This is a genomic window from Salinivibrio sp. ML290 (genome assembly GCF_001995695.1).
GTDB classification, from domain to species: domain Bacteria; phylum Pseudomonadota; class Gammaproteobacteria; order Enterobacterales; family Vibrionaceae; genus Salinivibrio; species Salinivibrio siamensis.
Genome location: NZ_MUEY01000018.1, coordinates 1 through 57515, shown reverse-complemented (window position 1 = coordinate 57515; position 57515 = coordinate 1). Strand labels below are relative to the sequence as shown.

Below are 57515 nucleotides of genomic sequence, written 5' to 3'. Positions count from 1 at the left end.
TGTTTCCTGTGCTACTCATACTCGGCTTAACCGCCTGCTCTGAGCCTGAGAGCGTGACACAAACGTCATCACAAACCACGCAAACGGCAGAGTCTACCCAAACGCAGTCTGAATCCACCGCGCCTATGGAAGTGGCTGACGCTAAGCCGGGACGCTTTAAGGCAGGGGAAGACTACCAAGTGCTGGACACGCCAGCGACGGATACGCCCACAGTCACTGAGTTTTTCTCCTTCTACTGTCCTCACTGCTATCAATTTGAGCCACTGGTTCAACAGCTCAAACAGCAGGTGCCTGACAACGCCAAAGTGGTGAAAAATCACGTCTCCTTTATGGGCGGGGATATGGGCAGTGTCCTAACCCGTGCATACGCAACCGCCGTGGTACTGAATGCACAAGACACCATTATTCCAGTGATGTTCGATCGCATTCACGTGGCGCAAAACCCACCCAAATCATTGGCCGAGGTGCGCCAACTGTTCGTTGATAACGGCATTGATGGCCAAGAGTTTGATGGTGCTTACAACAGCTTTGCGGCCAACTCAATGGCGAAGCGCTTTGACCAATCGTTCGAAAAAGCGGGCCTGCGCGGCGTGCCTGCCGTGGTCGTGAACGGCAAGTATCATGTCACACCGAAAACCGTGGAAACCCCCGAAGAATACTTTCAGTTGATCAACTTCTTGCTTACCCAAAAGTAATTAGCTGACTTGGGCGTTGAGGTGGCGTAATAAGCCATCCATCGCCCGATACCCCAGCGCCTCAGCAAGGTGAGGACGCTGGATGGTGTCAACATCGGCCAAATCGGCAATGGTTCTCGCCACTTTAATGATCCTATGGTATGCCCGCACAGACAGTCCCAAACGATGCAGGGCTTGTTCTAAAAAAGCGGCATCGGTTTGAGCCAGTTGGCAATGTTGTTCCATTTCTCGATTGCTCAGCAACGCATTAACCTTACCTTGACGCGCCAACATCCTGGCTCGCGCCGCTTCAACTCGGGCTTTTACCACGACCGTTGACTCACCGCGCTCACCACCACTGGAGAGGCTCCCTCTTGGCAGTGCCGGAATATCAATCGACATATCAAACCTGTCCAATAATGGCCCAGACAAACGGGCTAGATAGCGCAAGGTTTGCTGTGGGTTTGAGCGCGCGAGCTCTCCTTCATGATGGCCTGTGGGGCTGGGGTTTAATGCGCCTATCAGCTGAAAGCGTGCGGGAAAGCGGGTTTTGCCATTGGCGCGGGAGATAATAATCTCCCCCGACTCTAGCGGCTCACGCAGGGCATCAAGCACCCGGCGCTCGAACTCTGGCATCTCATCGAGAAACAGCACCCCATGGTGAGACAAAGAGATCTCTCCCGGGCGCGGAACGGTGCCACCCCCAACCAATGCCGCCATCGAGCTTGAGTGGTGTGGACTACGAAACGGGCGCCGACGCCAGTTTCCTTCATGCAAAGGTTGCTGGGTCAACGACGTGACCGCGGCTGACGCTAATGCCTCTTCATCATTCATAGGCGGGAGCAAATCACACAACCGCGAGGCTAGCATGGTTTTTCCGGTTCCGGGCGGGCCAACAAAAAGCAGATTATGTGAACCACTGGCGGCGATCTCTAGCGCGCGTTTTCCTTGTTGTTGGCCAATAATGTCACGCAAACACCGTGTTGAGGGAGGTTCGGGGGCTTCTACCTGTGTCGCATTCAAACCGAGATTTTGTTGACCAATGAGGTGCTGCGCCACCGCAATCAGATCAGGCGCTGACACATGGCGCTCATTATCCACCAATGCCACCTGGCTGGCGTTATCATCTGGCACCACCAGTGCGCGCTGCGCTTTTTGACAGGCAAGCGCGGCGGGCAAGGCCCCTTTAACCGGCCGTAGCTGTCCGGACAAAGCCAACTCCCCCAAAAACTCGAATTCGTTGAGCCGCTTTTCCGGCAGCTGCCCAGATGCAACCAAGATCCCGAGCGCTATCGGCAAATCAAACCGTCCACCTTCTTTGGGTAAGTCAGCCGGTGCAAGGTTAACGGTGATCCGGCGTGATGGGAACTCAAAGTTCGACGTCACAATTGCACTTCTCACCCTGTCCCGCGCTTCTTTCACCGTGGTTTCAGGCAGCCCCACCAGCGCAAACCCAGGTAAACCGTTAGATATGTGTACTTCTACAGTCACATTCGGTGCTTGCACGCCCACACAGGCTCGACTGTGCACTATCGCTAATGCCATTTTCTCTCCGCGTTACCCTTGTTAACCACTATGAAACCCGACTCTTATAGTGCAGAGCCAATTTATGATTAAGAGTATTTTTTTCTTGTCATGCGAGTGAGGTCTGTGATACCACTACAAATGCACAACAATTAAACACAAGACTCGGCGACAGATCGGGTTCGTGACTGACCTGTAACAAGCAGGCGTAAACAAAAACACAATTAACAAAAAGCCCATAAAATGGGCTAACGACAAGAAAAGACAGACAAATGCTTAACTTCGCTATCGTCCTAATTATTCGCCTCATCGTGGTCATTATTCCGCGAGGGGTTTAGGTACGCGAAATACAGCAGCAACATCGCAACCAAGCCCCCGCAACCAACAGGTTCGGGGGCTTTTTTCATTCATGTGGCGACGCCACGCGACAACGGAAGCAACAATGATGGAGAGCGCAGAGACAGATCATTCGCCCGCCTGCCCTCCCCGTTCATACGGGGAGGGACAAGGATGACAGGTGCACAATGGGTTGTGGAAGCCTTACGTAAGCAAGGCGTTGAAACCGTATTTGGGTATCCAGGCGGCGCCATCATGCCTGTGTATGATGCCCTCTATGATGGTGGGGTTGAACATATTTTATGTCGCCACGAACAAGGGGCAGCGATGGCCGCCATCGGGTATGCCCGCGCCAGTGGCCGTCCTGGCGTCTGCCTGGCGACATCGGGACCGGGCGCCACTAACTTAGTCACCGGGCTTGCCGATGCGATGATGGACTCGGTGCCCGTAGTCGCGATCACCGGCCAGGTCGCCAGCCCACTAATAGGGACGGATGCGTTCCAAGAGATTGATGTCCTCGGCTTATCTCTCGCCTGCACCAAACACAGTTTTCTGGTCACCGATCCGGCCGAGCTTACGACGACTTTAGCGCAGGCATTCGAAATAGCACAATCAGGCCGTCCTGGCCCGGTATTGGTGGATATCGCTAAAGATGTGCAACAAGCACTGATCCCAAACACTGAGGCTCAGGTTCATGTTTCACATACTGCCCCTGTCGATAGCCAAGCACTCGAAAAGGCCAATGCGCTTATTCGTACCAGTGAGCGCCCTATGGTTTACCTCGGTGGCGGTGTGGTATTAGGAAAAGCCACCGAGGCGTTACGCGATTACTTGGCACGCAGTCAGCTCCCAGTGGTCAGCACACTAAAAGGCTTGGGCACGGTTGAATCAAACTATCCGCATTACCTTGGGATGCTCGGTATGCATGGCACCAAAGCGGCGAACCTCGCGGTGCAGGCGTCCGACTTACTGATTGTGGTTGGCGCACGTTTCGATGACCGGGTGACCGGCAAGCTCGATACCTTCGCCCCTCATGCCAACGTGGTGCACCTTGATATTGATGCGGCCGAAATCAACAAACTGCGCCGCGCGCAAGCACCGGTTTGCGCCCCACTCAATCAAGTACTCCCTGCACTCGCCTGCCCTGACACGTCACCGGCATGGCGGGAACAAATTACCGAATGGCAGACCTCGCACGCGTGGCGCTACGACCACCCTGGCGAGGCCATCTATGCACCCGCCTTGCTCAAAAGCTTGTCCGATAGCATGCCCGCAAGCACAGTCGTTGCCACCGATGTGGGCCAACATCAAATGTGGGTCGCGCAACATGTTCGTCCCTCTCAACCCGAGAATCTGCTGACCTCGGCGGGGCTAGGCACCATGGGATTTGGCTTGCCTGCCGCAATGGGCGCCAAAGTAGCTCGTCCCGAGGATGAAGTGGTACTGGTGTCCGGAGATGGCTCATTCATGATGAACGTCCAAGAGCTCGGTACGCTCAAGCGTCGCGGCATCGGGGTAAAGATCATCCTGCTGGATAACCAGCGTTTGGGCATGGTGCGTCAATGGCAACAATTGTTTTTCGAGCAACGTTACAGTGAAACCGACCTGTCTGATAACCCGGATTTTCTCACCCTGGCGCGCGCCTTTGATATTCCTGGGCACAGTATCCAGCGTAAAGATGAGGTCGAGGACGCACTCAACACCTTGATGACACATCAAGGTCCTTATTTGCTGCATGTTGCCATTGATGAAATGGAAAATGTATGGCCGCTGGTACCACCCGGCGCGGCAAACCAACAAATGATGGAGCAAGACTTATGATGCAACACCAGTTTTCTATTCATGCGACCCACAGCCCTGAACTGCTCGAGCGTGTTTTGCGTGTGATCCGTCATCGCGGTTTTACGGTTTGCCAGTTCAACATGTCTTTGCCCGCGGACAACGGCCACGTCATTTTTGATGTCACCGTCGAAAGCCAAAGAGCGATCGAGACCTTGCGACCACAACTGACTAAGCTATGGGATGTGGCTGAGGTCATGATGTCCTCATCCCAGCAACAATCCCTACGCGCATAACCAAAAAGGAAGAAAAGAATGTCGACAAATACCGCTGATTACATTTGGTCTAACGGTGAAATGATCGCTTGGCAGGATGCCACCGTGCACGTACTCACGCACGCCATGCACTACGGCACCTCAGTGTTTGAAGGGATCCGCTGCTATGACACACCGAACGGCCCAGTGGTGTTTCGCCATCGCGAGCACATGCAGCGCTTAAAAGATTCTGCCAAAATTTACCGTTTTCCCATCCCCTACAGCGTCGATGCACTCATGGAAGCGTGCCGTGAAACCTTGCGCGTCAATCAGCTACGTTCCGCATATATTCGCCCGCTTGGCTTTGTGGGCAACGTAGGCTTAGGGGTCTGCCCGCCACCTGATACACAAATGGATATCATCATCGCCGCCTTTAGCTGGGGGAGCTACTTAGGGGAAGAAGCGCTCGCCCAAGGGGTGGATGCCATGGTGTCGAGCTGGAACCGAGCGGCACCCAATACCATTCCGACTGCGGCCAAAGCCGGCGGGAACTACTTATCTTCTCTGTTGGTAGGTGGTGAAGCCCGTCGTCATGGCTATGCCGAAGGCATTGCCTTGGATGTCCGCGGCTACCTGTCCGAAGGGGCCGGTGAAAACCTCTTTATTATTAAAAACGGCGTGATTAGCACTCCCCCGGCTACCAGCGCCATTTTACCGGGGCTCACGCGTGACGCCATCATCACGCTGGCGAAAGAGAAAGGACTCACCATTTGCGAAGAGCCGATTGCGCGTGAAGCACTGTACCTGGCCGATGAAGTCTTTATGACGGGTACCGCGGCAGAAATTGTGCCTGTGCGTAGCGTCGATCAGATCACCGTCGGTGAGGGTCAACGTGGCCCGATCACCGCCTCACTACAGCAAGCCTTCTTTGGCTTGTTTGATGGTACCACCGAAGACAAATGGGGCTGGCTTGACCCGGTTTACCCAGACCAGAGCGCATAAGGCAAAGGAGTCGTAATATGCCAACCTATCGTTCCAAAACTACTACCCACGGTCGCAACATGGCTGGCGCGCGTGCATTGTGGCGCGCTACCGGCGTAAAAGATGATGATTTCGGCAAACCGATTATCGCCGTCGTCAACTCATTTACCCAGTTTGTGCCAGGCCATGTCCATCTCAAAGACATGGGTCAGCTGGTCGCCAAGGAAATCGAAAAAGCAGGCGGCATCGCCAAAGAGTTCAATACCATCGCTGTCGATGATGGTATCGCCATGGGTCATGGTGGCATGCTGTACTCACTGCCTTCCCGTGAGATTATCGCAGACTCGGTCGAGTATATGGTCAATGCCCATTGTGCCGATGCCATGGTCTGTATTTCTAACTGTGACAAAATCACCCCGGGCATGTTGATGGCCTCGATGCGCCTCAATGTCCCGGTGATTTTTGTCTCCGGTGGCCCAATGGAGGCCGGCAAAACCAAGCTGTCCGATCAGATCCTAAAACTCGATCTGGTCGATGCCATGATGCAAGGTGCCAACCCAGATGTGTCCGATGAACAAAGCGAGCAAATTGAGCGCTCCGCGTGTCCCACTTGTGGTTCGTGCTCTGGCATGTTTACCGCCAACTCGATGAACTGTCTCACCGAAGCGCTGGGGCTGAGTCAGCCAGGTAATGGGTCGATGCTCGCCACCCATGCTGACCGTGAGCAGCTATTCATCAACGCCGGTAAACGGATTGTTGCGCTGACTAAGCGCTATTATGAGCAAGACGATGACAGCATCCTGCCGCGTAATATCGCCAACCGCGCCTCGTTTGAAAACGCGATGGCGCTGGATATTGCCATGGGTGGTTCTACCAATACAGTCTTGCACCTACTGGCGGCTGCGCAAGAAGGCGACGTCCATTTCGATATGGATGATATTGATCGGATGTCACGCCAAGTGCCTCACCTTTGCAAAGTGGCGCCATCGACGCAGCAATATCACATGGAAGATGTGCACCGTGCTGGCGGGGTGATGGGGATCCTCGGTGAGCTTCAGCGCGCTAACCTGCTCAACGTCGAGCAACAAACCGTACTGGGCGTGAGCCTCAAAGAGCAACTGGCGCAATATGACATTGTACAAACCGATGATGAAGCGATTAAAGCCTTCTATCGCGCCGGGCCAGCGGGCATTCGTACCACCCAAGCCTTCTCGCAAAACTGTCGCTGGGACACCCTGGATGATGATCGCCAATCAGGCTGTATCCGCGCCCATGAACATGCCTTTAGCCAAGATGGTGGCTTAGCCGTGCTACAAGGCAACATCGCGCTCAATGGCTGTATCGTCAAAACCGCTGGGGTCGATGAGAGTATTCTGACCTTCGAGGGGCCCGCTGTGGTGTTTGAAAGTCAAGACCACGCGGTGGAAGCCATCCTCGGTGGTGAAGTCAAAGCCGGTGATGTGGTGGTGATCCGTTACGAAGGGCCGAAAGGGGGACCAGGCATGCAAGAAATGCTCTATCCCACCACCTACCTAAAATCGATGGGATTGGGCAAATCCTGCGCGCTGCTCACCGATGGGCGCTTCTCTGGCGGAACCTCTGGGCTATCCATTGGTCATGTGTCTCCCGAGGCAGCGAACGGCGGCACCATCGCGTTAGTGGAAAACGGTGATCGTATTCGTATTGATATCCCCACCCGCGAAATCAGTCTGCTGGTGGACGAAGCGACACTGGCCACCCGCCGCGCAGACGTGAACGCTCGCGGTTGGAAACCCAAAGACCGTCAACGTCAGGTGTCTTACGCGTTAAAAGCCTATGCCAGCCTCGCCACCAGCGCCGATAAAGGTGCGGTGCGCGATCGTAGTAAATTGGAGGAATAAGCATGCAACAGGCGCAACCCTCAACTGCACAACCGATGGACGGTGCTGATTACCTTAGGGATATCTTGCGCGCGCCTGTTTATGAAGTGGCGATTACCTCGCCTCTTCAAACCATGAAGCGCTTATCTGAGCGCTTCAATAATCAGGTACAGCTCAAGCGTGAAGATCGCCAACCCGTCCACTCGTTTAAATTACGCGGCGCGCATAACATGATGGCACAGCTCACCGAGGCGCAAAAAAAAGCCGGTGTGATTGCGGCATCGGCGGGTAACCATGCACAAGGCGTTGCCTTATCAGGTAGCCGTCTTGGGGTGAAGGCGACCATCGTCATGCCCCGTACAACGCCAGCCATCAAGGTCGACGCGGTACGCGGCTTTGGCGGCCATGTGGTACTGCACGGCAATAATTTCGATGAAGCCAAAGGCATGGCACAACAGCTCGCCGACGAACATGGCTACACCTTTGTGCCACCTTTTGATCATCCCCAAGTGATTGCCGGACAAGGCACTATTGGCTTGGAGCTTGTGCAACAAAATGGTCACCTCGATTATATTTTTCTGCCCGTTGGAGGCGGGGGCATCGCTGCGGGTGTGGCCGTCCTTATCAAACAACTGATGCCCAACATCAAAGTTATCGGGGTAGAAGCGGAGGACTCCGCCTGTCTGCGTGCGGCGTTAGATGCTGGCTTCCCCGTGACCCTTGATCGCGTGGGCACCTTTGCCGACGGTGTAGCAGTGAAACGCATAGGCGATGAGTCTTTCCGGCTTTGTCAGCAGTACTTAGATGACAGCATCACCGTATCGAGTGACGCTATCTGTGCGGCCGTGCAAGACATCTTTGAGGACACGCGGGCTATCTCCGAGCCCTCTGGCGCCTTGGCATTAGCCGGCCTGAAGCAATACGTGGAAAAACACCAACTCAAAGATAAACAGCTTGCGACCGTGTTGTCTGGTGCCAATACCAATTTCCATTCGCTGCGCTACGTCTCTGAGCGCGCGGAACTGGGTGAGAAACGTGAAGGCTTACTGGCTGTCACCATCCCAGAGCAAACCGGTGCCTTTTTCAATTTTTGTCAGATATTGGGCGATCGCGCCGTCACCGAATTCAATTATCGGTATGGCGATGATCATCTCGCCAATATCTTCGTCGGTGTCAGATTACTCGGCGGGCAAGAAGAGTTGGACAATATCTTGCGCGATTTGCGCCAAGCCGGCTATCCGGTCGAAGATTTGTCCGATGATGAAATGGCTAAGGTGCATGTGCGCTATATGATTGGTGGTCGACCATTGGCCAACCTCAGTGAACGGCTTTACAGTTTTGAGTTTCCTGAATACCCGGGAGCATTGCTGCACTTTTTGCAAACCTTGGGCACCCATTGGAACATTAGCCTGTTCAATTATCGTAACCATGGGTCTGACTACGGTCGCGTACTGTGCGGCTTTGAAATTGGCGACAAAGACTTGCTCGCCTTTACAGCCCATTTGCGTGAGCTCGGGTATGGCTGGAAAGACGAGACATCGAACCCGGCTTATCGTTTTTTCCTGTCAAAAACCACCGATTAACCCATAACAAAAAGCCCGACATTAATGTCGGGCTTGGTTTATTCGTCTGGCGGCTCTGGAGCCAATGTGACCACATATTCGGCGATCGATAGGGCGTTATCCATCACCGTCTGTCGTGCCATTTGCGGGAGCTGACTCAGCAAGCTCGTCAATGCGGCTAAATCATCACGGTGAGAGAACGCAATGTCTCGCTCGTCCGTTTCGCCATGCACGAACCAATTAAAGGGACGGCCGGTAATATCGGCAATCATGACCAGCGCGAGGATTTTCGGATCCGTCTTCCCCGACTCCATATCCAAATAGGTCTGGCGCGCGACATTCAAACGCTTCGCCATGTCTACTTGGGTTATTTTACTAAATTCCCGTGCTTCACGGATCCGTTGCGCCATGCGCGCGGTCGAAATCACCATGGTTCATGCCTCATTTCTGCTACCCGAGCTGTATTAAACACAGCCCGTCACAACACCAACCCTGCATTATGCATGGCTCGGCAGGCGTATCATGGTGGCGCACACCGATAGTGTGACACTACGCTTTTGATGCCTACCTCAGTAAGCAAGCACTTACCCGCATATCTAGTCGAGCAGGCAGTACTTTTATGCGCGCTGGGCCGCTTTAGAATAGTTCACCAAGAACGAAGCCATGTTCACGCTTTGGTTTAAGATCGCAGTACGGGCTTCGTGCGGTAAGCGAGAGAAATGCTCAAGCAGGCGATTCACGTCTTGCTTATACTGAACATCGTGCATTTCGACATCTTCGTCACCGTAGACAAACCATACCAATGGGCGCTCAGTCAGCTCAGCAATGTTAGACAGCATACGAACACGCGGCTCTGTCTTGCCATTTTCGATATCCAAGTAGGTTTGGCGGGCCACATTAAGCAACTTAGCCATTTTTACTTGGGTGATGCCTTTCCACTCACGCGCTTCTTTGATGCGTTTTGCTACTTGGGTTTTAGAGTCAATCATTGCTTCCTCTCTATAACTGGTCGATGTTAGTCGTTATACCCTGAGTATGCACAATGTAGGCCAAGTTATTAGGCACTTATAAAAACCATAAAAATCAATTATTTAAAACACAGAATGACATTCTGTTTGATTTTCCAGACGCTATGCCTGAGATTAAGTGCAAAATGATTTGCATTTTGCAACAAAACCTATGCAGATCGCATTTTTGTAGAAAGAGGACAGTAATTGATAAAAGATCAACCACGCTCCTGGTCAGAGCGTGGTGATTATTGGGCAGGATTACTCAACCGTCACCGCTTTGGCGAGGTTTCGGGGCTGGTCAACGTCAGTGCCCTTGATTAAGGCTACATGATAAGACAATTGCTGCATCGGCACCGTGTAGAACACGGGGGCGATAATCTCATCAGCATGCGGCATCGCGATAATATTCATTCCCTCCTCGTGTGTGAACCCCGCATCTTGGTCGGCAAACACATAGAGCTGGCCACCGCGGGCACGCACTTCTTCAATGTTTGATTTCAGCTTTTCCAGCAGCTCGTTATTGGGGGCAATCACAATCACTGGCATATCCGCATCAATCAGCGCCAATGGGCCATGTTTAAGCTCACCCGCCGCATAGGCTTCCGCATGAATGTACGAGATCTCTTTTAGCTTGAGCGCGGCTTCAACGGCAATCGGGTAATATTCACCACGTCCCAAAAATAGCGCATGATGCTTGTCGGCAAAGTCTTGGGCAAGTTGCTCAATCGCCTTATCAAAGGTCAGCGCCTGCTCGATACTCGAAGGCAGGTGATGCAAGGCATCGACAATCTCACGTTCTTTATCACGACCAATCGACCCTTGCATTTTGCCCAGCGCGGTGACCAGCATCAGCAGAGCAGACAGCTGGGTGGTAAAGGCCTTGGTCGATGCCACGCCTATTTCTGTCCCTGCTCGGGTCATAAAGGCGAGATCCGACTCTCGTACCAATGAGGAGCCCGCAACGTTACAAATCGCCATAGTAGCCATATAACCACGCTCCTTGGCTAAGCGCAGCGCCGCCAGCGTATCGGCCGTTTCGCCAGACTGTGACAAGGTGATCAGCACGCTATTTGGGCGAGTGACAAACTGGCGATAGCGAAACTCCGAGGCAATCTCCACATCACAACTGACCCCTGCCAGCGACTCAAACCAATAACGCGCCACCATGCCCGCATTATACGAGGTGCCACAAGCGATAATTTGAATGTGCTGCGCTTTGGCGAGGATATCACTGGCCCCATTGCCAATTGCCTCGACAATCACATGATCGCTGCCCAAGCGGCCTTCCATGGTATTGGTGAGTGCCGTTGGCTGCTCATAAATCTCTTTTTGCATATAGTGGCGATATTGGCCTTTGTCCGCCGCATCGTATTGAGCGCTGGCTTCATGCACCTCACGTTCCACCGGTGTGCCTTCTTGATTATAAATGGTCACTTCGCGGCGAGAGATATCGGCCACATCGCCTTCTTCGAGATAGATGAAACGACGCGTGACATTGAGCAGCGCCAACTGATCAGAGGCGAGAAAGTTTTCGCCAATCCCCAAACCAATCACTAGTGGGCTTCCCGAACGCGCAGCAATCAAGCGCTCAGGCTGAGTTTTATCCATCACCACAGTACCGTAAGCGCCCTCGAGCTGGGTGACTGTACGTTGGAATGCTTCGAGCAAATCAGAGGTTTGCTTAAGCTCCCAATCAACCAAATGCGCAATCACTTCAGTATCGGTTTGTGAATGGAATTGATAGCCTCGCGCTTGCAGCTGTTCACGCAGCATTTGGTGGTTTTCAATAATGCCATTGTGTACCACTGCAATCGTCTCGCCAGACATATGTGGGTGGGCATTCACTTCACTGGGCTCGCCATGGGTGGCCCAACGTGTGTGTGCGATACCGGTACCACCGGTAGGATTCGTCTCGGTCACCGCATCTGACAACGCGGCCACTTTACCAAGACGACGCACACGTGTGAGCTGCCCGGTTGCCGAATCAGTGATCGCGACCCCGGCCGAGTCATAACCGCGATACTCAAGGCGACGCAGCCCCTCTACTAAAATCTCGGCGACATCACGCTGCGCGACCGCCCCTACAATTCCACACATAGTCTTTCCTTACTGGTCTTATTACTGGTCAGCACAGATCACATCTGTGCCGGTTTGTTCTATGGCGTGTTTAAGATCATCGTCAAGCGAACTGTCGGTGATCAGGGTATCGATGCTTGACCACGCAAGCTCTAGATTGGGGATCCGACGGCCAATTTTTTCCGACTCAATCATCACCACCACTTCTCGTGCGACCTCCGCCATCACCCGCGTCAGGCCCGTCATTTCGTTAAAGGTCGTGGTACCCCGTGCCACATCAATGCCATCGGCACCGACAAAAAGCTGATCAAAGTCGTACGCTCGCAAGGTTTGTTCGGCCACTTGGCCTTGAAACGATTCAGAATGGGTGTCCCAGGTGCCCCCAGTCATCAATAGAGTTGGCTCATGTTCCAGTTCACGTATCGCGTTGGCGACCTGTAGCGAATTGGTCATTACCACAAGACCACGCTTCTTATTCAGTAAAGGGATCAAAGCGGCCGTGGTGGTACCACTGTCGACCACAATCCGGTTATGGTCACGAATGCGCGCAGCGGCCGCATCGGCAATACTTTGCTTTTGTTTCGATACCTTGACCGCCTGCTCCGACACCATTTCTTGTGGCACGGGGACTGCTCCGCCATAACGGCGCAGTAACAAGCCATTCTTCTCAAGCTCCGCCAAGTCTTTACGGATCGTCACTTCTGAGGTTTCAAAGCGTTGCGAGAGTGCATCAACACTCACTTGGCCTTGCTCGGTCAATAAACTGACGATGGTATGGCGACGTTGTTGGGTATTTCGTTTCGACATATAACAACCAAAGTTTCGATTCGAAACTTATGGTAGAGCAAACAAAACAAAGATCAAGATAACGCGGCTAAAAGTGTGGCAAAACAAAGAAGAGGAGGGTTCAGCGTAGGGCAATAACGAAAAAAGCCCACCAGCAAATGCTGATGGGCTTGATATGGTGCGGAAGGAGAGACTTGAACTCTCACACCTTGCGGCGCCAGAACCTAAATCTGGTGCGTCTACCAATTCCGCCACTTCCGCAAATTTGTATGATAGATCGGCGGGCGGGCCGAGTATCAATTGTCTTGGTGCGGGGGGAGGGACTTGAACCCTCACGTCCTTTCGGACACTAGCACCTGAAGCTAGCGCGTCTACCAATTCCGCCACCGCCGCAAATCGGTGCGATTTACTGCGTTAGCAACAAATCGGAATAATGGTGGCTACGACGGGATTCGAACCTGTGACCCCATCATTATGAGTGATGTGCTCTAACCAACTGAGCTACGTAGCCAACCTAAAGTGGCTGGGGTACCAGGATTCGAACCTGGGAATGACGAGATCAAAACCCGTTGCCTTACCGCTTGGCGATACCCCAATTTTCATGCCGCTAAATGCCACATGTTTAAATAATGGTGCGGAAGGAGAGACTTGAACTCTCACACCTTGCGGCGCCAGAACCTAAATCTGGTGCGTCTACCAATTCCGCCACTTCCGCATTCCAAGTTGTTCATCTGACTTCATGGTAGCTGAAGAAAGATGGCGCGTCCGGGAGGATTCGAACCTCCGACCGCCTGGTTCGTAGCCAGGTACTCTATCCAGCTGAGCTACGGACGCGTTGGCTGGGGTACCAGGATTCGAACCTGGGAATGACGAGATCAAAACCCGTTGCCTTACCGCTTGGCGATACCCCAACTGAGGCGCGCATAATAGGCTGGTTTTTATCGGGAGTCAATACCTGATTTTACCAACCGCACAACTTTTCGCCTTTCAAGCTAAAAAGCCGCCTGTGCGCGCTCAACCATCAGTATTCTACTTTTTTTTCGGCCGTTGCCAAGCCTCAATTGTCCTTGGTTTAGCACGAGTGATGATAAGTTGACCATCGGCGACATCTTTGCTGATGGTGCTGCCAGCCCCAACGGTCACCCCTTCGCCGATCACCACAGGTGCCACCAGCTGAGAGTCCGAACCAATAAAGGCGTTATCTTTAATCACGGTTTTATGTTTATTGGCACCATCGTAATTACAGGTGATCACGCCGGCACCAATGTTCACGCCGCGGCCAACCTCGGTATCACCCAGGTAAGTCAGATGATTGGCTTTCGAGCCTTCGCCTAAGCGAGACTTTTTCATCTCGACAAAGTTGCCCACGTGGGCATCGCGCGCCATCTCGGCGCCCGGACGCAGCCGTGTGAACGGACCAACGGTACAATCCTCACCGACGCTAGCCCCTTCTATCACGCTATACGGACGTACCAATGTATTATCATCAACCTCACAATCAATCAGTACGCTCCCGGCCCCGATGGTCACGTTATCCCCTAAGGTGACATTGCCTTCGATGATCACGTTAGCGTCGATGGTGACATCCTGCCCGCATTGCAGCTGGCCACGCAAGTCAAAACGCGCAGGGTCTTTGAGCATCACACCACTGAGTAATAGCTGTTCAGCCTGCATTTTTTGGTATTCGCGCTCAAGGCGTGAAAGCTGCAGGCGGTTATTCACCCCTTCCACTTCCACCGCATTCACAGGGTGAACCGCTTGAATCGAGCGGCCTTGTTGATGTGCCAGCGCAATCACATCGGTGAGATAAAACTCGCCTTGCGCGTTGTGGTTATCAAGTTGCGATAACCAATGCCGCAAGTCACGTCCGGTGGCCACCAGCACACCGGTATTAATTTCAGTGATGGCAAGCTGGCTGTCAGTCGCGTCTTTTTGCTCAACAATCGCCACCACTTCCCCGTTTTCACGGACAATACGGCCGTAGCCAGTCGGATCGTCCTGATGCACAGTTAATAGACCAATCCCACCTTCAGGCTGCCCTTCGAGCAAACGCGAGAGGGTTTGCTCTGAAATCAAAGGGACATCGCCGTAGAGCACCAATACTTGCTCATCATCCGCGAATTGCGGCGCCGCTTGTTGCACGGCATGGCCGGTGCCCAATTGATCCGCTTGCAAGCACCAGTTCACCGGTGAGTGCGCTAAAACGCGCTGCATAGTATCGCCACCATGGCCATAAACCAAATGGATTTGCGAAGCGCCGAGGCCATGGCAAGTGTCAATAACGTGCTCAACCATAGGCTTACCCGCCAAGGTATGAAGCACCTTAGGGGTTTGTGAATACATGCGCGTGCCCTTACCGGCCGCGAGAATAACTGCACTGTATTGCATAGTCTTTCCGTGATAAAAGAGAAGGTTGTCTATTAAGTTGCCCTTAGTGTAACGCGTTTTAGGTGTCGCGCGAATCGCAGACTACAAGGTGGTCTTTGCAGGCAATAAAAAAGCGACGCCGAAGCGTCGCTTTTATTCTCACCGTAAGTGCCTGATTAACGCTTGTGCTTGGTCAGCTCGATCACTCGAAGCTTCGCAATCGCCTTAGCCAGGTCACTGGCCGCTTGAGCAAAGTCGACGTCTTTATGCTGATTGTGGATTTTATCCTCAGCGCGGCGCTTCGCTTCTTCCGCCTTAGCTTGGTCCAGTTCTTCACCACGAATTGCGGTGTCAGCCAGCACAGTCACTGTGCCAGGCTGCACTTCAAGCGTGCCACCAGAAAGATAAATAATCTCTTCGCTACCGCCTTGTTTGACGATGCGAACCATGCCAGGCGTGATAGCGGTCAGCAGCGGTGTGTGTCCTGCGTGAATACCCAGTTCACCTTCGCTACCGGTCACCTGAATATGCTCAGCACGACCAGAGAACAATTGTCGCTCTGCACTGACCACATCCAGATGGAAGGTTATCGCTGCCATATCGCCTCCTACTCAAGCCTTACAGGTTTTTCGCTTTTTCGAGCACTTCTTCGATGCTACCGCAGTACAGGAATGCCTGCTCTGGGATATCATCGTACTCACCACTGAGCAGGCCTTTGAAGCTTGCAATGGTATCTTTTAGCGAAACATAAACACCTGGCTGGCCGGTGAAGACTTCGGCGACGTGGTAAGGCTGCGTCAAGAAACGCTCAATCTTACGTGCACGTGCAACCGTCAGCTTATCTTCTTCAGACAGCTCATCCATACCTAGGATAGCAATGATGTCTTTCAGCTCTTTATAGCGCTGAAGGACAGACTGCACGCCACGAGCCACGTCATAATGGTCTTGACCAACCACCAATGGGTCCAACATACGTGAGGTTGAATCCAGTGGGTCAATCGCCGGGTACATACCCATCGACGCGATGTTACGCGACAATACAACCGTTGCATCCAAGTGAGCAAAGGTGGTGGCGGGTGACGGGTCAGTCAAGTCATCCGCAGGAACGTAAACCGCCTGTACCGAGGTGATAGAACCGGTACGGGTTGAGGTAATACGCTCTTGCAGAACACCCATCTCTTCAGCCAGTGTTGGCTGGTAACCTACTGCCGATGGCATACGACCCAACAGGGCAGATACTTCGGTACCGGCAAGGGTGTAACGATAGATGTTATCGATGAACAGCAGTACATCACGGCCATCATCACGGAATTTTTCCGCCATGGTTAGGCCAGTCAGTGCGACACGCAGGCGGTTACCTGGTGGCTCGTTCATCTGACCATAGACCATGGCCACTTTTGACTCTTCGGGATTCTCAATGTTTACAACACCGGCTTCCTGCATTTCGTAGTAGAAGTCGTTACCCTCACGAGTACGCTCACCGACACCAGCGAATACAGACAGACCTGAGTGTTGCAGTGCGATGTTGTTGATAAGCTCCATCATGTTAACGGTCTTACCGACACCCGCACCGCCAAACAGACCGATTTTACCGCCTTTGGCAAACGGACAGATAAGGTCGATAACCTTAACGCCGGTTTCCAAAAGCTCGGTCGCGCTCGACTGCTCTTCATAGCTTGGCGCTTCACGGTGGATAGAGTAACGCTCTTTCTCACCGAGATCGCCACGCTCATCAATCGCGTCACCCAAGACGTTGACGATACGCCCCAGCGTGGCTTCACCCACAGGGACTTCGATTGCTTTACCTGTATTTTCTACTTCGATTCCACGACGCAGACCATCAGATGAGCCCATTGCGATGGCACGGATAACGCCACCACCAAGCTGCTGCTGAACTTCCAGCACCAGACGCTCGCCTTCACGTTTCACATTCAACGCATCGTATACCTTAGGTACGGCGTCTTGTGGAAACTCTACGTCGACTACCGCACCGATGATCTGAACGATCTTACCTGTAGCCATCGTTATTCCTCTAAACTAGTTCGTTAACCCTTGCCTTTACACCGCGCTTGCGCCAGAAACAATTTCTGACAACTCTTGGGTGATTGCAGCCTGACGGGCTTTGTTGTAAACCAATTGCAGATCATCAATCAGATTCCCCGCATTATCGGTCGCAGCTTTCATTGCCACCATACGTGCCGCTTGCTCACTGGCGAGGTTCTCTACCACACCTTGATACACTTGCGATTCGGCATAGCGAACCAACAAGGTATCGAGCAACGGCTTCGGCTCAGGTTCATAGATATAATCCCAAGCGTGGCTGCGCTGCATCTCCTCGTCGTCTGACTTTGGCAAAGGCAGCAATTGATCGATCACTGGGGTCTGCACCATGGTGTTTTCAAACTTATTGAAAACCAGGTACAAGCGGTCCAGCTCACCTTCATCATATTTTTTCAGCATCACCCCAACAGTACCGATGAGGTCTTCCAGTACTGGGGTGTCACCCAGGCCAGAAGTTTGTGCCACTACATTGCCGCCGTAGCTGTTAAAGAAAGCGGTGGCTTTCGCCCCAACCAGTGCCATGTCGATTTCGGCACCTTTTTGGCTCCAGCTTTCCATATCGTTGATGACACTTTTGAACAAGTTAATGTTCAGGCCACCACACAGTCCGCGGTCAGTAGAAATGATGATGTAACCAACGCGCTTGGCTTCCCGCTCTTCCAAATAGGGATGGCGGTACTCCAAGTTACCCAGTGCAAGATGACCGATCACTTTGCGCATAGTGACAGCGTATGGACGTGACGACTCCATGGCTTCTTGCGTTTTACGCATTTTGGAGGCTGCCACCATTTCCATCGCTTTAGTGATCTTCTGTGTGTTTTTCACACTTCCGATCTTATTACGAATCTCTTTTGCGCCGGCCATAGTTACTCTCCATTAGTGGGCGACCACCGAAGTGGTCACCTACGTGTTACCAAGTCTGGGTCGCTTTGAAGTCATCCAACAGCTTTTTCAGCTGTGCTTCAACGTCATCGTTGTAAGCACCAGACTCTTCAATTTGAGCAGCCAGGTCAGCGTACTGGCTCTTCGCAAAGGCCAGTAGGGAACGTTCAAAGTCACCGATCTTGTTCAGCTCAACGTCTTCCAAGTAGCCTTTCTCAGCCGCAAAGATCACCAACGCCTGCTCAAACACAGACATAGGAGCATATTGCATCTGCTTCATCAGCTCGGTCACTTTCTGACCGTGATCCAATTGCTTCTTGGTCGCGTCATCCAGATCAGAAGAGAATTGCGCAAAGGCCGCCAATTCACGATATTGTGCAAGGGCTGTACGAATACCGCCTGACAATTTCTTCATGATCTTGGTTTGTGCAGAACCACCCACACGCGACACCGAAATGCCTGGGTCAACCGCTGGGCGAATACCCGCGTTAAACAGCTCGGTTTGTAGGAAGATCTGACCGTCGGTGATCGAGATAACGTTAGTCGGTACGAACGCCGATACGTCACCGGCTTGGGTTTCAATGATAGGCAGCGCCGTCAATGAACCGGTTTTGCCTTTCACTTCACCTTTAGTGAACTCTTCCACATAGTGGGCGTTAACACGTGCCGCACGCTCAAGAAGACGTGAGTGCAAGTAGAAAACATCACCCGGGAAAGCTTCACGGCCCGGTGGACGGCGTAGCAATAGTGAGATCTGACGGTATGCAACAGCCTGTTTAGACAGGTCATCGTAGACAATCAGCGCATCTTCACCGCGGTCACGGAAGTACTCACCCATTGCACAACCCGCGTAAGGCGCGAGGTACTGCAATGCTGCGGCTTCAGACGCTGATGCCACCACCACAATGGTGTTTTTCAGTGCATCATGTTCTTCCAGCTTGCGCACCACGTTAGCAATGGTCGAGGCTTTCTGACCAATCGCCACATAGATGGAGTAGATACCCGAGTTTTTCTGGTTAATGATCGCATCGATCGCCAACGCCGTTTTACCGGTTTGGCGGTCACCGATGATCAGCTCACGCTGGCCTCGGCCGATAGGGATCATCGAGTCAACCGCTTTGTAGCCGGTTTGCACTGGCTGATCAACGGATTGACGTGCGATAACACCTGGGGCGATCACTTCGACTGGCGATGTGGTTTTTGCCTCAATAGGGCCTTTACCATCAATCGGCTCACCCAGAGTGTTTACCACGCGGCCCAATAGTTCAGGACCTGTTGGTACTTCAAGGATGCGGCCTGTGCCGGTCACCTTCATGCCTTCTTGCAGGTCCGAGTAAGGACCCATCACAACCGCACCCACTGAGTCACGCTCAAGGTTCAATGCAAGTGCATAGCGGTTGCCAGGCAGTTCAATCATTTCACCTTGCATCGCATCAGCAAGGCCGTGAATGCGAATGATACCGTCGCTGACTGACACGATGGTACCTTCGTTGCGCGCTTCACTCACAACGTCGAATTTCTCGATGCGTTGTTTGATCAAATCGCTAATTTCCGTGGAATTAAGTTGCATGCTCCAATTCCCCAAATCAAGACTGCAATGCATCGCTCAGGCGGCGCATACGGCCACTTACTGAGTTATCGATGACCAAGTCTCCAGCTCGAATAATAACCCCGGCAACCAGGGTTTCGTCTACACTACAGTTCAGCTTTACTTTGCGCTCAAGACGCGCGGCGAGCTTGTCACTGATGGCTTGTTGTTGCTCTTCGGAAAGAGCCGTCGCTGAAATCACTTGAACTTCAACTTCTTTTTCCAGTTCCAGACGCATCGCGAGGAACTGCTCACAAACCTCAGGAAGAGCTTTTAAGCGCTTGTTTTCGGCCATCACCTTAATCAGGTTTTGACCAAAATCATTGAGCTGATCACCGCCAACTGTGATGAACATCTCTGCCAATGTGTCAGCAGAGAAAGAGGCATCCAACATATGTTGAACACGTTCATCACGGGCAATCTCAGCAGTAAAGGCGAGCATTTCAGCCCATTGAGCTAACTCGCCTTTTTCTACCGCAAAATCAAAGGCTGCTTTCGCGTAGGGGCGAGCGAGTGTTGTCAGTTCAGACATTGCTGCCCCTCCTTGTTACAGTTCTGCAGTGATTTTATCGAGAAGATCTTTATGAGCATTCTCGTCAATAGAGCGCTCAATAATTTTCTCGGCACCAATAACAGCGAGCGATGCAACTTGCTTGCGCAGCTCATCGCGAGCACGGTTACGCTCGGCTTCTAGCTCGGCTTTACCCTGATTGAGGATATTGTCGCGCTCAGCAGCCGCTTCTGCACGTGCCTCATCGAGGATTTGTGCTTTGCGCTTATTGGCCTGCTCGATAATGTCAGTTGCGTTGCGCTTCGCTTCTTTCAATTGATCAGAAGCATTCGCCTGGGCCAAATCCAGGTCTTTGGCGGCGCGATCAGCCGCCGCGAGACCGTCAGCGATTTTTTTCTGACGTTCTTCAATCGCTTGCATCAATGGTGGCCATACATATTTCATGCAGAACCACACAAAGATAGTGAACGCGATTGCCTGGCCTAGCAGAGTTGCGTTGATATTCACAACGGCGCCTCCTTAATCATAAGCTAAAGGGTCTGTTCAGCTATTAGCCAGTTTACAGTTGACCTACGAATGGGTTCGCGAACGTGAACAGCAGTGCGATTACGATACCGATCATTGGAACCGCATCAAGAAGACCCGCGATGATGAACATCTTAACTTGCAGCATAGGAGCCATCTCAGGTTGACGTGCTGCACCTTCAAGGAATTTACCACCCAGCAGGGCGAAACCAATCGCAGTACCAAGGGAAGCAAGACCTACAATGATGCCCACGGCAATTGCAGAAAAGCTCAATAAAGTTTCCATCACTATCTCCAGTTTTCGTTGTCGGCTTTGAGCCAATAATGACTAACAAATTGCTTTCTAAAAAATGTCATCAATGATCTGAGTCTTCGTGTGCCTGCGAGAGATACACGATGGTCAACATCATAAAGACAAAGGCTTGAATCGTAATGACTAGAATGTGGAATATTGCCCACGGCACAGAGCCCAGCCATTGCGCCCACCACGGCAACAACGCCGCGATAAGAATAAATACCACCTCACCGGCAAACATGTTACCGAACAGACGCATCCCGAGTGAAATAGGCTTCGCCAGCAGCGAAACTATCTCCAACAGGAGGTTGAACGGAATCATGATAGGGTGATTGAACGGGTGTAGCGCCAGCTCTTTGGCAAAGCCACCCACACCTTTAATCTTGATGCTGTAGAAAATCATCAAGAAGAACACGCCCAGCGCCATCGCAAGGGTGATATTTACGTCTGCAGTTGGCACCACTTTCAAGTAAGGAATGCCTAACCAGTGTTCCGCCGGATACGGTAGAAAATCGATAGGGATTAAGTCCATCGTATTCATCAAGAATATCCAGACGAAGATAGTCAGGGCCAAAGGTGCGATCAGTGGATTTCGTCCATGGAAGGTTTCGCGGACGTTGTCATCAACGAACTCAACCAAGATCTCAACGAAGCACTGAAACTTACCCGGGACACCTGTCGATGCTTTCTTTGCCACCGATCGGAAAAGGCCTAGGAAGACAATACCGATGAGGACAGAGAAAAACAGGCTATCAATGTGAACCGCCCAAAACCCCTCACCGCTTGACAAGTGTGTCAGGTGGTGAGTGATATAGCCAGACGGTGTAAGCGCATCACCTGACGCAGCCATAACTCATCCTATTTGTTGTTGTTAATGAATAAAACTGGCGCGAGGATATTAACCCCTAATGCCAGCAAATAGGCCAGTTTGAGGGGAAGCAATTCCACCTCGACATACAGGTAAGCAAGGACAAACAAGACGACAGTCAGTGAAATTTTCAACACTTCACCGCTAAAGAAGGACGCGACTACGAATTTCGCAGCTCTTGCCCCACTAAAAAGGAAAGCACACGCCGCAAAGGCAGCATTGGCAACCACAAAGATGCCTCCACCGATTAGCGCGGATTTTCCCCAGTCGACACTGATAGCAAGCGCCATCACGATTGCCGTTGCTAATACGACGCCAGCTTGCAAAAGCACCAATTTTGTCGCGATTTCACGACCCGGCCGCGCGAGCGTCGATACCATGTATTTGTTCCTCGATTCCGTTCCACTTAGCACTGTTGCCGTGCTGGGAAAACAGCAAAAATTATACGTTTCGCCCCAACTAATGCAATCGCATCGATGTAAAAAAGCGGGGAAAATTTTACAACAGAGTAACCTGATCACAGTAAGCGCTTTTATGTAACAAAAAGCGAATGGCATAGGTCACATTTCTTCGTCGAAAATTGCAAGAATTTGCGCTAATTTTTCAGATTCTTCAAAATTAATCACCAATTTCCCACTACCGTTTTTCTGTTGTGTTAACGCGACACTGGCTCCTAGCTTATCGCCAAGTCGTTGCTGGAGCGCTTCGACTTCAGGTGATAATTTAGGCTTTTCCGTTTCAACAGGAGGCGAAAGCATCTTTTTTACTAGTTTTTCTATCTGGCGAACCGTCATCTTTTTATTGACGGCGGTCAGCGCCGCATCGATTTGTGCGTCGCCTTCGAGCGCCAGCAGGGCACGTGCGTGACCCATCTCGAGTTGTTTGTTAAGCAGCAATTGCCGCACACCGGACTCCAATCCATTTAACCTAAGTAGATTACTAATGGTGGCCCGAGATTTACCGAGTGACTCCGCCAACTGTTGGTGAGTCAGTTCAAATTCGTCAACTAAGCGCGCGAGTGCCTGGGCTTCTTCCATCGCATTCAGGTTCTCGCGCTGGATATTCTCAATCAAGGCGACCGCACTGGCGACCTTATCGCTCATCTTGCGCACCAAGCAGGGAACATTGTTAAGCCCTGCTTGCTTAGCGGCACGCCAGCGACGCTCACCGGCAATGATTTCATAGCGCCCGGCTGCCACTTGACGGACAACCAAAGGCTGAATAATACCTTGCGCGCGGATGGACTCGGTTAACTCTTCCAGTGCCTCCTCAGCCATATCTTGACGTGGCTGATACTGACCTGGCTCCAACGCAGTAACGGGCAACTGCTGTAATTCGCTGTTACTCGTATTGGTGGACTCAGGGGAAGCTTGGGTGGATGACTGTGCATGTGCACTGGTCGCCAACAAGGCATCCAGGCCCTTTCCAAGACCGCGTTTCGCTGAATTCATTGTTTTCCTCAGGCATTGACAGCGTCTGGCGAGGAGCGTGCTTGCTCTTCGCGACGCAGGATTTCACCCGCAAGGGCGAGGTAGGCTTTGGCACCGCTCGATAATTTGTCGTAGTACATGGCAGGTCGGCCATGACTTGGCGCTTCCGCAAGCCGCACGTTGCGAGGAATCACGGTACGATACACCTTATCACCGAAGTGTTTTTTGATCTGATCCGATACTTCGGTCGCTAATCGGTTACGCGGATCGTACATGGTGCGCAGCACCCCTTCCACGTGAAGCTCAGCATTGACCACACTGGCAAGCTTGCTGATGGTATCCATCAATGCCGTTAATCCCTCCAGGGCAAAGTACTCACACTGCATGGGAACCAACACAGAGTTGGCAGCGGTCATTGCGTTAATAGTCAGCAAGTTGAGCGAAGGTGGGCAATCAATAAAAATATAATCATAGCGATCCACCACCGGCTCAAGCATGGTGCGCAGGCGAACTTCGCGAGCGAATACTTCCATCAGCTTAATTTCAGCGGCGGTCACGTCGCCATTGGCGGCAATCAGGTGATAGCTGCCTGCCGTGTCTTCCACCACGACTTGCTCAAACGGTGTGTCTTCAATTAAGAGGTCGTAGGCAGTGGCATGCACATCGTATTTATCCACCCCACTGGCCATGGTCGCGTTGCCCTGTGGGTCTAAATCAATCAGTAGCACTTTGCGATTGGTGGCAGCCAGTGACGCTGCAAGATTGACACTGGTGGTGGTTTTCCCCACGCCGCCTTTCTGGTTTGCTACCGCGATAACTTTACCCACGTGCTCTCGACCTCTATTCGTTACTCTTTGCTCTCAAGATTACTAGATGACGCGCCCCTTCCAATCCCGGTACCTTCAAAGCTTTGATATCGGTCACAGAACAAGCAGCAGGCAAGGCATCCAGCTCCTGCTGGTCCACTTGCCCTTTCAGCGCGTAAAATTGTCCCTCAGCATGAGGAAGATGTTGGCACCAGCTCACCATGTCGTTCATGGAAGCAAACGCCCGGCTCAAGACGCCATCAAAGCCATTATCGGGGATAAAGTCCTCGACGCGGCTTTGTACCGGCGTGACATTGTCTATTTCTAGTTCGTGCAACACTTGGCGAATGAAGCGGATCCGTTTCCCTAAACTGTCTAGTAAGGTGAAGTGTTTATCCGGATTCGCAATAGCCAGAGGAATACCTGGTAATCCTGGACCTGTCCCCACATCGATAAAATGATCGCCGTCAAGATGGGGGGAAACAACCAAACTATCAAGAATATGTTTCACCACCATGTCTTCAGGACGACGGACAGATGTCAGGTTGTACGCCTTGTTCCATTTATCCAACAGGCGCACATAGGCAAGGAGCTGAGCCTGTTGTTGTGCAGACAAAAACAGGCCTGCTTTGGCAAGCCCTTGTTGTAGTTGTGATTCCATTTATGCCCCTTTCTTCAACATGCCTTGCTTTTTCAAGTGCACAAGCAAAATGGAGATGGCAGCGGGTGTCACACCAGAAATGCGAGACGCTTTGCCCACGGTTTCCGGGCGTGCATCGGCAAGCTTCCCTTTCACCTCATTGGACAAGCCTTTGATTTGCTCATAATCGAGGTCTGTTGGCAGTGTCGTATGTTCATGACGCTGCGACTTGGCGATTTCATCCTGCTGACGGTCGATGTAACCGGCATATTTCACTTGGATCTCCACTTGCTCACTGGCTTGCGTGTCTTGATGGGCCGGCCCAAAGGTCGGTAACGCCACAATATCTTGATAACGCAGCTCGGGACGACGCAGCAAATCTTCGCCATTGGCTTCACGTGCTAAGGGGGTTTTCAGCATAGCGTTAAGCGCAGTAACATCGTCCGAATGTGGATGGATCCAAGTCCCACGCAGGCGCTGACGCTCTTGCTCCATGTTTTCCATTTTCTGATTAAACCGCGCCCAGCGAGCATCGTCGACCAAACCAAGCTCGCGCCCTTTTTCGGTTAAGCGCATATCAGCATTGTCTTCGCGCAATAGTAATCGATACTCGGCACGAGAGGTAAACATGCGGTAAGGCTCTTGGGTGCCCATGGTGGAGAGATCGTCGATCAACACGCCCATATAGGCTTGATCGCGACGTGGGCTCCAGCCTTCTTTGCCTTGAGCTTGTAATGCCGCGTTACACCCAGCGAGCAAACCTTGCGCCCCGGCTTCTTCATAACCGGTGGTACCGTTAATTTGTCCCGCAAAAAATAACCCGTCGATAAATTTGGTTTCTAGCGTTTGTTTGAGATCGCGAGGATCAAAGAAATCATACTCGATCGCATAGCCAGGGCGGATCACTTTGGCGTTTTCAAACCCTTTGATCGACTGGATAATGCCCATTTGCACATCAAACGGCAAGCTGGTGGAGATGCCATTCGGATACAACTCATTGCTGGTCAATCCTTCTGGTTCCACAAAGATTTGATGTTTGTCTTTGTCGGCAAACCGCATCACCTTGTCTTCAATCGACGGACAATAACGCGGCCCAATACCTTCAATCACGCCAGAATACATCGGACTACGAGAAAGGTTTTCGCGGATGACGTCGTGCGTTCTTTCATTGGTGTAGGTGATATAGCACGGGATTTGTTGCGGATGCTGCTGGACATTTCCCATGAATGAAAATACCGGGCAAGGAGTATCACCATGTTGGGTTTGCATCACTGAAAAATCGACCGAGCGTGCGTCAATGCGCGGAGGTGTGCCGGTTTTCAGTCGATCAACGCGAAACGGTAATGCACGTAAGCGATCCGCGAGTTTGTTTGACGGCGGATCACCGGCACGTCCACCGGCGTAATTATCCATACCGATATGGATTTTCCCACCCAAAAAGGTTCCGACCGTTAGCACAACCGTGGTCGCGCTGAACTTCAGCCCCATTTCTGTTTCTACGCCTGTAACACGATCCTGCTTAACGATCAGGTCGACCACCGCTTGTTGAAACAAAGAAAGGTTTGGCGTGTTCTCCAAGGTATGACGGATCGCCGCTTTGTAAAGTGCGCGATCAGCTTGAGCTCGTGTCGCGCGTACCGCCGGTCCTTTAGATGCATTCAGCGTTCTAAATTGGATCCCGCCTTTGTCGGTGGCTTGCGCCATGGCACCACCCAGGGCATCAATTTCTTTTACCAGGTGTCCTTTCCCGATCCCACCAATCGCGGGGTTACACGACATCTGTCCCAAGGTGTCGATATTATGGGTCAACAACAGTGTTCTTTGATTCATCCGGGCAGCAGCCAGTGCCGCTTCGGTACCAGCATGGCCACCACCCACAACGATGACGTCAAAGTGATCCTGGTAAAACATGATTAAAGCCTCAACCTGGTTAAGTGTTTGCGCATGAACTAAGCAAAAGGGGCGACATTCTAGCGCTTTTTCTGCCAACAGGGAACCAAACCTTGATCCGGATCGTTAGAGCGCATTGGCTTTATATATATAAGATCTTTATATAGATCCTTTGTTAGATCTACTATTAGGGAAAGGGATCTTAGTGGATAACTAAAAAAAGATCATAGAGATCAAGGATCTTGAAACGATCACTTTCTGTGGGTGGCCTTGGATCCGATCCTGTATCACCTGGGATCAAAATGGGTGGTTATCCACATAGGGGGCAGGGGGTGAAAAGTATTAAATGGATAACTAAAGGAAGATCACTGGGTTATTCCTTAGTTATCCACAGTTAGGTTGGTTGTTTTTTGTTCACTTGAGCGCGTGAAGTTGTGGTTCCCAGTCTGTTAACCAGCGTTCGGCTTCATCTTCTGGGACCGGATGCGCTTGAATATCGATATCAATGCGCTCACCGACTTTGATTGCGCCCAAGTCTTGTAATAACGCATCTGCTTTCATGCCTGCTTCGCAAAACGTGTCGTAGCTCGAGTCCCCAATCCCGACCACGCCATAGTGAACGTCGCGTAGCATCGGGCGCTCGGTGATCAGTTGTTCCATTAAGGGAGCGATGCTGTCTGGAAAGTCCCCTGCGCCATGGGTTGACGTGACGATCAATAGGGTAGAGGCACCGAGCACATCATCAATGAGCCCCTCGTTGACCACTTGAGGGTGATGGCCTTTTGCTTGCAAGAGATCTGCGAGATGATCGCCGACATACTCAGCGCCACCTAGGGTACTGCCGGTAATAATAGTGATAGTTGCCATGCTTTCCTCATCGTTAAGGTATTCATCCCTAGTATTTCGACCTTACCTCAAGGAGTCAATCTCCGCTTAAACCGCTTGGCTAGCCGTCATCTGGCTAAGTTGACAGACACATTGGTTGCCGCCCGCTTGTTTCGCCTCCGTCATGGCTTGGCAGGCTTGGTCAATTAACTCGATCGCTTGACCGTTTCCGGAAAAGTGCTGAACGATGCCTATCGAGGCGGTGAATGCATGGGCGCCGCCATGAAAGGTAAAGGGGATCTCTGCGATGGCGTGATAACATTTAACCGCCCATTTTGGGGCATCGGCGCAATCATTTTCTTTGAGCATGACTAAAAACTGATCGGCGTGAGTGCGGCTAAGTAGGGCATCGCGTGGTAGATGACGATGAAGTAGGCCGGCCAGGAACTGTAAGCTTTGATCACCAATAGAGTGGCCATGTTGCGTATTAAAATGCTGAAAATGATCAATATTAATGCAAAGGATTGCGATCGGCTTGTCGGTCGATGATTGGCACTCCGTGCTCAGTCGGCGATAAAACTGGGTTGCATTCCATGTTTGCGCTAGGGGCTCGCGCTGAATGTACTGCCGTGCCTGCCGGTTGAGGGTGTAGAGATCATGGAGATAAAAGTCCATTAAAATCACTGATAAGGCAATAAATATCAGGACAACGCTAAGGTAAATGGTTTTGCTGTTTAGGGTGGAAAGGTTCACCAAGGGGTCGGGTGTGGGTAATACCTGGATGGAAAACATTAAGCCGATGGCTGTCAGTGATAGCCCGTAACGCGCCAGACGCTCATTGGGGTCAAACAGCAATAAGACGATAGTGGGCGAGACCAGTAACAAGAGTTCGTTCTGGCTTTGTGCCGCAAACACCCAGTAAGACATGATGAACTGCTGGGCAAAAAACATGAAAAAAAGGTAGTACCGAGCGATATACCAGCGTCCTGACCACATCAACAGCCAGGTTGCCGCGTACAAAAAGGCGTAACTGACGTTGTGCCAAGCCGCGATCGGGGTTTGGAAAGCAAGCCAGTACATGGTGGAGAAAATGATCGTGCCAACCACGCAGATCACCGTGAGTAGATTGGTCATGCGGATCTGATGCCGCATCAGTTGATTATGTTCACTCAGGCCTATTGATAAGATCGGGTTAAAACTTGCCAGCATAGTACCTCCATCCACACCTCGTTAAAGCGTAGCTGATCATGGTGAAAACTACGTGGATAACTTACGATCGAATAACGAGGATAAAGGGGATCAGGCGAGGTATCACAAGGGATCCTTAGTAGAAGGATCCCGTAATCAGGTTGGGGATAATTACTTCCCGATGCAGAATGAAGAGAAAATTTTCCCCAGCAAATCATCGGCACTGAACTCACCGGTGATGGTATTGAGGTGTTGCTGAGTGAGGCGTAATTCTTCTGCTAAAATCTCGCCGGCCATATAACCTTCTAGCTGCGCCTGACCGATGTCCAAGTGATGTGCGGCATTAGCAAGCGCGTCGAGGTGACGGCGACGCGCCATAAATCCGCCTTCACTGCCGCCGGCGTAGCCCATACAGGCTTTGAGGTGCTGACGTAATGCGTCCATGCCTTCGCCCGTTTTGGCACTTAAGCGGATGAGTGCGGGATCATGGTTACTATCGTGTCCCATTGGCTCGCCGGTCATATCGACTTTGTTGCGGATCACTGTCATGCCCATCGCTTTAGGTAAACGTGAAACAAAGTCTGGCCAAATTTCCGCAGGATGAGTGGCGTCGGTAGTGGTGCCATCGACCATAAATAAAACGCGATCGGCTTGTTCAATTTCATCCCATGCCCGCTCGACACCAATACGTTCGACCTCATCAGCGGTATCGCGTAGCCCTGCCGTATCAATAATGTGCAAAGGCATACCGTCAATATGAATGTGCTCACGCAAGACATCCCGAGTCGTACCGGCGATATCCGTGACAATCGCGCTATCTTTCCCTGATAAGGCGTTTAATAAGCTTGATTTTCCGGCGTTGGGGCGGCCTGCGATCACCACTTTCATTCCCTCACGCATAATCGCCCCTTGGTTGGCTTCTTTGCGCAATGTGGCGAGGTGCTCGATAATCTGCGAGAGATCGCTGGCGACTTTGCCATCAGAGAGAAAGTCGATTTCTTCATCGGGAAAGTCAATTGCGGCTTCAACGTAAATACGCAGGTGAATCACTTTTTCCACCAGCGCATTCACCTGACTAGAGAAGGCCCCTTGCAGCGATTGCAAGGCCGAGCGGGCGGCCTGCTCGGAGCTGGCATCAATCAAGTCGGCAATGGCTTCAGCTTGGGCTAAATCCAGTTTGTCGTTTAAAAACGCGCGTTCGGAGAACTCTCCGGGTCGTGCGGCACGCACCCCAGAAAACGCACTGATACGCTGAATAAGCATGTCCATGATCACTGGGCCACCATGGCCTTGCAGTTCAAGTACATCCTCGCCTGTGAACGAATGAGGGCCTTTAAAGAATAAAGCAATGCCCTGATCGATAGGTTGACCCTCTTGGTCGAGAAAGGGCAAATAATCTGCACGACGAGGCGCCAGATCACGTCCCGTCATTTTTGTACCAATCTCATGGGCGAGCGGGCCAGACACGCGGACAATCCCTACGCCGCCGCGGCCAGTTGCAGTGGCTTGTGCCACGATAGTGTCGGTTTGAGCCATAGTGCACACTCTTTATTTGAATTACAGGCCTTTAGGCCATAAACGACAAAAAAAGGCGACCGCCGGGTCGCCTTTTTATTATTACGTGACGCGGCCTGAGTTACGAGCGTGAATGCAGGCCTTTTTTCTCCAACGACTTGTAAATCAGTGTCTGTTGGATAAGCGTGACCACGTTCGATACCAGCCAGTATAGAACCAGACCGGATGGGAAGAACAAGAAGAAGAACGTAAAGACCACAGGCATAAAGGTCATGATCTTCTGCTGCATCGGATCGGTGACCGTGGTGGGGCTCATCTTCTGAATCAAGAACATGGATGCACCCATCAACAGCGGCAGCACATAGTATGGGTCTTGTGCCGACAAGTCTTGAATCCAGCCAAAGAATGGCGCATGGCGCAATTCTACCGACTCCATCAGTGCCCAGTACAAGGCAATAAAGATCGGCATTTGCAGAACCAATGGCAGGCAGCCGCCAAGCGGATTGACCTTCTCACGCTTATAGAGCTCCATCATCTCTTGGCTCATGCGCTGACGATCGTCACCGATACGCTCTTTCATTTCTTGCAGTTTAGGCTGCAGCATGCGCATTTTCGCCATCGAGGTGTACTGCGCTTTAGTGAGCGGGTACATGGCGCCACGCACGATGAAGGTTAGCATGATGATGGCCAGACCCCAGTTCCCCACAAAGGTTTGAATGGTGGAGAGCAACCAGTGCAGCGGTTTAGCGATAAACCATAGCCAGCCGTAGTCGACCACCAAATCCAGGCTTGGTGCCACCGCGGCCATTTGCTCTTGCAGTTTCGGACCAACCCACAAGGTTGCTGTCAGCGTCTTGCTGGTGCCAGCGGCAATAGTATCGCGGGTCTTGGTTTGGATATAACCGTATTGAGCCGTGGTACGGGTGCTCAGCACATTATTGTCCGCCCGTGGGATCCACGCGGTAGCAAAGTAGTGCTGGATCATCGCGGCCCAACCTTGGTCAAACGTCACGTTCAGGTTTTTGCTTTGCATATCATCAAAGCTGTACTTTTCGTAACGCTTGTCGTCGGTGGAGTAGGCGCCACCGCGATAAGTCGGCATGGTCAAACTGCCGCCATCGTCCAGCAAGTTTTGCTTAAGCTGGGTGTACATAGTGACACTGGCGTTGTTGTCGGTTTGGTTGTTGATAGTGTGTTCAACATCCACCGCATAGCTACCACGCTCAAACACGAAGGTTTTGGTGTAGGTAATGCCATCTTTCTCAACCGTCATTGGCACCCGTAGGGTGTCTTGATCGTCCGAGAGCGAGAAGTTGTTTTGCGTCACCTGGTATTGTGCGCGTCCCTCTGCCGTATCGATGCCGTTGGCACCAATTAAGCCGCTTTGTGCCACAAAGGTATGATCAGGTTTGCTGTGCAACAGCGTGAAGGCGTTGTCAGAACCCAGCTCCGCATCATATTGCGGGAGCTCGGCGTGGACAACATCACCGCCTTGCGTATCAATTTTCAGTGTTAAAACGTCAGTGTTGATGGTGACAAGCTTGTCAGAGACAGGCTGTGCATCAAGAGACGTGGTATCACCGTCATTGCTGCTTGGCACGTCACTGTGAGTGGTTTGCTGCTGCTCAACGCCCTGTCCCTGCGGTTGCGGGGAGTCTGGTTTGTTCCATTCCATGTACAGCATGAAAGAAACGAACAATAGGGCAATCAACAGGATATTGCGTTGGGAATCCATTGTTAATTGTCTCTGTTATGGTGGTCGCAAGGCGGCACAGGATCGTAACCGCCATCATTCAAAGGGTGGCATTTTAATAGACGTTTGCCTGCCAACCAACACCCTTTTATCACACCATGGGATTGAATCGCCATGATGGCGTAGTGAGAGCAGGTTGGTGTAAACCGGCATCGTGGTCCAATAAGTGGACTTATAACCAGTTGGTATCCCCGAATCAGCGCGATGAGCGCTTTTTGCGCGGTGGTCGCGACAAACGTTGCCATAACTTGTCCAATTCGTCTCGCAGCGCTTGATTGCTTAGGTTGTTAGCACTTTTTTTCGCGATCACCACAAAGTCTTTCGCCGGCAGTTGATGTTGACGTAAACGAAAGCTTTCGCGGACCACACGTTTAAAGCGGTTGCGATCAACAGCAAGTTTGATTTGCTTTTTCGGTACAGCTTGACCGAGACGTGGATGGCCGAGTGGGTTGTTTCTGGCGAGTATAGTTAAGTGCGGCGAACCGGCGCGATGCGGTTGCTGGAAGACGGCACTGAAATGTTCGGGAGTTAGCAGACGTAACTCCCGAGGATAAGCGAGCTTATTCACAAATCACTGCGGATTATTTAGAAAGCTGCTTGCGGCCTTTCGCACGGCGAGCGGCAATGACCTTACGGCCGTTCTTAGTCGCCATGCGCGCACGGAAACCGTGAGTGCGCTTACGCTTTAGAACTGAAGGTTGAAAAGTGCGTTTCATGGTTTCTACCTTTATTACTGATCAGTGTTAGGTTTGTTAACCCGACGTGGGAGGGTAGCACTAGGCTTGACTCCGACGCCTCTCAACAAAGAGGGCGGATTGTAGCCATTGACTAACGATTAGTCAATCACTAACCGACGCCACTCCGGGCGGTGAATTATAAGCACTTGGGCACAGATCGCAAGGATCGATCCCCAAGCGATCGTCGACTAGGGAGCGATCCCGACTTGATTCAAAAACTTATGCAAACGGGGATCATCGCATTGGTTAAATAACCAATTCGGTGTCCCTTGGGCAATAATATGGCCGTCGTTCATAAATACCACCCGATCCGCCACATCGCGAGCGAACTGCATTTCATGGGTGACCACCAGCATGGTTTGGTGGCGAGTGGCGAGCTTTTTCATCAACGCCAACACTTCGCCAACCCACTCTGGATCGAGGGCTGACGTGGGCTCATCAAACAGCAGCAGCTCAGCCTCCAGCGCCATCGCCCGGCCGATGCCAACCCGTTGCTGTTGTCCACCCGATAAAGAGGCCGGGTAATGATCCCCTTTATCGCCAAGCCCAATATCATCGAGAATTTGCTGGGCACGCTCACGGGCTTTGTCTTTCGCCCATCCCTTAACGGTGCGCAGCCCCTCGGCAATGTTGTCACGAGCATTGAGGTGAGCAAATAACGCATAATTTTGGAAAACAAAGCCAGTTTGACGCCGCAACGCCAGAATATCCTGCTTACGGGTGGCCATATTGCCGCTATCAACGCGTTGCTCCCCGATTTCGATGATCCCTTGCTCGGCACGCTCGAGAAAATTAATGCAACGCAATAAGGTCGATTTACCGGTGCCGCTAGGACCAATAATGCAAACTATTTCGCCTCGGTCGATAGTGAGGTCGATGCCGTCGAGCACCGCAACGCCTTGATAGATTTTTTTTAGCTTTTCTATCTTTATCATCGTTGATACGCCTTATTAAGGTGTGCCTCTGCCCAATACTGAACGCGTGTTAATGCCACAACCACGGCCCAATAGATGAGTGCCACCGCTAAGTAAGCTTCAAAGAACTTGAAGCTGGATGACGCTTCCATTTGCGCTTGTGCCATGATTTCCGCGACCCCGAGCGTAAAGGCGAGTGACGTGGCTTTAATCATATCAATGAAGTAGTTCATCAACGATGGCAGGGCAATACGCACCGCTTGCGGCAAGATGATGCGTTGCATCGCTTGGCGGGTGGTCATGCCCACCGCCAGACTGGCTTCCATCTGGCTGCGATCCACCCCGGTAATGGCGGCGCGGATTGACTCGGCCATGTACGCAGAAAAATGCAGACTAATTCCGATCACTGCGGCGGTAAAAGCTTCCATTCCCACTAAGGCGGGGATGACCTGAGGGAGACCGTAATAAAGTAGAAACAGTTGCACCAATAGCGGGGTGCCACGGAAGAAGCTAATAAAGATCTGTGCAATACCATTGAGCCCAGGGATGCGAAACACGCGAATCAAGGCTATCGCCACTGCCAAGGCGAGGGCGAAGATGAGGCCCAGTACAGCCATCTCCATGGTGATCCCCAAATAACGCAGCAGCAGGGGAAACAAGGAGGCCATGTAATCAAAATCGAACGCCATGATTGACCTTTAAACAAAAAAGCCCGCCTACGCGGGCTTATTAAATGAAAGTAAACACTTACTTTTTAGTGATATCGCCACCGAACCATTTGGTTGAGATATCCGCCAAGGTGCCGTCCTCACGCATCGCGTTTAGCGCAGCATTGACTTCATCACGTAAGCGTTGACCACGCTCTGAGTCGACAAACGGCCATGCATTAGCAATGGTTTCAAAAGGTTGTCCAGCTAATTGTAGGGGCAGACCTGACTCTTTGATCAATTGTAGCGCGGAGAGGCGATCCATAATAAAGGCATCAGCACGACCCAAGGCCACATCGTGTTCAATCCCGGTTTCGTAGGTTTTGATGTTGATATCATCAGCGGCTGGGTGTTCACGCAACAGTTGTTCAAAGTTCGAGCCTAAGTTAACGGCCACGGTTTTATCCTTCAGATCGGCGACCGAGTTAATGGCATCATTGCCTTTACGAACCGTGATTTGTGCGCCGTCCACCACATACGGGTCAGTGAATAGATATTTCGCTTGGCGCTCATCGGTGATGGTGATTTGGTTTGAAATGGTGTCGATACGGCCGGTTTGTAACAGACCAAACAGTCCTGAGAAGTTAGCGGTGACATACTCCACATCGTAGTCGTTGCGCTCGCCAATCTCATCCCACAAATCGACTTCGAAACCTTGTAGCTGGTCTTGTTTAACAAACGTAAACGGAAAGTAGCGGCCAGACATGCCCACTTTTACTGTTTCAGAAGCAAAGGCGGGGGCAGTGAGAATCATGCTCACGCTGAGCAGGGCGTTGATGAACCATTTAGTCATGAAAAGCTCCGTAGTAACCACATCGATATTGATAAGGTGCGTAATATAGAGGGTGGCAGTGGCAGGCGAGAAATACCTTCTTGTTATGAGTAATAACTTATTCACCGAAGTTGTCGTGTAATTCCTGGGATAAACCCCACATTGATCAAAATTATGCACAAGGAAAGAACAGGATCATTGGCCAATCTGATCCTATTCTTGTGAGTAAAACATGGGTTTGCTGTGGCGATCTCACGTATTTCTGTGGGATCTATGTGAATAACTCGGATCTTATTCACTGATTTCGGGATCTTGTGGGTAGCGATCTGGGCGCGACAGGAGTACCATTGTGGCCTTTCTCTTTTCGGTACAACTGCGTGGAGTCAAACGTGTCATCATCGCTTTGGTTGCAGTGTCTTGAACGTCTTCAAGATGATTTACCTGCGACAGAATTCAGTATGTGGGTACGGCCACTTCAAGCCGAGCTCAATGACAATACGTTGACCCTCTTTGCCCCAAACCGTTTTGTGCTTGATTGGGTGCGAGATAAGTATCTGCATCAAATTAATCAATTACTGAACGAGTTTTGTGGTGTCGACGTACCCATGCTGCGCTTTGAGGTGGGGAGCAAACCGGTTGCCGCAACGCCACAAGCTGCCCCTGCCGGGCCTGCTGCTGCGCCCGCTCCGCAACAAGCGGCGCCAGCGCCGCCGCAAGGACGCGTGTGGGAGCCTGCTCCCTCACCGGTGCAATCGGATGTTAATCATCGCTCCAACGTCAACCCCAAACACAAGTTCAATAACTTTGTTGAGGGTAAATCGAACCAGTTAGCCTTGGCAGCCGCGCGTCAGGTGTCGGATAACCCGGGGGCGGCCTATAATCCCCTTTTTCTTTATGGCGGAACGGGCTTAGGTAAAACGCACTTGTTGCATGCGGTGGGTAATGCCATTTCTGATCGCAAAGCGGATGCGCGCGTGGTGTACATGCACTCAGAGCGCTTTGTGCAAGATATGGTGAAAGCGCTGCAAAATAATGCTATCGAAGAGTTTAAGCGTTATTACCGCAGTGTCGATGCGCTATTGATTGATGATATCCAATTCTTTGCCAACAAAGAGCGCTCGCAAGAAGAATTCTTCCATACCTTTAATGCGTTGCTTGAGGGTAACCAGCAAATCATTCTCACCTCCGACCGCTATCCCAAAGAGATCAACGGGGTCGAGGACCGCTTAAAATCGCGGTTTGGCTGGGGGCTGACCGTCGCGATTGAGCCGCCAGAGCTGGAAACCCGGGTGGCGATTTTAATGAAAAAAGCGGAAGACCATGCCATTCGTTTGCCTGATGAAGTGGCCTTTTTTATCGCGAAAAGACTACGTTCTAACGTGCGTGAACTTGAAGGGGCGCTTAACCGCGTGATCGCCAATGCCAACTTTACAGGCCGTGCGATCACCATCGATTTCGTCCGAGAAGCGTTGCGGGATTTGCTCGCCTTGCAAGAAAAGTTGGTCACCATTGATAATATCCAGAAAACCGTGGCTGAATATTATAAAATCAAGATGGCAGACTTGTTGTCTAAGCGTCGGTCTCGCTCGGTGGCGCGACCCCGCCAGATGGCGATGGCGCTAGCAAAAGAGCTGACCAACCACAGCTTACCGGAAATTGGTGATGCATTTGGCGGTCGTGACCATACCACCGTATTGCATGCTTGTCGTAAGATTGAGCAGCTGCGTGAAGAAAGTCACGATATTAAAGAAGACTACTCTAACCTGATTCGAACGTTGTCGTCCTAATTATGAAATTTACTCTTACGCGTGAGCAATTACTTCAACCGCTTCAGCAAGTTTCTGGGGCACTAGGCGGGCGTAGTACCTTGCCGATTTTAAGTAACCTATTGATTGAAGTGGCGGAGCAGCAACTCAAGCTGACGGCGACCGATATGGAGGTCGAGCTCAATGCCACCGCACCGCTGGACGGTGAGTATCTTGATGGGGCGATCACTGTGCCTTCGCGTAAGTTTATGGATATCATCAAAGGCTTACATAGCGAAGCTCGTATCACTGTGGCGCAAGAAGGTGACCGCGTGGTGGTGCGAGCGGGACGAAGCCGCTTTACATTATCGACCTTACCGGCTTCAGATTATCCCAACATCGAAGACTGGCATGCCGACGTGAGCTTACAAGTACCGCAAAGCAAGCTGGGTCATCTGATTGACGCTACGCAGTTTTCGATGGCGAACCAAGATGTACGCTATTACCTCAATGGACTCTTATTCGAAACCGATGGGCATACGCTGCGCACCGTTGGGACGGACGGCCACCGGATGGCGGTGTGTCATTTATCCATGGAAGAGGCGTTGCCCGCACAACAAGTGATTGTGCCACGTAAAGGCGTCAGTGAGTTGGCGCGTTTGCTCGATGATAGCGAGCACCCGGTGAATATCCAAATTGGCGCGTCTAATATTCGTGCGGTGGTGGGCAATGTGACCTTTACCTCTAAATTGGTTGATGGACGCTTTCCTGATTATCGGCGTGTGTTGCCACAATCCACTTCCCGAACGCTTGAGGTCGACTGTGCTGAGCTCAAGCAAGCATTGTCATTAGCCGCGGTATTATCGAACGAGAAATTTCGCGGCGTGCGAATGAATATTGAAGGTAGCGAGCTGCGTATCTCCGCCAACAACCCTGAGCAAGAAGAAGCGGAAGAGTTTTTGGAAGTCGACTATCAAGGTGAGCCAATCGAAATCGGTTTTAATGTCAGTTACGTGCTCGATGTGCTCAATGTTTTACGTTGTGACAAGGTGCGTTTTTCGATGACAGACGCGGTGGGCAGTACCTTGATTGAGGACTGCGATCGCGAAGACGCCATGTATGTTGTGATGCCAATTCGCCTCTAGGTTATGGCGCTATCACGACTGGTCGTCCACGACTTTCGAAATATTGAAGCCTGCGATATTGAGTTGTCGTCAGGCTTTAACTTTTTAATTGGCCCCAATGGCAGTGGTAAAACCAGTGTATTGGAAGCCATCCACTTTCTCGGTCATGGGCGCTCCTTTCGCAGCGCGCTTAACAGCCGAGTGATTCGTCATCAGCAACCCAATCTTACAGTACATGGTCGAGTAAAAACGCAAGATGGGATCTTGCTTCCGGTCGGCATTCAAAAGCGCCGAGACGGCAGTGCAGATGTTAAAATCGGTCAAGAAAAAGGGCAAAAGCTGGTGGCCCTGGCCAAAGTGCTGCCATTGCAATTGATCACCCCTGAAGGTTTTGAGTTATTAACCGATGGGCCCAAGTTTCGTCGTGCGTTTATCGATTGGGGGGTGTTTCATTCTGAGCCAGGTTTTTTTGAAGCTTGGACACGAGTGAAGCGCCTAACGAAGCAACGCAACGCCGCGTTGAAAACAGCGCGCCACTATGGCGATATCCAAGTATGGGATACGGAACTAGCACGCCTTGCCGAACAAATCAGCGCATGGCGTCAGGCATACGTTGATGCGGTTTCCGCGCGAGCGACCGCATTATGCCAAGCATTTCTTCCCGAGTTTTCCATCCAGTTTCGTTTTTACCAAGGATGGGAGCGAGGCGCAGACTATCAGGCATTGTTGGCGGCGAACTTTGAGCGCGACCAGCAAATGGGATACACGGTATCAGGGCCGCATAAAGCCGATTTGCGCATCAAGGTGGCAGGTACGCCAGTCGATGATGTGCTATCGCGCGGACAGTTAAAATTAATGGTATGTGCACTTCGGCTTGCACAAGGCCAGTTGTATAGCGAGGAGCAAGGTATCGCTTGTATCTACTTAATCGATGACTTTGCCTCCGAATTAGACAGTCGCCGGCGAGCACTATTGGCCAGTGAGTTGACCCGCATTGGGGCTCAGGTTTTTGTTAGCGCCATTAGTGCCGATCAAGTCGCGGAAATTTGCGACGAAAATAGTAAGATGTTTCATGTGGAACATGGCAAAATTAACGCAGGATAAATAAGCGAGAGTAACTCAATGTCCAACGAATACGATTCATCGAGTATCAAGGTACTGAAGGGCTTGGATGCCGTGCGTAAGCGTCCGGGAATGTATATCGGCGATACCGACGATGGTACCGGCCTGCACCACATGGTGTTTGAGGTGGTCGATAACTCGATCGATGAAGCACTGGCCGGACATTGTAATGATATCGTGGCGACCATCCACGAGGATGGCTCGGTATCGGTTCGCGACGATGGTCGTGGTATCCCGGTCGATATTCATGAGGAAGAAGGTGTATCGGCCGCACAAGTGATCATGACCGTCCTCCACGCCGGCGGTAAGTTTGATGACAACTCTTATAAAGTCTCTGGCGGCCTTCACGGGGTGGGGGTGTCAGTGGTCAACGCCTTGTCAGAAAAACTCGAGTTGACTATTTGGCGTAATGGCCATGTTCACCAGCTTAATTTTGCGCACGGTGAGCCTCTAGGACCGCTGGCTGAAATGGGTGAGACCGACCAAACCGGTACCCGTATTCGTTTCTGGCCAAGTGAAGAGACTTTCTCTGATATCAACTTCAACTATGACGTGCTTGCCAAGCGCTTGCGTGAGTTGTCTTTCCTTAATTCAGGTGTCTCCATCAAGTTGATTGACGAGCGCGAAGAAGACAAAGCGGATCACTTTAAATACGAAGGGGGCATCCGCGCGTTTGTTGAACACCTCAACAACAAGAAGACCTCCATCCACCCATCCGTTTTCCACTTTGAGCATACTCGGGAAGACGGGGTTAGCGTTGAAGTGGCGATGCAGTGGAACGATGGCTATCAAGAAAACATCTACTGCTTTACCAACAATATTCCGCAGCGCGATGGTGGTACTCACCTTGCGGGTTTTCGTGGCGCATTGACACGTACGCTCAATAGCTTCATGGACAAAGAAGGTTATTCCAAAAAAGCCAAAGCCGCGACGTCTGGCGATGATGCCCGTGAAGGCTTGACCGCGGTAGTCTCGGTGAAAGTACCGGATCCCAAGTTCTCCAGCCAGACCAAAGACAAACTGGTGTCATCGGAAGTGAAATCGGCGGTTGAATCCGCCATGAGCAGCCACTTATCAGACTTTCTGATTGAGCACCCTGCCGATGCGAAAGTAGTGTGTACCAAGATCATTGACGCTGCCCGTGCGCGTGATGCGGCACGTAAAGCACGTGAAATGACGCGTCGTAAAGGCGCGTTGGATTTAGCTGGCCTTCCCGGCAAGCTTGCCGATTGCCAGGAAAAAGATCCGGCGCTATCTGAACTCTACATTGTGGAGGGTGACTCTGCAGGCGGCTCAGCCAAGCAGGGGCGCAACCGTAAGAACCAAGCGATTTTGCCGCTCAAAGGTAAGATCCTCAACGTCGAGAAAGCCCGTTTTGATAAGATGTTGTCCTCGCAAGAAGTGGCGACACTGATCACGGCAATGGGGTGCGGGATTGGCCGGGAAGAGTACGATCCGGACAAGCTACGTTATCACAGCATCATCATCATGACCGATGCGGATGTCGACGGCTCGCATATTCGTACCTTGCTGCTGACCTTCTTCTATCGCCAAATGCCAGAGCTGATTGAGCGAGGCTATATTTATATTGCTCAACCACCGCTTTATAAAGTGAAAAAGGGCAAGCAAGAGCAGTACATCAAAGATGACGAGGCGATGGAGCAGTATCAGGTGGCATTGGCGTTGGAGAATGCGTCATTGTTCGTGAACCCAGATGCGCCAGCGATGCACGGCGAGTCACTTGAGAAATTGGTGAAAGAGTACAATGGTGTGCTCAAGCTGATTCAGCGTATGAAGCGTCGCTATCCCGCCGCGCTACTCAATGAGCTGCTTTATCAACCGCGTTTGTCAGTCGATGACCTGCGCGACGAGTGGGCGGCTAAGCAATGGGTAGAAAACATTGTTGGGATTTTGAATCGTAAGTCGACGGGTGAAAGCCAGTATCAGGCATCATGCCGACTCGATGAAGAGCATCAGGTATGGGTGCCAGAGCTGGTGGTGCGCACCCATGGTGTCGATTATAAATACTTAGTGAGCTATGACTTCCTGAACTCGAAAGAGTACGGTCGAATCGCAAGCCTATCGGAAACCTTAAATGATCTCCTGGATGAAGGGGCGTATGTTAAGCGCGGTGAACGTACGCAATCGGTAGAGAGCTTTGAGCAAGCACTCAACTGGTTAATCAAAGAGTCAACCCGTGGTGTGTCTCGTCAGCGCTATAAAGGTTTGGGAGAGATGAACCCAGAGCAGCTTTGGGAAACCACTATGGATCCTGAAGGTCGTCGTATGATGCAGGTGACGATTCAGGATGCGGTTGCCGCGGATGAGTTGTTTACCACCTTGATGGGTGATCAAGTTGAGCCACGTCGTGCGTTTATCGAAAATAATGCGCTGAAAGTAGAAAACCTCGATGTATAAGTGATAAATCAACTGTTTATCAACAATTAAGGCCAGCATTGCTGGCCTTTTTCATGCCTGTTTGGGAGGCAAATCGCAACATGTAACTGTTTTTATATACAGTGTTTTTGGCGTGAGTACACTTATCATTCCCTTAACGACAAAATGATAGGAATCCTGATGTCTATAAAAACGCGCGCTAATCTCCAATTGGTTTATGTTTCTGATATTGACCGTTCTGTGGGTTTCTATCAGCAACTGTTTCAATGTGATCCTGTCTTTACCAGTCCCAGGTATGTGGCGTTTTCTGCCTCTGAGCAGGGAGATGCCTTATTCGCGTTGTGGACAGGCGGCGAGCAGCCCTCACCCTCGATGACACGACTGAGTGAAATTGGCATTATGGTGCCTACCAATGATGACGTTGATGCCGTTTTTGACCAATGGTCGAACAACCTAACCATCAATGTTGTGCAAGCTCCTTACGATGATGTGTTTGGCCGAACCTTCGTGATTCAAGACCCTGATGGGCATCTCGTGCGCGTTGCGCCGCTTGATTAATATGATGGGAGGGGACTTAAGAGATACGCTTTCGAATTGTGCGCCCTCCATGAGAGCAAAAATTTTTAAAGTCGCTATTGAAATCAAATTACCCAACCCTATATACAGTAATGAGGCGATGCCATTGGGTCGCCGGGGGCTTGTCCAGGTTGGAAAGCCGTAGATAACATTTTATTGCTTCATAGGAAGGATAAGATTATGCGTAACTTTGATTTCTCTCCACTCTATCGTACCGCGATTGGCTTTGACCGTTTGTTTGATTTGGTTGAAAACACGAATGCGTCAAATGCAGGTGGTTTTCCTCCTTACAATATTGAGCAAGGCAAAGAGAACCAATATCGAATCACAATGGCGGTAGCAGGCTTTAGCCAAGACGAAGTAGACATTACCCAACAAAAGAACAGCCTAACGGTTGCGGGTAAAAAAGCCAGTCGTAATCAAGATACGAAGTTCTTGTATCAGGGCATTGCTGAGCGTGACTTCGAACGCAAGTTCCACCTCGACGATCATATTAAAGTGACGGGGGCGGAAATGGAAAACGGTATGCTTCATATTGATTTGGTGCGTGAGGTGCCTGAAGAGGAGAAACCTCGTCGTATCGAAATCGGTAGCCGTTTACTCGAAAACGTTGAGTAAGTGTCGGCCATAACGATACGAAAAAGGAGAGGGCAGCACCGCTGCCCTTTTTTGTGGCTAGTGAATCGTGATGTTCAGATTCACTAGCCGGCTTCAATTCTTCGCATTATAGACACGTTCTTTTCACTCGCCGCTGTTGGTGAATAGCCCTAGCGAATGAAGGTGAGCGTTGAACCCACGATTGTAGCCTGGCCGAAAAGGTTCTTTGTAGACTCGTGGATTTGAATCAGATTCGCACAGATTGGAGCCGATAGGTTTCACGTGAAACACTTGGATTGTCTTAATAGAACGATCCAATACTATTTGCCAAGCCAAGCCAAGCCAAGCCAAGCCAAGCCAAGCCAAGCCAAACCAAACCAAACCAAACCAAACCAAACCAAACCAAACCAAACCAAATGATTGTTCGCACTGCGCCGTATTACCCCTTTTTGGAAATATGGGGTGCAGAATGGTTCGATAGTTAGATCAAGCGACCGATGATTAAGGCTTAAGCTGACGAAAGGAGAAAGTAGTCCGTCAGCAGAAGAAGGTAGGTTAGGAAGGTAGGTTAGATAGAGGCCAATTAGGAAAATGTTATGGCGCATTTTCTCGTTGCCAGAGGTCTAATGAAAGGTTTCACGTGGAACATGTATGTATCTGTGTTCCACGTGAAACCAAAACTTATCCTTCGTCGTAGGCGCGCGCGACTTCTTCAGCAATCACTTTTATACCTTGTTGCATAGCATCATCCTCTTGGACATAGTTCATGCGTATGCATTGCTTAGCATGATCCCAGCCTTCGTGATCGACACCAATAAAGAAATACTCTCCGGGGACAACCAGTACACCGCGGGCTTTTAAGCGTTTATATAACTCTTGGGTAGAGATTGGGAGCTCGTTAAACCAGAGCCACAGGAAGATAGCTCCTTCTGGCTTATGAACACGAACTCGCTCATCATTAATGGTCTCAAGCACCATCTTTAATGTGCGCTGTGACTTTTGCTGGTAGAAAGGACGAACGACGTCTTTGCTTAAGCGTAAAAGATCACCGCGTTCTATCATTGCTAGTGCCATTGCTGGCCCCACACTGTTTGGCGACAGGCTGACGATACCATTGATGTTGGACATCGCATTGATCACCGTTTCATTGGCAATCACAATCCCGCAACGCACACCAGGCAAACCTAGCTTACTGAGGCTCGAGCAGAGTATGGTGTTGTCATTCCAGAACGGTGCAACGTCTTCAAAAATAATATCCGGGAAGGGCGTGCCATAAGCGTTATCGATGATCAGAGGAATATTGTTGTCGCGTGCGAGTTGGTCCAGTTGTTGGATTTCGCTATCGGTTAGCACATTCCCGGTTGGGTTAGTCGGGCGGGAAGCACAGATGGCGCCAATGCTTTCATCAATCGTTAGGCGGCTAAAGTCGACGTGGTATTTGAATTGGCGGTTATCCAATAATTCAATGTCAGGTTGGTAGCTAACAAAGATATCGTCGTTGATACCGGCGTCACCATAGCCGATATACTCGGGGGCGAGGGGCAACAAGATTTTTTTGTGGCTGCCATCGGCGTAGCGTCCCGCTAATAGGTTAAACAGATAAAAGAATGCACTTTGGCTGCCATTGGTCAGCATGATGTTTTTGCTTGAGAGCTGCCAGCCATAAGTCTTATTCAGCAGCTCGGCGAGGGCATTGAGTAATGCCGATTTTCCTTGTGGACCATCGTAGTTTGCCATGGCGTGAACGAGACTACCGTCGTCGAGCATTGATTGGCTTAGCGTCTTAAAGTAGTCGAGCATTTCCGGGATCGCCGCGGGGTTGCCGCCCCCCAACATAATGGCGTCTGGATTACGTAAACCGTCATTAAGATCGTCCATTAATTGTGTGATGCCCGAGTGATTGGCGAACTTCTCGCCAAAGTGAGTGACTTCCATGATTACTGCCTTTAAATATCTGTATCGATGTTGTGGTTAAGCTGCAATCAACATACAACAATCTATTGTGTAAAAGAAAGCATGGTAAGTTTGTTATCTTCTCGTCATTAAAGGGTATGGTTGACGGGATTGTTACGTTATCGGTACATACTAGGGCGAAAACTCGCTTAGAGGGGGAGAAATCCAAGTGTTCCACGTGAAACCAACTCGGCTTGGCTCGACAAACAGGGTGATTAGCGTCATTAAATTGGGTAGCCAACGAGGCTGAGAGCTGGTAGCAAGGTAGATGAGAATTGGTAGCGAAGCGGGGCGTCCGCGTATAAACACCCAAAAAAAAGCCCCGCGTCATAGCGGGGCTGAGTCGTGTTTTGCTGATAATTACTTCTGTAGAACAGAAATATCTGCCACGTTGAGGAACTGCTCACGGATAAGGTGAAGCATCGCCAAACGGTTGGCTTTCAGTGCAGGATCATCTGCCATAACCATCACGTTATCAAAGAAGGTATCAACCGGTATGCGCAATTGCGCCAGCTCGGTCAACGCGCCTTGATAATCGCTGTCAGCAAATAAAGGTTTAACCGCAGCGACTTTCTCAGCGACCACGTCCGCCAATGCTTTTTCAGCGTCTTCTTGTAGCAAGCTAGTATCGACGCTGCTAGGGAGCTCGCCGTCATACTTGGCCAAGATATTGCCTACACGCTTGTTGGCCGCGGCGAGTGCTTCGGCTTCTTCAAGACTGCGGAAGTGCGACACCGCTTTTACGCGGCTGTCAAAGTCTGCAGGCTTGGTTGGACGACGTGCCAACACCGCTTGGATGATATCCACGCTATAGCCCATATCTTGGTACCAAGCGCGGAAACGACCTAGCATAAAGTCGAGGACATCCGCCTCTACCTCTTTGTGAGTCAGACGGTCATCGTACTGAGCTTTAGCATCACGGATGAGGTCGACAAGATCAAGCTGATAGCCGTTCTCGACGATAATACGCAGAACGCCTAACGCGGCACGACGCAGGGCGAAGGGGTCGCTCCCTTTAGGTGCTTGACCAATACCAAAGATGCCCACGATGGTATCCATTTTGTCAGCCATCGCGAGTGCTGAGGAGACCGGTGTGGTAGGTAGCTTATCACCGGCGAAGCGCGGCCAGTATTGCTCATTCAGTGCCAGCGCTACGGCTTCAGGCTCGCCATCATGACGTGCATAGTGCATGCCCATCACGCCTTGAGTTTCGGTGAACTCAAACACCATCGAGGTCATGAGATCGCACTTAGCCAGTTGGCCCGCGCGCTCAGTGTGTGACTTGTCGGCACCGATACGCTCTGCAATCTGTCCTGCGAGTGCAGTAATGCGATCGGTTTTATCTTTGATGGTACCTAATTGCTTTTGGAATACCGCGCTATCAAGCTCTGGCAGGCGATCAATCAATGGGCGCTTGCGGTCAGTATCAAAGAAGAACTCCGCATCCGCGAGGCGAGGACGCACGACTTTTTCATTCCCTGAGATAACCTGCGCCGGATCTTTCGATTCAATGTTCGACACGAAGATGAACTTGGGCAGTAGCTCGCCGTTAGCGTCATAAACCGGGAAGTACTTTTGGTCGCCTTTCATGGTGTACACCAGCGCTTCTGATGGCACCTTAAGGAACTTGTCCTCGAAAGAGGCCGTCAGTACCACTGGCCATTCCACCAGTGAGGTGACTTCTTCAACCAAGTCTTCATCAAGCTCAGCAATCCCGCCAACCGCGTCAGCCGCTGCTTTAGCATCTTTAATAATCAACGCCTTACGCTTTTCATAATCGGCCATGACTTTACCTTCACGCTCAAGGCGCTCTGGGTATTGGTCAGCATGATCCAGCGTTAAGCTCGATTCACCCATAAAGCGGTGGCCACGAATCACGCGATCAGACGCCACGCCTAGGATAGTGCCTTCAATCAAGGTGTCCCCATACAGCATCACCAAGGTTTTCACGGGGCGGATAAACTGGGTGTCTTTGTCACCCCAGCGCATGGGTTTAGGAATAGGCAGCTTGCTCAGGGCCTTATCGGCCAGTACCGGCAGTAAGGCGTCAATGGCTTGACCGGGTACGTGTTGACGATACAGCAACCATTCACCTTTATCGGTTTTTAGGCGCTCGGCCTCGCTCACGTCAATCCCGTTACCGCGCGCCCAACCCATGGCCGCTTTGGTGGGGTTGCCATCTGCGTCAAAGGCGGCACTGACCGCAGGACCGCGCTTCTCAACCACTTTATCTGGCTGGCGATCGCTCAACGCCGCCACTTTAAGTGCTAAGCGACGTGGGGAGGCGTACCAAGTAATGCCTTGGTGGCTCAGATCAGCGTCTTTCAATTGTGCGTCGAATTGGCTGGCAAAAGCTTCAGCCAAGGTGCGCAAGGCTGTAGGTGGTAGCTCTTCAGTGCCGAGCTCAATCAGGAAATTTTGCGTTGCCATGATGCTCCCTTATTTGGTGTGTCGGCACATCGGGAAGCCCAGCGCTTCGCGAGATGCGTAGTAGGCTTCGGCGACACGTTTAGTCAGTGTGCGAATGCGCAGAATATAGCGTTGACGTTCAGTCACTGAGATGGCTTTACGCGCATCCAGCAGGTTGAACGCATGACCGGCTTTTAGGATCTGTTCGTAAGCAGGCAAAGGGAGCGGCTGCTCGAGATCCAGAAGCTTGGTACTTTCGGCTTCGCACTGATCAAAGTAGCGGAACAGAAAATCAACATCAGCGTGTTCAAAGTTATAGGTCGATTGCTCCACTTCGTTTTGGTGGAAAATATCGCCGTAGGTGACTTTGCCAAATGGGCCATCGGTCCAAACCAGATCATACACAGAATCGACTTCTTGAATGTACATCGCCAGACGTTCGATACCGTAGGTAATCTCACCGGTGACCGGTTTACATTCCAATCCGCCGACTTGCTGGAAGTAGGTAAACTGGGTGATCTCCATCCCGTTCAGCCAGACTTCCCAGCCGAGGCCCCAAGCGCCAAGCGTTGGGTTTTCCCAGTTATCTTCCACAAAGCGAATGTCGTGGACTTCTGGGTCAATTCCCAGCACTCGCAGCGAGCCTAAATACAGCTCTTGAATGTTATCGGGTGACGGCTTCAGGATGGTTTGAAACTGGTAGTAGTGCTGCAGACGGTTCGGGTTCTCGCCATAACGCCCATCGGTAGGACGACGAGAAGGTTGAACGTAAGCCGCTGCAATGGGCTCTGGACCAAGTGCACGCAAGCATGTCATTGGGTGAGAGGTACCTGCACCCACTTCCATGTCTAGCGGCTGAACAATGGTACAGCCTTGCTGGGCCCAATAATCCTGCAGCGCGAGGATCATACCCTGAAAGGTTTTGATATCGAATTTATGCATTGTCAGGTTCGCGCGAGTTGATGAATGGAGAAAATAGCTGGCAATTATAACTCGCAGCGCGCTCAAGCAGTAGGGGGCTGGCGGATTTTTGTGCGCCTTTGAGGCGCTTATTTTCTCCGTGCAGGGGCAAGAGGAATAGAAGTTGCCAAGCGATTGTTCAAATCGTACACTAGCGCCGTCTTGGGGAGTAGTCGACCACTGCACAGTCAGTGGGGCAATCATCAACATAGTTGAAGCAAAATCTTCATGGTGATTGCAAGCCTGCCATTAGGTGCTCTGGGCTTGACGAGACCAACGACAATCGCACGAACCGGGGTGGGGCGTGTGTGTTGTCGTGGTTGAATCATAATAAGCCCTGCCCCAGATGAGCAATGTCATGAGCGTTCTTGCCATTTCTATCTCTACCGTCACCTTGGCGGAAATCGGGGATAAAACCCAACTACTATCGCTGGCGTTAGCGACACGTTTTCGTAAACCTGCGGTGATTATCAGTGCCATTTTATTGGCGACGTTAGTCAACCACGCCATTGCCGCCTGGCTCGGGGTGGTCGCGGCCGATATACTGACCGATACCGTATTGCATATTATTTTGATCATCAGTTTTGGCGTGATGGCGGTATGGATGCTGATCCCGGATAAGCTTGAGGATGAAGGTATTCAGGGCAAAAGCGCGTTTTGGGCGAGCTTCAGTGCGTTCTTTGTCGCAGAAATTGGCGATAAAACCCAGCTCGCCACGACCGCATTGGGCGCACAGTTTAATGAAGCGTTGTGGGTGGTAGTGATTGGATCAACCATTGGTATGTTGCTAGCCAATGTCCCTGTGGTGCTGGCGGGTGATAAAATTCAGCGCCATGTCCCGCTTGCTGTCGTGCGGGTGCTCGCGGCGGCGATGTTTGCCGCATTGGCTGTGCTCGATACTTGGTATCTACTGAGCTAACGCAGGACAATGATGAATGAGTAAGGGTTGGCGTTATGCCAGCCCTTTTTTGATCAAAAACTGAAACGGCACGCTCTCTGTTTGGGCTGCGATAAGGGTGTGATCCATAAAACGACAAAAGCTGGGAATATCACGCGTGGTTGAGGGATCATCGGCGGTAATCAGCAAGGTTTGTCCCTCGTCCATATGACGGATACGTTTACGTACCATCATTACAGGCTCCGGGCAGCGCAGGCCTAAGGCATCAAGTTGAAGATCGGCGTGGTCAAAAGCGAGTGTCATTATTTTTACCTCAAAAAGTGTCGACCTGATCATACTTATGGCGACAAATTATTCAAACAGGGTTGCGCTTGTAAATGAGTTGTGTAAATTATTTAACAATTCGTTAACGAAAGGCGGGATCATGAGAAAAGCACAAACGAGCACATTGAGCTTGGCTTATGGACACCGTATCGCTGCTTACACAGGGCTTAGCGGACTCGCTTTTTGGGGATTAACGCACAGTCATGAGCACACTCTCTTGGCAACACTAGCAATCTGCGCCGCAGCCTTGGGGTTATTGGTAGAAGCCTTATCGACCTCAACGCCACGCTCGCAGCCTGACTAGGCTAACTCACTCAACAGCTACACTCACTCCCAGTTTTCTTGGGCTTCCCCGCTCTTCGAGCGGGATTTTTTTTGTCTGCACGTCGCCAATAAAGGCCAACCCGTAATAAAGATTGGCCTTTTTGCGCGGATTAGCCTTGGTGAGCGATATCAATAACGACGCGGCCTTTCACCTCGCCCTGAATAATGTTATCCGCATATTCTGGGGTTTGCGCCAGTGCGATAGTGTGGCATGCCTGTTCAAAGTAACTGGCGGGCAATAGCTTGGTCAGTGACTGCCACGCAGCTTGACGTTGCGCTTTCGGGCAAGAGACTGAATCGACACCTTGCAATCGCACATTGCGCAAAATAAACGGCATCACAGTGGCGGGTAAATCGAAACCGCCGGCAAGGCCGCATGCGGCAACTGTGCCACCGTACTGGATTTGTGAAAGGACATTGGCGAGCATTTGACTACCCACGGTATCAATTGCGCCTGCCCACTGTTGCTTGTCCAGCGGGCGACCTGGTGCGCTAAAGGACTCGCGCGGTAGCACGTCGTCAGCGCCTAGTTGCTTAAGCCACGCTTGGTTGGCTTCAAGTCGGCCTGTGACGGCATTGACGCGATAGCCCAACGCATGCAATAAGGTGACCGCGACAGAGCCAACGCCGCCACTGGCTCCGGTGACTAACACTGGGCCATCTTCAGGTTTAACGCCACCATCGATTAAGGCTTGCACACATAACATCGCGGTAAACCCCGCGGTGCCTACCATCATTGCTTGTTGCGCAGTGAGCCCCTCAGGAAGGGGAACGAGCCAGTCGCCATTAACACGCGCTTTCTCTGCCATGCCTCCCCAGTGTGCTTCACCGACGCCCCAACCAGTGAGCACCACTTTATCTCCGGGTTGATAGTCGGGGTGTTGGCTATCGGCAACTGTGCCGGCAAAGTCGATCCCTGGCACCATGGGGAATTGGCGAACAATCTTACCTTTGCCGGTAATGGCTAAGCCGTCTTTATAATTGAGGGAGCTGAAATCAACATTGACGGTGACATTGCCTTCTGGAAGAAGGTCATCATCGAGTGAGGTGATTTTGGCGAGGGTTTGCTTTTCGTGTTGTTCAAGGACAAGCGCGTTAAACATGGCATTCTCCCGGTTGAAGTCAGTGAGTGGCCATACTAGGCCAGATGATGTTACCACCACATGCGTTACATCAATCACTATGCGATTGCGTGCGGGATGACGCAAGCCAAAAAAAGAGCGGACGTAGCCGCTCTTTATTGATGAAAGTGCGCATTGTGGTTAGACGCGTTCGAACACTGTCGCAATCCCCTGACCGAGACCAATGCACATGGTCGCTAAGCCTAAGGTAGCATCTTGGCGTTCCATTTGATGTAGCAAGGTGGTCGAGATGCGTGCGCCGGAACAGCCTAGCGGGTGACCCAGTGCAATTGCACCACCGTTGAGGTTAACTTTGTCATCCACTTTATCCATCAGGCCAAGATCTTTGACACAAGGCAGAGACTGGGCGGCAAATGCCTCATTCAGTTCGACCAAGTCAATGTCATCGATGCTTAGGCCCGCACGTTTGAGCGCTTTTTTGGTCGCTGGGACCGGACCATATCCCATAATGGATGGGTCACAGCCGGCGACGCCCATGGCACGGATACGTGCACGGATAGGCAGCCCCAAGGATTTGGCCTTTTCTTCACTCATCACCAACATTGCAGAGGCACCATCCGATAGTGCCGACGACGAGCCAGCGGTTACTGTGCCATTGGCAGGGTCAAAGGCGGGGCGTAAACCAGCGAGGCTCTCTACAGTGGTTTCTGGACGAATCACTTCATCGTCTTCCACCAAGGTGAGTAAGCCATCGGCATCATGGCCTTCAATAGGCGCAATCTCATCTCTAAAACGGCCTTCCACGGTGGCGGCATGCGCACGGGCATGAGAACGAGCGGCAAACTGGTCTTGCATTTCACGACTGATGCCATGCATGCGACCGAGCATTTCTGCGGTAAGTCCCATCATGCCAGCGGCTTTAGCGACTGACTTAGATAAGCCAGGGTGGAAGTCGACACCATGGTTCATCGGCACGTGACCCATGTGTTCGACACCACCAATCAAGAAGGTGTCGCCATCACCGACCATGATTGCGCGAGCCGCATCGTGCAGTGCCTGCATCGACGAGCCACACAGGCGGTTGACCGTGGTGGCACCCACGCTATGTGGAATGCCAGCAAGGAGCGCCGCATTACGGGCAATGTTGAAACCTTGCTCGAGCGTTTGTTGTACACAGCCCCAGTAGATGTCTTCAATACTGGTGCTGTCTACCCCAGGGTTACGTACCAATAGAGACTTCATTAGGTGCGCGGATAGATCTTCAGCACGAACGTGGCGAAACACACCGCCTTTCGAACGGCCCATGGGGGTACGGATACAGTCAACGATCACTACATTGTTCATTGTTCTCTCCTTAAACTTAGGCTGATTGCGGTGCGTTGACCGGTGTGACATCAAAGTAAGCCTGTTTATCGCTGGCACGACGTTTCATATCCGTAGGAACATGATACAAAGCGCCGAGCTCAGAGAATTTGTCAGCCATGGCGACGTAGTTATCAACACCCAAAGTATCGACATAACGGAAGGCACCGCCTCGGAATGGCGGGAAGCCGATACCGTAAACCAAAGCAATGTCTGCTTCTGCCGGAGAGGCAATGATGTTTTCTTCCAAACAGCGGGCGACTTCGTTGATCATCGGCACCATCATGCGAGCGATAATATCCTCGTCACTGATCTCTGCTTGACCCCCTTCAATTACGGGTGCGAGCAAAGCAGGGACGGCTTCATCGGCTTCTTTTTTCGGCTTGCCTTTTTTGTCTGTGGTGTAGCGGTAGAAGCCTTTGCCATTCTTCTGACCAAAGCGCTCGGCCTCAAACATCACATCAATGGCATCGCGGCCAGACTTACTCATGCGGTCTGGGAAGCCTTCTGCCATCACTGCCTGCGCATGATGTGCGGTATCAATACCGACCACGTCAAGCAGATACGCCGGACCCATCGGCCAGCCAAATTGTTTTTCCATGATTTTATCAATGCGCTGGAAGTCCACCCCGTCACGCAGTAGCAAGCTAAAGGCATGGAAGTAGGGGAACAATACACGGTTGACGAAAAAGCCGGGGCAGTCGTTGACGACCACGGGCGACTTACCCATCTTGGCGGCGTAAGCCACCACGCGTGCGATGGTTTCATCAGAGGTTTTCTCGCCACGAATCACTTCCACTAATGGCATGCGATGAACCGGGTTAAAGAAGTGCATGCCACAGAAGTTTTCTGGACGGGCCAATGACTTCGCCAGTGTATTGATAGGAATGGTAGAGGTGTTGGACGCAATGACCGTGTCGTCACTGACTAGCGCTTCGACTTCTTTGAGGACGCTGGTTTTCACTTTCGGGTTCTCGACCACGGCCTCGACGATCACGTCACTTTGCTCAATGCCCGCATAGTGAAGACTTGGGGTGATTGACGACAATACTTGGCCCATTTTAAAACCATCGACACGACCACGCTCTAGCTGCTTATTCAGCAGCTTGGTTGCTTCTTTCATACCGAGGTCGAGTGAGGCTTGGGCGATGTCTTTCATCATCACCGGCACGCCTTTCAGTGCCGATTGATAGGCAATGCCGCCGCCCATGATGCCTGCGCCTAATACCGCACCACGTTGTGTATCTTTACCTTGTTTGGCAGCTTTTTTCGCGTTGCCTTTGATGACCTGGTCATTGAGGAAAATGCCCACCAAGGCTTGTGCGACATCGGTTTTGGCTAGCTTGACGAAATAGCGGTTTTCGACCTCAAGTGCCTCATCGCGTGTCATCCCTGCGGCTTCTTCAATGGCCGTCACTGCCGTCATTGGAGCCGGATAATGTTTCCCTGCAACTTGTGCCACCATGCCTTTGGCCATGGTAAAGCTCATCGCTGCCTCGGTGCGGTTAAGCTTCAGTGGTTGTTTTTTCTGTTGGCGACGGCTTTGCCAGTCAATTTTTTCGTCGATCGCTTGGCCTAGCATTCGAATCGCCGCGTCACGCAGGTGCGCGTTATCGACAACGGCATCCACTACGCCTTCTTTTAATGCCGCGGACGCGCGTTTTTCTTTCCCAGCAGTGATGATTTCCATCGCGGTATCGGCGCCGATAAGTCGAGGCAAGCGCACCGTACCACCGAAGCCGGGCATAATACCGAGCTTGGTTTCAGGAAGACCGATACGCGCGTCCTGACCTGCTACACGTAAATCGGTCGCGAGTATGCACTCACAGCCACCGCCGAGTGCATGGCCATTGACGGCACTAAGGGTGGGATAGGGTAAATCTTCTAAACGATTGAAAATGGCATTGGCGCGAGATACCCAATCAGAGAGCTCTTGGTCGGGTTTGGCAAACAATCCGAGAAATTCGGTAATGTCTGCGCCGACAATAAAGGCTGATTTAGCAGAGGTCAGCAGCAGTCCTTTAATATCATCGCGACCCGACAAGGCATCGAGGGCTTGGTCTAAGCTTTCTAGCGTTGCCAGATCCAATTTGTTGACAGAACCTTGGCTGTCTAGGGTCAGTTCTGCAATGCCGTTATCCAAAGCACGAACTGATAGGTTATCTCCTTGGTAGATCATGGTTGTTCTCCACGTTGGCAGTACCATCCTGGTTGAATAGTGTTCTGGTTAGACCAGATGCGACCTAGTGTGGATCATTGTTATAAGAAATGACAACCAAAAGTTAAACGAATGTTTAAAATATGTGGTGTGGGTTGTTTTTACTGTGGTCGAGTCCCTGTCGTGCTTGAGGGAATATGATACAGTGCATCGCTGAGACACAAAGGTTGTACCATGATGCCTATCACCCCATACGCAGTGCCTGCTGACACCGTGAGGCACGAGCTTGAAATCAAAAAAAGCCGGTTTATTACGTATCTTGCTCATACGCCCGGAGAACAAGAGGCAAAGCAATTTATTCAATCGTTGCGAGAAGCGTATCCTGATGCACGCCATCACTGCTGGGCATTTGTCGCAGGCCGGCCTGAATCTTCCGTGCAATGGGGGTGTGGCGATGATGGTGAGCCAGCGGGAACGGCAGGCAAGCCGATGCTTGCGCAGTTATCAGGTGCGAACGTCGGTGAGATTTGTGCCGTGGTAGTACGCTATTTTGGCGGGATTAAACTGGGTACTGGGGGCTTGGTCAAAGCGTATGGCAGTAGTGTGCAGCAAGCCCTGGGCCTTTTGACCACGCGAGAAGTGGCAGTGACAGTCCCTTACACGATAAGCTGTGAATATGCTCACATTGATACGATAGAATCGCTGCTCAAGCAGTACGATGGCGTTCAGCTCGATGCAGAATTCAGCCATAATGTGCGATTGAGTGTGCGTATCGATGCGCGCTATATCGATGTGTTTCTTGAAGCACTTAAAAATCAAACCCGCGGACAAGCAAGCGCGCACCCGTTAGAACATAAGACAACGTCAGGCACTTAGCCTGCTTTACGTGTAACGACGAGACGGTAGAAAGTCGCTACCGCCGATAAGAGGGCCACGTCAGGCTATGCAATTTCGTTCCATTACCCGCATTGTCGGACTCCTGCTGGCCCTGTTCAGCATCACCATGTTAGCGCCTGCATTGGTTGCGTTTATCTATCGTGATGGCGCGGGCTATCCTTTTGTTTTGACGTTTTTTCTGCTACTCGCAGGTGGCGGGTTACTTTGGTTCCCCAATCGAAATTATCGGCATGAACTCAAAGCACGTGATGGCTTTTTGATTGTTGTATTATTCTGGACGGTGATCGGCAGTGCAGGGGCAGTTCCGTTGATGCTGTCTGAACAGCCCGATCTTTCCGTGAGCGAGGCGTTTTTTGAGTCCTTTTCTGGTTTAACCACGACGGGCGCAACCGTCATTGTGGGGCTAGATGAGTTACCTAAAGCGATTTTGTTCTATCGTCAGTTGCTACAGTGGTTTGGTGGTATGGGGATCATTGTGCTGGCGGTGGCCATCCTACCAGTACTCGGCATCGGGGGGATGCAGCTTTATCGCGCCGAGATCCCTGGCCCCGTGAAAGACACCAAAATGACACCTCGGATCGCTGAGACTGCCAAGGTGCTCTGGTACATTTATCTGACTTTAACCGTAAGTTGTGCCTTGGCCTACTGGCTGGCGGGCATGTCTGCCTTTGATGCCATTGGGCACAGCTTTTCGACCGTTGCCATCGGCGGGTTCTCAACCCACGATGCCAGCATTGGTCACTTTGATAGCACTGCGGTTAATCTCATCACTGTGGTGTTTCTGCTGATCTCTGCGTGTAACTTTTCTCTCCATTTCGCCGCCTTTGCCAATAATGGGCTCAATCTAAAGTTTTACTTGCGTGATCCAGAATTTCGCGCGTTTTTGGTGATTCAGTTCCTACTATGGCTGGTGGTGTTTACCATGCTGAGCGGGCATCAGGTTTATGAGAGCGCCACGGAAACCTTCACCCAGGCGCTATTTCAGTCGGTATCAATATCAACCACCGCGGGGTATACCACCACAACCTTTGCCCATTGGCCGTTGTTCCTCCCCGTTTTACTCTTGTTCTCGTCATTTATTGGTGGGTGTGCAGGCTCGACCGGTGGCGGGATGAAGGTCATTCGTATCTTGCTGTTGTCACTCCAAGGAACGCGAGAATTGAAACGCTTGGTGCACCCTCGCGCGGTATATACCATCAAAGTGGGTAATAAGGCGCTAAGGCAGCAAGTGGTTGATGCCGTATGGGGGTTCTTCTCCGCCTACGCGCTGGTATTTGTCATTTGTATGTTGGCCTTAATTGCGACGGGGATTGAAGAGCTAACGGCGTTTTCAGCCGTTGCAGCGACGCTCAATAACCTAGGCCCAGGGCTAGGCGAAGTGGCTGCTCACTTTGGCGATATTAATGACACGGCGAAGTGGGTATTGATCCTTGCCATGCTATTCGGTCGTTTAGAAATATTCACATTATTGGTTTTATTTACTCCCACATTCTGGCGGAGCTAGCCGTATGGGGAAGGAGAGGACATGAGCGAGCAAAGCAACGCAACGCAAAAAGTCTTACTGCTACATTCCAGCCGAGAAGGGCAGACCAAGAAAATCCTGCATTTTATCGAGCAACAGCTGGGGGCTTCGGCGCAGTGTGAGGTGAAAGATATTCATCAGCGGCCAGACATCGATCTCAGCCAATACGATCGGATACTGATTGGTGCGTCTATTCGCTATGGCCACTTTAATAAAAAGCTATATCAATTCATTGATGCGCATGCAGATCAGCTTAAAACCGTGAAAGCAGCATTCTTTAGTGTCAATCTCACCGCGCGTAAACCGGGGAAAGATACGCCAGAAACCAGCGCTTATAGCCGTAAGTTTATCGAAAAGTCACCCTGGACCCCCGAACTGCATGGTGTCTTTGCCGGCGCACTCTACTACCCACGTTATAAATGGTTTGATCGAGTGATGATTCGCTTCATCATGCATATCACGGGTGGGGAGACCGATACGACCAAAGAGGTTGAATACACGGATTGGCGAAAAGTGGCGGAATTTAGCGAGCAATTTGCCCGCTTTTAGGCCATAACGCTGATTGTTTGACCGAACGGCGACTTTTTCTAAAAAAAGTCGCTTTTTAGTCTTGCGAAGGTGAGTGGTTTCTCTATAATGCGCCTCCATCGACACGGCACGCAGGGCAAGCGTTCAGCGAGCATGTCGAGAAAAAAATCAAATAAAAATAAACGCTTGACGTGATTTTTTAAAAGATTAAGATGGCCGACCTGCTTAACGCCAAGCGTTAGGGGAGTCAAAAAGAGGTTTTATTTCACCCGGCGGGTTGAAAATAAAAGATAAAGTTTCTTCTTGACTTTAACGGCAAGGCGCGTAAGATACGCAGCCCTGACCAAGCGAAGCGCAGCTTCGCAACGTCAACGCTCTTTAACAATTTGACCTATGCAATCTGTGTGGGCACTCGTTGAGAA

53 protein-coding genes and 7 tRNA genes are annotated in these 57515 nt (G+C 51.3%); 17 read left to right on the top strand and 43 right to left on the bottom strand.

What is annotated here, in order from left to right; all coding sequences use genetic code 11:
* The first annotated feature begins 125 nt into the window (after nt 1-125).
* Nucleotides 126-695, top strand: coding sequence for a thiol:disulfide interchange protein DsbA/DsbL (locus BZG23_RS14375; RefSeq protein WP_046074896.1), 570 nt, complete (start codon nt 126-128; stop codon nt 693-695).
* Here BZG23_RS14375 and BZG23_RS14370 read toward each other — a convergent pair whose 3' ends face one another.
* Nucleotides 696-2219, bottom strand: coding sequence for a YifB family Mg chelatase-like AAA ATPase (locus tag BZG23_RS14370; protein ID WP_077607323.1), 1524 nt, complete (start codon nt 2217-2219; stop codon nt 696-698). It lies immediately after the preceding gene.
* A gap of 489 nt (nt 2220-2708) precedes the next feature.
* Between BZG23_RS14370 and ilvG the strand changes: the two genes are divergently transcribed.
* The 5 genes from ilvG to ilvA are packed head-to-tail and all read left to right on the top strand — an operon-like array spanning nt 2709 to nt 8990.
* A complete protein-coding gene (gene ilvG, locus BZG23_RS14365; protein ID WP_077579379.1) occupies nt 2709-4355 on the top strand; it encodes an acetolactate synthase 2 catalytic subunit in 1647 nt (548 codons plus the stop codon).
* Nucleotides 4352-4609, top strand: coding sequence for an acetolactate synthase 2 small subunit (gene ilvM / locus BZG23_RS14360; RefSeq protein WP_046074872.1), 258 nt, complete (start codon nt 4352-4354; stop codon nt 4607-4609). Before ilvG ends, ilvM begins: the two co-directional genes overlap by 4 nt.
* Nucleotides 4610-4627: 18 nt before the next feature.
* Nucleotides 4628-5569, top strand: coding sequence for a branched-chain-amino-acid transaminase (gene ilvE, locus BZG23_RS14355; protein WP_077579380.1), 942 nt, complete (start codon nt 4628-4630; stop codon nt 5567-5569).
* 17 nt (nt 5570-5586) lie between these two features.
* Entirely contained in the window at nt 5587-7428 is a 1842-nt protein-coding gene (gene ilvD / locus BZG23_RS14350) for a dihydroxy-acid dehydratase (protein WP_077607322.1), read from the top strand.
* 2 nt (nt 7429-7430) lie between these two features.
* Nucleotides 7431-8990, top strand: a complete 1560-nt coding sequence (gene ilvA, locus BZG23_RS14345) for a threonine ammonia-lyase, biosynthetic (RefSeq protein ID WP_077579382.1) — start codon at nt 7431-7433, stop codon at nt 8988-8990.
* Nucleotides 8991-9028: 38 nt separating this feature from the next.
* Here the strand turns inward: ilvA and BZG23_RS14340 are convergent, their stop codons facing one another.
* The 35 genes from BZG23_RS14340 to BZG23_RS14170 form a co-directional block, all read right to left on the bottom strand.
* Nucleotides 9029-9400, bottom strand: a complete 372-nt coding sequence (locus BZG23_RS14340; protein WP_046074868.1) for a helix-turn-helix domain-containing protein — start codon at nt 9398-9400, stop codon at nt 9029-9031.
* A 186-nt stretch (nt 9401-9586) separates the two neighbouring features.
* Nucleotides 9587-9958 carry a helix-turn-helix transcriptional regulator gene (locus BZG23_RS14335; RefSeq protein ID WP_021022741.1) on the bottom strand — a complete coding sequence of 124 codons (372 nt, stop codon included), beginning with the start codon at nt 9956-9958 and terminating at the stop codon, nt 9587-9589.
* 279 nt (nt 9959-10237) lie between these two features.
* The gene (gene glmS, locus BZG23_RS14330; RefSeq protein ID WP_077607321.1) at nt 10238-12076 is read right to left on the bottom strand and encodes a glutamine--fructose-6-phosphate transaminase (isomerizing); all 1839 of its coding nucleotides are present in this window, start codon (nt 12074-12076) and stop codon (nt 10238-10240) included.
* 21 nt (nt 12077-12097) lie between these two features.
* Nucleotides 12098-12862: a DeoR/GlpR family DNA-binding transcription regulator gene (locus tag BZG23_RS14325; RefSeq protein WP_077579388.1), complete on the bottom strand. Its 765-nt coding sequence runs from the start codon at nt 12860-12862 to the stop codon at nt 12098-12100.
* 155 nt (nt 12863-13017) lie between these two features.
* A tRNA-Leu gene (locus BZG23_RS14320) sits at nt 13018-13102 on the bottom strand.
* A gap of 45 nt (nt 13103-13147) precedes the next feature.
* A tRNA-Leu gene (locus tag BZG23_RS14315) sits at nt 13148-13234 on the bottom strand.
* A gap of 41 nt (nt 13235-13275) precedes the next feature.
* A tRNA-Met gene (locus BZG23_RS14310) sits at nt 13276-13352 on the bottom strand.
* 9 nt (nt 13353-13361) lie between these two features.
* Nucleotides 13362-13436, bottom strand: a tRNA-Gln gene (locus BZG23_RS14305).
* 35 nt (nt 13437-13471) lie between these two features.
* Nucleotides 13472-13556: transfer RNA gene (locus BZG23_RS14300), tRNA-Leu, on the bottom strand.
* Nucleotides 13557-13598: 42 nt separating this feature from the next.
* Nucleotides 13599-13675 (bottom strand) — tRNA-Arg (locus BZG23_RS14295).
* A gap of 2 nt (nt 13676-13677) precedes the next feature.
* Nucleotides 13678-13752 (bottom strand) — tRNA-Gln (locus tag BZG23_RS14290).
* A 118-nt stretch (nt 13753-13870) separates the two neighbouring features.
* Nucleotides 13871-15229 carry a bifunctional UDP-N-acetylglucosamine diphosphorylase/glucosamine-1-phosphate N-acetyltransferase GlmU gene (glmU, locus tag BZG23_RS14285; protein ID WP_077607320.1) on the bottom strand — a complete coding sequence of 453 codons (1359 nt, stop codon included), beginning with the start codon at nt 15227-15229 and terminating at the stop codon, nt 13871-13873.
* A 155-nt stretch (nt 15230-15384) separates the two neighbouring features.
* A complete protein-coding gene (locus tag BZG23_RS14280; protein WP_046074864.1) occupies nt 15385-15807 on the bottom strand; it encodes a F0F1 ATP synthase subunit epsilon in 423 nt (140 codons plus the stop codon).
* A 19-nt stretch (nt 15808-15826) separates the two neighbouring features.
* Nucleotides 15827-17230, bottom strand: coding sequence for a F0F1 ATP synthase subunit beta (gene atpD / locus BZG23_RS14275; RefSeq protein WP_077607319.1), 1404 nt, complete (start codon nt 17228-17230; stop codon nt 15827-15829).
* A 36-nt stretch (nt 17231-17266) separates the two neighbouring features.
* Nucleotides 17267-18133 (bottom strand): F0F1 ATP synthase subunit gamma, encoded by an 867-nt coding sequence (atpG, locus tag BZG23_RS14270; protein ID WP_046074862.1) that lies wholly within the window; start codon nt 18131-18133, stop codon nt 17267-17269.
* A 46-nt stretch (nt 18134-18179) separates the two neighbouring features.
* On the bottom strand, nt 18180-19721 hold the full coding sequence (gene atpA, locus BZG23_RS14265) for a F0F1 ATP synthase subunit alpha (RefSeq protein ID WP_077579390.1): 1542 nt from the start codon (nt 19719-19721) through the stop codon (nt 18180-18182).
* Between the two features lie 16 nt (nt 19722-19737).
* The gene (gene atpH / locus BZG23_RS14260; RefSeq protein WP_046074860.1) at nt 19738-20271 is read right to left on the bottom strand and encodes a F0F1 ATP synthase subunit delta; all 534 of its coding nucleotides are present in this window, start codon (nt 20269-20271) and stop codon (nt 19738-19740) included.
* Nucleotides 20272-20286: 15 nt separating this feature from the next.
* Nucleotides 20287-20757 carry a F0F1 ATP synthase subunit B gene (gene atpF / locus BZG23_RS14255; protein WP_046074859.1) on the bottom strand — a complete coding sequence of 157 codons (471 nt, stop codon included), beginning with the start codon at nt 20755-20757 and terminating at the stop codon, nt 20287-20289.
* A 52-nt stretch (nt 20758-20809) separates the two neighbouring features.
* The gene (gene atpE, locus BZG23_RS14250; RefSeq protein ID WP_025672872.1) at nt 20810-21061 is read right to left on the bottom strand and encodes a F0F1 ATP synthase subunit C; all 252 of its coding nucleotides are present in this window, start codon (nt 21059-21061) and stop codon (nt 20810-20812) included.
* Between the two features lie 70 nt (nt 21062-21131).
* Nucleotides 21132-21920 (bottom strand): F0F1 ATP synthase subunit A, encoded by a 789-nt coding sequence (gene atpB, locus BZG23_RS14245; protein ID WP_077607318.1) that lies wholly within the window; start codon nt 21918-21920, stop codon nt 21132-21134.
* 8 nt (nt 21921-21928) lie between these two features.
* Nucleotides 21929-22318, bottom strand: coding sequence for a F0F1 ATP synthase subunit I (locus BZG23_RS14240; RefSeq protein WP_077607317.1), 390 nt, complete (start codon nt 22316-22318; stop codon nt 21929-21931).
* A gap of 180 nt (nt 22319-22498) precedes the next feature.
* Entirely contained in the window at nt 22499-23389 is an 891-nt protein-coding gene (locus BZG23_RS14235; protein WP_077607316.1) for a ParB/RepB/Spo0J family partition protein, read from the bottom strand.
* Between the two features lie 8 nt (nt 23390-23397).
* A complete protein-coding gene (locus tag BZG23_RS14230; protein WP_046074855.1) occupies nt 23398-24195 on the bottom strand; it encodes a ParA family protein in 798 nt (265 codons plus the stop codon).
* Between the two features lie 13 nt (nt 24196-24208).
* A complete protein-coding gene (gene rsmG / locus BZG23_RS14225; protein WP_077607315.1) occupies nt 24209-24835 on the bottom strand; it encodes a 16S rRNA (guanine(527)-N(7))-methyltransferase RsmG in 627 nt (208 codons plus the stop codon).
* Nucleotides 24836-26725, bottom strand: coding sequence for a tRNA uridine-5-carboxymethylaminomethyl(34) synthesis enzyme MnmG (gene mnmG / locus BZG23_RS14220; protein WP_077607335.1), 1890 nt, complete (start codon nt 26723-26725; stop codon nt 24836-24838).
* 393 nt (nt 26726-27118) lie between these two features.
* A complete protein-coding gene (gene mioC / locus BZG23_RS14215) occupies nt 27119-27571 on the bottom strand; it encodes an FMN-binding protein MioC (protein WP_046074853.1) in 453 nt (150 codons plus the stop codon).
* 66 nt (nt 27572-27637) lie between these two features.
* Nucleotides 27638-28738: a GGDEF domain-containing protein gene (locus tag BZG23_RS14210; protein ID WP_077607314.1), complete on the bottom strand. Its 1101-nt coding sequence runs from the start codon at nt 28736-28738 to the stop codon at nt 27638-27640.
* A gap of 150 nt (nt 28739-28888) precedes the next feature.
* Nucleotides 28889-30253: a tRNA uridine-5-carboxymethylaminomethyl(34) synthesis GTPase MnmE gene (gene mnmE, locus BZG23_RS14205; RefSeq protein WP_077579392.1), complete on the bottom strand. Its 1365-nt coding sequence runs from the start codon at nt 30251-30253 to the stop codon at nt 28889-28891.
* A 100-nt stretch (nt 30254-30353) separates the two neighbouring features.
* Complete coding sequence (gene yidC, locus BZG23_RS14200) at nt 30354-31967, bottom strand: membrane protein insertase YidC (protein WP_077607313.1); 1614 nt, start codon at nt 31965-31967, stop codon at nt 30354-30356.
* A gap of 2 nt (nt 31968-31969) precedes the next feature.
* Nucleotides 31970-32230, bottom strand: a complete 261-nt coding sequence (yidD, locus tag BZG23_RS14195; protein ID WP_077607312.1) for a membrane protein insertion efficiency factor YidD — start codon at nt 32228-32230, stop codon at nt 31970-31972.
* The gene (gene rnpA, locus BZG23_RS14190) at nt 32182-32553 is read right to left on the bottom strand and encodes a ribonuclease P protein component (protein ID WP_046074850.1); all 372 of its coding nucleotides are present in this window, start codon (nt 32551-32553) and stop codon (nt 32182-32184) included. Before rnpA ends, yidD begins: the two co-directional genes overlap by 49 nt.
* 13 nt (nt 32554-32566) lie before the next feature.
* A complete protein-coding gene (rpmH, locus tag BZG23_RS14185; protein WP_025672864.1) occupies nt 32567-32701 on the bottom strand; it encodes a 50S ribosomal protein L34 in 135 nt (44 codons plus the stop codon).
* Nucleotides 32702-32910: 209 nt separating this feature from the next.
* Nucleotides 32911-33657: an amino acid ABC transporter ATP-binding protein gene (locus BZG23_RS14180; RefSeq protein ID WP_077607311.1), complete on the bottom strand. Its 747-nt coding sequence runs from the start codon at nt 33655-33657 to the stop codon at nt 32911-32913.
* Complete coding sequence (locus tag BZG23_RS14175) at nt 33654-34325, bottom strand: amino acid ABC transporter permease (RefSeq protein ID WP_046074848.1); 672 nt, start codon at nt 34323-34325, stop codon at nt 33654-33656. Before BZG23_RS14175 ends, BZG23_RS14180 begins: the two co-directional genes overlap by 4 nt.
* A 58-nt stretch (nt 34326-34383) precedes the next feature.
* Nucleotides 34384-35136 (bottom strand): amino acid ABC transporter substrate-binding protein, encoded by a 753-nt coding sequence (locus BZG23_RS14170; protein WP_077607310.1) that lies wholly within the window; start codon nt 35134-35136, stop codon nt 34384-34386.
* A gap of 368 nt (nt 35137-35504) precedes the next feature.
* On the opposite strand from BZG23_RS14170, the gene dnaA reads away from it, so the two are divergent.
* The 6 genes from dnaA (at nt 35505) to BZG23_RS14140 (ending at nt 42697) form a co-directional block, all read left to right on the top strand.
* Nucleotides 35505-36902 carry a chromosomal replication initiator protein DnaA gene (gene dnaA / locus BZG23_RS14165; RefSeq protein WP_046074846.1) on the top strand — a complete coding sequence of 466 codons (1398 nt, stop codon included), beginning with the start codon at nt 35505-35507 and terminating at the stop codon, nt 36900-36902.
* A 2-nt stretch (nt 36903-36904) separates the two neighbouring features.
* Nucleotides 36905-38005: a DNA polymerase III subunit beta gene (gene dnaN / locus BZG23_RS14160; protein ID WP_077607309.1), complete on the top strand. Its 1101-nt coding sequence runs from the start codon at nt 36905-36907 to the stop codon at nt 38003-38005.
* Between the two features lie 3 nt (nt 38006-38008).
* Nucleotides 38009-39088, top strand: a complete 1080-nt coding sequence (recF, locus tag BZG23_RS14155; protein ID WP_077579395.1) for a DNA replication/repair protein RecF — start codon at nt 38009-38011, stop codon at nt 39086-39088.
* 18 nt (nt 39089-39106) lie between these two features.
* Entirely contained in the window at nt 39107-41524 is a 2418-nt protein-coding gene (gyrB, locus tag BZG23_RS14150; RefSeq protein ID WP_077579396.1) for a DNA topoisomerase (ATP-hydrolyzing) subunit B, read from the top strand.
* A 159-nt stretch (nt 41525-41683) separates the two neighbouring features.
* Entirely contained in the window at nt 41684-42061 is a 378-nt protein-coding gene (locus BZG23_RS14145; protein WP_046074842.1) for a VOC family protein, read from the top strand.
* 198 nt (nt 42062-42259) lie between these two features.
* Nucleotides 42260-42697, top strand: coding sequence for an Hsp20 family protein (locus BZG23_RS14140; RefSeq protein WP_046074840.1), 438 nt, complete (start codon nt 42260-42262; stop codon nt 42695-42697).
* A gap of 660 nt (nt 42698-43357) precedes the next feature.
* Here BZG23_RS14140 and BZG23_RS14135 read toward each other — a convergent pair.
* The 3 genes from BZG23_RS14135 to glyQ form a co-directional block, all read right to left on the bottom strand.
* Nucleotides 43358-44611, bottom strand: a complete 1254-nt coding sequence (locus BZG23_RS14135) for a valine--pyruvate transaminase (protein WP_077579398.1) — start codon at nt 44609-44611, stop codon at nt 43358-43360.
* Between the two features lie 378 nt (nt 44612-44989).
* The gene (glyS, locus tag BZG23_RS14130) at nt 44990-47059 is read right to left on the bottom strand and encodes a glycine--tRNA ligase subunit beta (protein WP_077607308.1); all 2070 of its coding nucleotides are present in this window, start codon (nt 47057-47059) and stop codon (nt 44990-44992) included.
* Between the two features lie 9 nt (nt 47060-47068).
* Nucleotides 47069-47980, bottom strand: coding sequence for a glycine--tRNA ligase subunit alpha (gene glyQ, locus BZG23_RS14125; RefSeq protein WP_046074837.1), 912 nt, complete (start codon nt 47978-47980; stop codon nt 47069-47071).
* A gap of 376 nt (nt 47981-48356) precedes the next feature.
* Between glyQ and BZG23_RS14120 the strand changes: the two genes are divergently transcribed.
* Nucleotides 48357-48917, top strand: coding sequence for a TMEM165/GDT1 family protein (locus BZG23_RS14120; protein WP_046074836.1), 561 nt, complete (start codon nt 48357-48359; stop codon nt 48915-48917).
* 33 nt (nt 48918-48950) lie between these two features.
* On the opposite strand, the gene tusA is transcribed toward BZG23_RS14120, so the two are convergent.
* The gene (gene tusA, locus BZG23_RS14115; RefSeq protein WP_046074835.1) at nt 48951-49199 is read right to left on the bottom strand and encodes a sulfurtransferase TusA; all 249 of its coding nucleotides are present in this window, start codon (nt 49197-49199) and stop codon (nt 48951-48953) included.
* Nucleotides 49200-49320: 121 nt separating this feature from the next.
* Here tusA and BZG23_RS14110 point away from each other — a divergent pair, with 121 nt between their 5' ends.
* Nucleotides 49321-49524, top strand: a complete 204-nt coding sequence (locus BZG23_RS14110; RefSeq protein WP_077607307.1) for a hypothetical protein — start codon at nt 49321-49323, stop codon at nt 49522-49524.
* A 130-nt stretch (nt 49525-49654) separates the two neighbouring features.
* On the opposite strand, the gene acuI is transcribed toward BZG23_RS14110, so the two are convergent.
* The 3 genes from acuI to fadB form a co-directional block, all read right to left on the bottom strand.
* On the bottom strand, nt 49655-50647 hold the full coding sequence (acuI, locus tag BZG23_RS14105) for an acrylyl-CoA reductase (NADPH) (RefSeq protein ID WP_077607306.1): 993 nt from the start codon (nt 50645-50647) through the stop codon (nt 49655-49657).
* 159 nt (nt 50648-50806) lie between these two features.
* The gene (fadA, locus tag BZG23_RS14100; protein WP_077607305.1) at nt 50807-51970 is read right to left on the bottom strand and encodes an acetyl-CoA C-acyltransferase FadA; all 1164 of its coding nucleotides are present in this window, start codon (nt 51968-51970) and stop codon (nt 50807-50809) included.
* 16 nt (nt 51971-51986) lie between these two features.
* Entirely contained in the window at nt 51987-54167 is a 2181-nt protein-coding gene (fadB, locus tag BZG23_RS14095) for a fatty acid oxidation complex subunit alpha FadB (RefSeq protein WP_046074831.1), read from the bottom strand.
* A gap of 216 nt (nt 54168-54383) precedes the next feature.
* Here fadB and BZG23_RS14090 point away from each other — a divergent pair, with 216 nt between their 5' ends.
* The 3 genes from BZG23_RS14090 to hemG all read left to right on the top strand — a co-directional run bounded on the left by BZG23_RS14090 (nt 54384) and on the right by hemG (nt 57114).
* Entirely contained in the window at nt 54384-55022 is a 639-nt protein-coding gene (locus BZG23_RS14090) for a YigZ family protein (protein ID WP_046074893.1), read from the top strand.
* Between the two features lie 67 nt (nt 55023-55089).
* Entirely contained in the window at nt 55090-56547 is a 1458-nt protein-coding gene (locus BZG23_RS14085) for a TrkH family potassium uptake protein (RefSeq protein ID WP_046074830.1), read from the top strand.
* Between the two features lie 21 nt (nt 56548-56568).
* A complete protein-coding gene (hemG, locus tag BZG23_RS14080) occupies nt 56569-57114 on the top strand; it encodes a menaquinone-dependent protoporphyrinogen IX dehydrogenase (RefSeq protein WP_046074829.1) in 546 nt (181 codons plus the stop codon).
* Nucleotides 57115-57515 lie beyond the last annotated feature (401 nt).

What these genes read in the sequence shown, in the direction of transcription:
- BZG23_RS14375 (WP_046074896.1), top strand. Translation starts at nt 126, where the DNA reads ATGGAAGTGGCTGACGCTAAGCCGGGACGCTTTAAGGCAGGGGAAGAC.
- BZG23_RS14370 (WP_077607323.1), bottom strand. Translation starts at nt 2,219, where the DNA reads ATGGCATTAGCGATAGTGCACAGTCGAGCCTGTGTGGGCGTGCAAGCA.
- ilvG (WP_077579379.1), top strand. Translation starts at nt 2,709, where the DNA reads ATGACAGGTGCACAATGGGTTGTGGAAGCCTTACGTAAGCAAGGCGTT.
- ilvM (WP_046074872.1), top strand. Translation starts at nt 4,352, where the DNA reads ATGATGCAACACCAGTTTTCTATTCATGCGACCCACAGCCCTGAACTG.
- ilvE (WP_077579380.1), top strand. Translation starts at nt 4,628, where the DNA reads ATGTCGACAAATACCGCTGATTACATTTGGTCTAACGGTGAAATGATC.
- ilvD (WP_077607322.1), top strand. Translation starts at nt 5,587, where the DNA reads ATGCCAACCTATCGTTCCAAAACTACTACCCACGGTCGCAACATGGCT.
- ilvA (WP_077579382.1), top strand. Translation starts at nt 7,431, where the DNA reads ATGCAACAGGCGCAACCCTCAACTGCACAACCGATGGACGGTGCTGAT.
- BZG23_RS14340 (WP_046074868.1), bottom strand. Translation starts at nt 9,400, where the DNA reads ATGGTGATTTCGACCGCGCGCATGGCGCAACGGATCCGTGAAGCACGG.
- BZG23_RS14335 (WP_021022741.1), bottom strand. Translation starts at nt 9,958, where the DNA reads ATGATTGACTCTAAAACCCAAGTAGCAAAACGCATCAAAGAAGCGCGT.
- glmS (WP_077607321.1), bottom strand. Translation starts at nt 12,076, where the DNA reads ATGTGTGGAATTGTAGGGGCGGTCGCGCAGCGTGATGTCGCCGAGATT.
- BZG23_RS14325 (WP_077579388.1), bottom strand. Translation starts at nt 12,862, where the DNA reads ATGTCGAAACGAAATACCCAACAACGTCGCCATACCATCGTCAGTTTA.
- glmU (WP_077607320.1), bottom strand. Translation starts at nt 15,229, where the DNA reads ATGCAATACAGTGCAGTTATTCTCGCGGCCGGTAAGGGCACGCGCATG.
- BZG23_RS14280 (WP_046074864.1), bottom strand. Translation starts at nt 15,807, where the DNA reads ATGGCAGCGATAACCTTCCATCTGGATGTGGTCAGTGCAGAGCGACAA.
- atpD (WP_077607319.1), bottom strand. Translation starts at nt 17,230, where the DNA reads ATGGCTACAGGTAAGATCGTTCAGATCATCGGTGCGGTAGTCGACGTA.
- atpG (WP_046074862.1), bottom strand. Translation starts at nt 18,133, where the DNA reads ATGGCCGGCGCAAAAGAGATTCGTAATAAGATCGGAAGTGTGAAAAAC.
- atpA (WP_077579390.1), bottom strand. Translation starts at nt 19,721, where the DNA reads ATGCAACTTAATTCCACGGAAATTAGCGATTTGATCAAACAACGCATC.
- atpH (WP_046074860.1), bottom strand. Translation starts at nt 20,271, where the DNA reads ATGTCTGAACTGACAACACTCGCTCGCCCCTACGCGAAAGCAGCCTTT.
- atpE (WP_025672872.1), bottom strand. Translation starts at nt 21,061, where the DNA reads ATGGAAACTTTATTGAGCTTTTCTGCAATTGCCGTGGGCATCATTGTA.
- atpB (WP_077607318.1), bottom strand. Translation starts at nt 21,920, where the DNA reads ATGGCTGCGTCAGGTGATGCGCTTACACCGTCTGGCTATATCACTCAC.
- BZG23_RS14240 (WP_077607317.1), bottom strand. Translation starts at nt 22,318, where the DNA reads ATGGTATCGACGCTCGCGCGGCCGGGTCGTGAAATCGCGACAAAATTG.
- BZG23_RS14235 (WP_077607316.1), bottom strand. Translation starts at nt 23,389, where the DNA reads ATGAATTCAGCGAAACGCGGTCTTGGAAAGGGCCTGGATGCCTTGTTG.
- rsmG (WP_077607315.1), bottom strand. Translation starts at nt 24,835, where the DNA reads ATGGAATCACAACTACAACAAGGGCTTGCCAAAGCAGGCCTGTTTTTG.
- mnmG (WP_077607335.1), bottom strand. Translation starts at nt 26,725, where the DNA reads ATGTTTTACCAGGATCACTTTGACGTCATCGTTGTGGGTGGTGGCCAT.
- mioC (WP_046074853.1), bottom strand. Translation starts at nt 27,571, where the DNA reads ATGGCAACTATCACTATTATTACCGGCAGTACCCTAGGTGGCGCTGAG.
- BZG23_RS14210 (WP_077607314.1), bottom strand. Translation starts at nt 28,738, where the DNA reads ATGCTGGCAAGTTTTAACCCGATCTTATCAATAGGCCTGAGTGAACAT.
- mnmE (WP_077579392.1), bottom strand. Translation starts at nt 30,253, where the DNA reads ATGGCTCAAACCGACACTATCGTGGCACAAGCCACTGCAACTGGCCGC.
- yidC (WP_077607313.1), bottom strand. Translation starts at nt 31,967, where the DNA reads ATGGATTCCCAACGCAATATCCTGTTGATTGCCCTATTGTTCGTTTCT.
- yidD (WP_077607312.1), bottom strand. Translation starts at nt 32,230, where the DNA reads ATGGCAACGTTTGTCGCGACCACCGCGCAAAAAGCGCTCATCGCGCTG.
- rpmH (WP_025672864.1), bottom strand. Translation starts at nt 32,701, where the DNA reads ATGAAACGCACTTTTCAACCTTCAGTTCTAAAGCGTAAGCGCACTCAC.
- BZG23_RS14180 (WP_077607311.1), bottom strand. Translation starts at nt 33,657, where the DNA reads ATGATAAAGATAGAAAAGCTAAAAAAAATCTATCAAGGCGTTGCGGTG.
- BZG23_RS14175 (WP_046074848.1), bottom strand. Translation starts at nt 34,325, where the DNA reads ATGGCGTTCGATTTTGATTACATGGCCTCCTTGTTTCCCCTGCTGCTG.
- BZG23_RS14170 (WP_077607310.1), bottom strand. Translation starts at nt 35,136, where the DNA reads ATGACTAAATGGTTCATCAACGCCCTGCTCAGCGTGAGCATGATTCTC.
- dnaN (WP_077607309.1), top strand. Translation starts at nt 36,905, where the DNA reads ATGAAATTTACTCTTACGCGTGAGCAATTACTTCAACCGCTTCAGCAA.
- recF (WP_077579395.1), top strand. Translation starts at nt 38,009, where the DNA reads ATGGCGCTATCACGACTGGTCGTCCACGACTTTCGAAATATTGAAGCC.
- gyrB (WP_077579396.1), top strand. Translation starts at nt 39,107, where the DNA reads ATGTCCAACGAATACGATTCATCGAGTATCAAGGTACTGAAGGGCTTG.
- BZG23_RS14145 (WP_046074842.1), top strand. Translation starts at nt 41,684, where the DNA reads ATGTCTATAAAAACGCGCGCTAATCTCCAATTGGTTTATGTTTCTGAT.
- BZG23_RS14140 (WP_046074840.1), top strand. Translation starts at nt 42,260, where the DNA reads ATGCGTAACTTTGATTTCTCTCCACTCTATCGTACCGCGATTGGCTTT.
- BZG23_RS14135 (WP_077579398.1), bottom strand. Translation starts at nt 44,611, where the DNA reads ATGGAAGTCACTCACTTTGGCGAGAAGTTCGCCAATCACTCGGGCATC.
- glyS (WP_077607308.1), bottom strand. Translation starts at nt 47,059, where the DNA reads ATGGCAACGCAAAATTTCCTGATTGAGCTCGGCACTGAAGAGCTACCA.
- glyQ (WP_046074837.1), bottom strand. Translation starts at nt 47,980, where the DNA reads ATGCATAAATTCGATATCAAAACCTTTCAGGGTATGATCCTCGCGCTG.
- BZG23_RS14120 (WP_046074836.1), top strand. Translation starts at nt 48,357, where the DNA reads ATGAGCGTTCTTGCCATTTCTATCTCTACCGTCACCTTGGCGGAAATC.
- tusA (WP_046074835.1), bottom strand. Translation starts at nt 49,199, where the DNA reads ATGACACTCGCTTTTGACCACGCCGATCTTCAACTTGATGCCTTAGGC.
- BZG23_RS14110 (WP_077607307.1), top strand. Translation starts at nt 49,321, where the DNA reads ATGAGAAAAGCACAAACGAGCACATTGAGCTTGGCTTATGGACACCGT.
- acuI (WP_077607306.1), bottom strand. Translation starts at nt 50,647, where the DNA reads ATGTTTAACGCGCTTGTCCTTGAACAACACGAAAAGCAAACCCTCGCC.
- fadA (WP_077607305.1), bottom strand. Translation starts at nt 51,970, where the DNA reads ATGAACAATGTAGTGATCGTTGACTGTATCCGTACCCCCATGGGCCGT.
- fadB (WP_046074831.1), bottom strand. Translation starts at nt 54,167, where the DNA reads ATGATCTACCAAGGAGATAACCTATCAGTTCGTGCTTTGGATAACGGC.
- BZG23_RS14090 (WP_046074893.1), top strand. Translation starts at nt 54,384, where the DNA reads ATGCCTATCACCCCATACGCAGTGCCTGCTGACACCGTGAGGCACGAG.
- BZG23_RS14085 (WP_046074830.1), top strand. Translation starts at nt 55,090, where the DNA reads ATGCAATTTCGTTCCATTACCCGCATTGTCGGACTCCTGCTGGCCCTG.
- hemG (WP_046074829.1), top strand. Translation starts at nt 56,569, where the DNA reads ATGAGCGAGCAAAGCAACGCAACGCAAAAAGTCTTACTGCTACATTCC.